Origin of the sequence: Pigmentiphaga aceris (assembly GCF_008119665.1) — a bacterium.
GTDB classification, from domain to species: Bacteria; Pseudomonadota; Gammaproteobacteria; order Burkholderiales; family Burkholderiaceae_B; genus Pigmentiphaga; species Pigmentiphaga aceris.
The window spans coordinates 1783799-1841469 of record NZ_CP043046.1; the positions used below are offsets into that span (position 1 = coordinate 1783799).

52 protein-coding genes and 1 tRNA gene (1 of these 53 cut by a window edge) are annotated in these 57671 nt (G+C 61.5%); 44 read left to right on the plus strand and 9 right to left on the minus strand.

The annotated features are described in order from the left end of the window. Positions 1-155: 155 nt before the first annotated feature. The 7 genes from FXN63_RS07465 (at position 156) to FXN63_RS07495 (ending at position 5750) form a co-directional block, all read left to right on the plus strand. Complete coding sequence (locus tag FXN63_RS07465; RefSeq protein WP_148814081.1) at positions 156-1361, plus strand: GAF domain-containing sensor histidine kinase; 1206 nt, start codon at positions 156-158, stop codon at positions 1359-1361. Positions 1362-1492: 131 nt separating this feature from the next. Continuing rightward, positions 1493-2473 (plus strand): 2-hydroxyacid dehydrogenase, encoded by a 981-nt coding sequence (locus tag FXN63_RS07470; protein ID WP_148814082.1) that lies wholly within the window; start codon positions 1493-1495, stop codon positions 2471-2473. A gap of 38 nt (positions 2474-2511) precedes the next feature. Then, a complete protein-coding gene (locus FXN63_RS07475; RefSeq protein ID WP_148814083.1) occupies positions 2512-3489 on the plus strand; it encodes an NAD(P)H-quinone oxidoreductase in 978 nt (325 codons plus the stop codon). 281 nt (positions 3490-3770) lie between these two features. Beyond that, positions 3771-4595 (plus strand): triose-phosphate isomerase, encoded by an 825-nt coding sequence (gene tpiA, locus FXN63_RS07480; RefSeq protein WP_148814084.1) that lies wholly within the window; start codon positions 3771-3773, stop codon positions 4593-4595. Further along, positions 4595-5014: a preprotein translocase subunit SecG gene (secG, locus tag FXN63_RS07485; RefSeq protein ID WP_148814085.1), complete on the plus strand. Its 420-nt coding sequence runs from the start codon at positions 4595-4597 to the stop codon at positions 5012-5014. Before tpiA ends, secG begins: the two co-directional genes overlap by 1 nt. A 28-nt stretch (positions 5015-5042) precedes the next feature. Next, positions 5043-5127: transfer RNA gene (locus FXN63_RS07490), tRNA-Leu, on the plus strand. A 209-nt stretch (positions 5128-5336) separates the two neighbouring features. Further along, positions 5337-5750, plus strand: a complete 414-nt coding sequence (locus tag FXN63_RS07495; protein ID WP_148814086.1) for a hypothetical protein — start codon at positions 5337-5339, stop codon at positions 5748-5750. 83 nt (positions 5751-5833) lie between these two features. Here FXN63_RS07495 and FXN63_RS07500 read toward each other — a convergent pair whose 3' ends face one another. Both FXN63_RS07500 and FXN63_RS07505 read right to left on the minus strand, forming a co-directional pair. Further along, positions 5834-6787 carry a rhodanese-like domain-containing protein gene (locus tag FXN63_RS07500; protein ID WP_148814087.1) on the minus strand — a complete coding sequence of 318 codons (954 nt, stop codon included), beginning with the start codon at positions 6785-6787 and terminating at the stop codon, positions 5834-5836. Positions 6788-6973: 186 nt separating this feature from the next. Next, a complete protein-coding gene (locus FXN63_RS07505) occupies positions 6974-7672 on the minus strand; it encodes a pirin family protein (protein ID WP_148814088.1) in 699 nt (232 codons plus the stop codon). Between the two features lie 159 nt (positions 7673-7831). Here FXN63_RS07505 and FXN63_RS07510 point away from each other — a divergent pair, with 159 nt between their 5' ends. Further along, positions 7832-8737 carry a LysR family transcriptional regulator gene (locus FXN63_RS07510; RefSeq protein WP_148814089.1) on the plus strand — a complete coding sequence of 302 codons (906 nt, stop codon included), beginning with the start codon at positions 7832-7834 and terminating at the stop codon, positions 8735-8737. Positions 8738-8808: 71 nt separating this feature from the next. Here the strand turns inward: FXN63_RS07510 and FXN63_RS07515 are convergent, their stop codons facing one another. Both FXN63_RS07515 and FXN63_RS07520 read right to left on the minus strand, forming a co-directional pair. Next, complete coding sequence (locus FXN63_RS07515) at positions 8809-9720, minus strand: YihY/virulence factor BrkB family protein (protein WP_246165059.1); 912 nt, start codon at positions 9718-9720, stop codon at positions 8809-8811. 143 nt (positions 9721-9863) lie between these two features. Continuing rightward, the gene (locus tag FXN63_RS07520; RefSeq protein ID WP_148814091.1) at positions 9864-10634 is read right to left on the minus strand and encodes a DUF72 domain-containing protein; all 771 of its coding nucleotides are present in this window, start codon (positions 10632-10634) and stop codon (positions 9864-9866) included. A 289-nt stretch (positions 10635-10923) separates the two neighbouring features. Here FXN63_RS07520 and FXN63_RS07525 point away from each other — a divergent pair, with 289 nt between their 5' ends. From FXN63_RS07525 to FXN63_RS07555, 7 genes are all read left to right on the plus strand, one after another. Next, positions 10924-11904: a diacylglycerol/lipid kinase family protein gene (locus FXN63_RS07525; protein ID WP_148814092.1), complete on the plus strand. Its 981-nt coding sequence runs from the start codon at positions 10924-10926 to the stop codon at positions 11902-11904. 6 nt (positions 11905-11910) lie between these two features. Next, positions 11911-12720: a metallophosphoesterase family protein gene (locus FXN63_RS07530; RefSeq protein WP_148814093.1), complete on the plus strand. Its 810-nt coding sequence runs from the start codon at positions 11911-11913 to the stop codon at positions 12718-12720. A 14-nt stretch (positions 12721-12734) separates the two neighbouring features. Next, the gene (locus tag FXN63_RS07535) at positions 12735-13502 is read left to right on the plus strand and encodes a phosphatase PAP2 family protein (RefSeq protein ID WP_187395143.1); all 768 of its coding nucleotides are present in this window, start codon (positions 12735-12737) and stop codon (positions 13500-13502) included. A gap of 164 nt (positions 13503-13666) precedes the next feature. After that, positions 13667-14701, plus strand: a complete 1035-nt coding sequence (locus tag FXN63_RS07540; RefSeq protein ID WP_187395144.1) for a porin — start codon at positions 13667-13669, stop codon at positions 14699-14701. A 115-nt stretch (positions 14702-14816) separates the two neighbouring features. Then, positions 14817-15908, plus strand: coding sequence for an ABC transporter ATP-binding protein (locus tag FXN63_RS07545; RefSeq protein ID WP_246165060.1), 1092 nt, complete (start codon positions 14817-14819; stop codon positions 15906-15908). Positions 15909-15963: 55 nt separating this feature from the next. Next, positions 15964-16944, plus strand: a complete 981-nt coding sequence (locus tag FXN63_RS07550; RefSeq protein ID WP_148814097.1) for an ABC transporter substrate-binding protein — start codon at positions 15964-15966, stop codon at positions 16942-16944. A 9-nt stretch (positions 16945-16953) separates the two neighbouring features. Further along, entirely contained in the window at positions 16954-18603 is a 1650-nt protein-coding gene (locus FXN63_RS07555; protein ID WP_246165061.1) for an ABC transporter permease, read from the plus strand. A gap of 72 nt (positions 18604-18675) precedes the next feature. On the opposite strand, the gene pdeM is transcribed toward FXN63_RS07555, so the two are convergent. Both pdeM and FXN63_RS07565 read right to left on the minus strand, forming a co-directional pair. Further along, positions 18676-19422 (minus strand): ligase-associated DNA damage response endonuclease PdeM, encoded by a 747-nt coding sequence (gene pdeM / locus FXN63_RS07560; RefSeq protein ID WP_148814098.1) that lies wholly within the window; start codon positions 19420-19422, stop codon positions 18676-18678. Positions 19423-19466: 44 nt separating this feature from the next. Next, positions 19467-22133 (minus strand): ligase-associated DNA damage response DEXH box helicase, encoded by a 2667-nt coding sequence (locus tag FXN63_RS07565; RefSeq protein ID WP_148814099.1) that lies wholly within the window; start codon positions 22131-22133, stop codon positions 19467-19469. 166 nt (positions 22134-22299) lie between these two features. Between FXN63_RS07565 and FXN63_RS07570 the strand changes: the two genes are divergently transcribed. The 18 genes from FXN63_RS07570 (at position 22300) to FXN63_RS07655 (ending at position 40786) form a co-directional block, all read left to right on the plus strand. Then, positions 22300-22659, plus strand: coding sequence for an NADH-quinone oxidoreductase subunit A (locus FXN63_RS07570; protein ID WP_148814100.1), 360 nt, complete (start codon positions 22300-22302; stop codon positions 22657-22659). Between the two features lie 33 nt (positions 22660-22692). Further along, on the plus strand, positions 22693-23169 hold the full coding sequence (locus FXN63_RS07575; protein ID WP_148814101.1) for a NuoB/complex I 20 kDa subunit family protein: 477 nt from the start codon (positions 22693-22695) through the stop codon (positions 23167-23169). Between the two features lie 53 nt (positions 23170-23222). Beyond that, positions 23223-23816: an NADH-quinone oxidoreductase subunit C gene (locus FXN63_RS07580; RefSeq protein WP_148814102.1), complete on the plus strand. Its 594-nt coding sequence runs from the start codon at positions 23223-23225 to the stop codon at positions 23814-23816. A 2-nt stretch (positions 23817-23818) separates the two neighbouring features. Next, positions 23819-25072, plus strand: a complete 1254-nt coding sequence (locus tag FXN63_RS07585) for an NADH-quinone oxidoreductase subunit D (protein ID WP_148814103.1) — start codon at positions 23819-23821, stop codon at positions 25070-25072. A gap of 23 nt (positions 25073-25095) precedes the next feature. Then, positions 25096-25602, plus strand: coding sequence for an NADH-quinone oxidoreductase subunit NuoE (nuoE, locus tag FXN63_RS07590; protein ID WP_148814104.1), 507 nt, complete (start codon positions 25096-25098; stop codon positions 25600-25602). After that, positions 25599-26918, plus strand: a complete 1320-nt coding sequence (nuoF, locus tag FXN63_RS07595) for an NADH-quinone oxidoreductase subunit NuoF (RefSeq protein ID WP_148814105.1) — start codon at positions 25599-25601, stop codon at positions 26916-26918. The genes nuoE and nuoF overlap by 4 nt, the downstream gene beginning before the upstream one ends. Before the next feature lie 68 nt (positions 26919-26986). Further along, positions 26987-29317: an NADH-quinone oxidoreductase subunit NuoG gene (nuoG, locus tag FXN63_RS07600; RefSeq protein WP_148814106.1), complete on the plus strand. Its 2331-nt coding sequence runs from the start codon at positions 26987-26989 to the stop codon at positions 29315-29317. A gap of 1 nt (position 29318) precedes the next feature. Next, positions 29319-30392: an NADH-quinone oxidoreductase subunit NuoH gene (gene nuoH, locus FXN63_RS07605; RefSeq protein ID WP_148814107.1), complete on the plus strand. Its 1074-nt coding sequence runs from the start codon at positions 29319-29321 to the stop codon at positions 30390-30392. Positions 30393-30434: 42 nt separating this feature from the next. Next, a complete protein-coding gene (gene nuoI, locus FXN63_RS07610) occupies positions 30435-30923 on the plus strand; it encodes an NADH-quinone oxidoreductase subunit NuoI (RefSeq protein WP_148814108.1) in 489 nt (162 codons plus the stop codon). A 61-nt stretch (positions 30924-30984) separates the two neighbouring features. After that, positions 30985-31632, plus strand: a complete 648-nt coding sequence (locus tag FXN63_RS07615) for an NADH-quinone oxidoreductase subunit J (protein ID WP_148814109.1) — start codon at positions 30985-30987, stop codon at positions 31630-31632. Beyond that, positions 31629-31937 carry an NADH-quinone oxidoreductase subunit NuoK gene (gene nuoK / locus FXN63_RS07620; protein ID WP_148814110.1) on the plus strand — a complete coding sequence of 103 codons (309 nt, stop codon included), beginning with the start codon at positions 31629-31631 and terminating at the stop codon, positions 31935-31937. Before FXN63_RS07615 ends, nuoK begins: the two co-directional genes overlap by 4 nt. Before the next feature lie 31 nt (positions 31938-31968). Continuing rightward, positions 31969-34035: an NADH-quinone oxidoreductase subunit L gene (nuoL, locus tag FXN63_RS07625; RefSeq protein ID WP_148814111.1), complete on the plus strand. Its 2067-nt coding sequence runs from the start codon at positions 31969-31971 to the stop codon at positions 34033-34035. After that, a complete protein-coding gene (locus tag FXN63_RS07630; protein WP_425468675.1) occupies positions 34035-35534 on the plus strand; it encodes an NADH-quinone oxidoreductase subunit M in 1500 nt (499 codons plus the stop codon). The genes nuoL and FXN63_RS07630 overlap by 1 nt, the downstream gene beginning before the upstream one ends. 19 nt (positions 35535-35553) lie before the next feature. Continuing rightward, entirely contained in the window at positions 35554-37038 is a 1485-nt protein-coding gene (nuoN, locus tag FXN63_RS07635; protein ID WP_148814113.1) for an NADH-quinone oxidoreductase subunit NuoN, read from the plus strand. A gap of 55 nt (positions 37039-37093) precedes the next feature. Beyond that, complete coding sequence (locus FXN63_RS07640; protein WP_148814114.1) at positions 37094-37417, plus strand: DUF2818 family protein; 324 nt, start codon at positions 37094-37096, stop codon at positions 37415-37417. A 167-nt stretch (positions 37418-37584) separates the two neighbouring features. Continuing rightward, positions 37585-38166: an NUDIX domain-containing protein gene (locus FXN63_RS07645; protein ID WP_148814115.1), complete on the plus strand. Its 582-nt coding sequence runs from the start codon at positions 37585-37587 to the stop codon at positions 38164-38166. Between the two features lie 29 nt (positions 38167-38195). Then, positions 38196-40502 carry an FdhF/YdeP family oxidoreductase gene (locus FXN63_RS07650; RefSeq protein ID WP_148814116.1) on the plus strand — a complete coding sequence of 769 codons (2307 nt, stop codon included), beginning with the start codon at positions 38196-38198 and terminating at the stop codon, positions 40500-40502. A gap of 2 nt (positions 40503-40504) precedes the next feature. Further along, positions 40505-40786 carry a helix-turn-helix domain-containing protein gene (locus FXN63_RS07655; RefSeq protein ID WP_148814117.1) on the plus strand — a complete coding sequence of 94 codons (282 nt, stop codon included), beginning with the start codon at positions 40505-40507 and terminating at the stop codon, positions 40784-40786. A 1372-nt stretch (positions 40787-42158) separates the two neighbouring features. Here the strand turns inward: FXN63_RS07655 and FXN63_RS07660 are convergent. Then, positions 42159-42545 carry a RidA family protein gene (locus FXN63_RS07660; protein WP_148814118.1) on the minus strand — a complete coding sequence of 129 codons (387 nt, stop codon included), beginning with the start codon at positions 42543-42545 and terminating at the stop codon, positions 42159-42161. 183 nt (positions 42546-42728) lie between these two features. Here FXN63_RS07660 and FXN63_RS07665 point away from each other — a divergent pair, with 183 nt between their 5' ends. The 8 genes from FXN63_RS07665 to FXN63_RS07700 all read left to right on the plus strand — a co-directional run bounded on the left by FXN63_RS07665 (position 42729) and on the right by FXN63_RS07700 (position 52377). After that, the gene (locus FXN63_RS07665; RefSeq protein ID WP_148814119.1) at positions 42729-44282 is read left to right on the plus strand and encodes an ABC transporter substrate-binding protein; all 1554 of its coding nucleotides are present in this window, start codon (positions 42729-42731) and stop codon (positions 44280-44282) included. A 295-nt stretch (positions 44283-44577) separates the two neighbouring features. Next, positions 44578-45519 carry an ABC transporter permease gene (locus FXN63_RS07670; RefSeq protein ID WP_148814120.1) on the plus strand — a complete coding sequence of 314 codons (942 nt, stop codon included), beginning with the start codon at positions 44578-44580 and terminating at the stop codon, positions 45517-45519. Positions 45520-45526: 7 nt separating this feature from the next. Continuing rightward, complete coding sequence (locus FXN63_RS07675) at positions 45527-46369, plus strand: ABC transporter permease (RefSeq protein ID WP_148814121.1); 843 nt, start codon at positions 45527-45529, stop codon at positions 46367-46369. Positions 46370-46508: 139 nt separating this feature from the next. Continuing rightward, positions 46509-47543, plus strand: coding sequence for an ABC transporter ATP-binding protein (locus tag FXN63_RS07680; RefSeq protein WP_246165162.1), 1035 nt, complete (start codon positions 46509-46511; stop codon positions 47541-47543). Next, positions 47536-48531 (plus strand): ABC transporter ATP-binding protein, encoded by a 996-nt coding sequence (locus tag FXN63_RS07685; RefSeq protein WP_148814123.1) that lies wholly within the window; start codon positions 47536-47538, stop codon positions 48529-48531. Before FXN63_RS07680 ends, FXN63_RS07685 begins: the two co-directional genes overlap by 8 nt. Then, the gene (locus FXN63_RS07690; protein WP_148814124.1) at positions 48528-49811 is read left to right on the plus strand and encodes an alanine racemase; all 1284 of its coding nucleotides are present in this window, start codon (positions 48528-48530) and stop codon (positions 49809-49811) included. Before FXN63_RS07685 ends, FXN63_RS07690 begins: the two co-directional genes overlap by 4 nt. 15 nt (positions 49812-49826) lie before the next feature. Then, positions 49827-50744, plus strand: a complete 918-nt coding sequence (locus FXN63_RS07695) for a MurR/RpiR family transcriptional regulator (protein WP_148814125.1) — start codon at positions 49827-49829, stop codon at positions 50742-50744. After that, on the plus strand, positions 50737-52377 hold the full coding sequence (locus FXN63_RS07700; protein ID WP_148814126.1) for an N-acyl-D-amino-acid deacylase family protein: 1641 nt from the start codon (positions 50737-50739) through the stop codon (positions 52375-52377). The genes FXN63_RS07695 and FXN63_RS07700 overlap by 8 nt, the downstream gene beginning before the upstream one ends. 106 nt (positions 52378-52483) lie before the next feature. On the opposite strand, the gene FXN63_RS07705 is transcribed toward FXN63_RS07700, so the two are convergent. Next, positions 52484-53542 (minus strand): NAD(P)-dependent alcohol dehydrogenase, encoded by a 1059-nt coding sequence (locus FXN63_RS07705; protein WP_148814127.1) that lies wholly within the window; start codon positions 53540-53542, stop codon positions 52484-52486. 106 nt (positions 53543-53648) lie between these two features. Here FXN63_RS07705 and FXN63_RS07710 point away from each other — a divergent pair, with 106 nt between their 5' ends. Continuing rightward, positions 53649-54557 (plus strand): LysR family transcriptional regulator, encoded by a 909-nt coding sequence (locus FXN63_RS07710; protein ID WP_148814128.1) that lies wholly within the window; start codon positions 53649-53651, stop codon positions 54555-54557. A gap of 69 nt (positions 54558-54626) precedes the next feature. Here FXN63_RS07710 and FXN63_RS07715 read toward each other — a convergent pair whose 3' ends face one another. Continuing rightward, on the minus strand, positions 54627-56255 hold the full coding sequence (locus FXN63_RS07715; protein ID WP_148819049.1) for an electron transfer flavoprotein-ubiquinone oxidoreductase: 1629 nt from the start codon (positions 56253-56255) through the stop codon (positions 54627-54629). A gap of 197 nt (positions 56256-56452) precedes the next feature. Between FXN63_RS07715 and FXN63_RS07720 the strand changes: the two genes are divergently transcribed. Continuing rightward, complete coding sequence (locus FXN63_RS07720) at positions 56453-57151, plus strand: CoA transferase subunit A (protein ID WP_148814129.1); 699 nt, start codon at positions 56453-56455, stop codon at positions 57149-57151. A 10-nt stretch (positions 57152-57161) separates the two neighbouring features. Further along, a protein-coding gene (locus tag FXN63_RS07725) for a 3-oxoacid CoA-transferase subunit B (protein ID WP_148819051.1) crosses the window boundary here: on the plus strand, positions 57162-57671 show its 5' portion. The gene runs 153 nt beyond the window's last position; the window shows 510 of its 663 coding nt (coding positions 1-510); its start codon is at positions 57162-57164; its stop codon lies off the right edge, out of view.

Consider the following 57671-nt stretch of genomic DNA (forward strand, 5'->3'; position numbering starts at 1 on the left):
AATCGCTCGCTCTGTCTGCGTCTGCCAGCCGGACCCGGCAGGAAGAGCCTGTTTCCGTTTCGAGGGGCTCGAATGACTCGTCAGCGTGCGGTTTGCATGCCTGCCGTGGGCATCTCCATGAACGGAAAGCGTGATGACTTGAGGAATGTCAGACGATGAGTGGCCGAACGTTCGACGACGATATTGCTGCGATATCCCGCATTGATTCGGTAGAGAAGATTCTTCAGGTTGTCTGTAACACCACCGGCATGGGTTTCGCTGCCGTGGCGCGTGTTACTGCTGAACGCTGGGTGGTCTGTGCCGTGCGCGACCAGATCGAGTTCGGTCTGTGGAAGGGTAGCGAGTTGAAGATCGAAACCACGATCTGCAACGAGATCCGTGGCAGCCGTCAGGCGGTGGTGATCGATCACGTGGACGAAGACCCGGTATTCAGCAGGCACCCCACGCCGGCCATGTATGGCTTCCAAAGCTATATCTCGATGCCGATCTTTCGGGAAAACGGTGAGTTCTTCGGCACGCTCTGTGCCATCGATCCCAAGCCGATGGCCTTGAAGTCGTCTGCCACCGTCGAAATGTTCGAGATTTTCGCGCAGCTGATCGGCTTCCATCTGGATGCCCAGGAGCGCCTTGCCAGCAGCGAGGCTGCTTTGCTCGATGCTCGTCAGAGTTCGGTGCTGCGTGAGCAGTTCATCGCGGTGCTGGGACACGATCTGCGCAACCCGCTGGGCTCGATCAACGCAGGCGCGGAAGTGCTTCGGCGCAGTGTGCTCGACACCCGGGCCACGGCCATGGTCACGCTGATTCAGAAGAGCGTCGGCCGCATGGCGGTGCTGATCGATAACGTGCTGGACTTTGCGCGCGGCAGGCTGGGTGGTGGGCTGACGCTGGAGCGCAATGCGAACAAACCGCTTGAGGCCGAACTGACGCATGTGATTGCCGAGCTGCAATCGATCTGGCCCGATCAGGTCATCAACGCCGATCTGTCGATCATGACGATGGTGGACTGTGATCGGGGGCGCGTGGGCCAGCTGCTGTCCAACTTGCTTGCAAATGCGATTTCGCATGGTGCGCCAGGCCGGCCGGTTCAGGTCGAGGCCAGCGACAGCGGTGGCTTTTTTGTGTTGTCGGTGATCAATCAGGGTGCGCCGATTCCCGCCAAGACGCTGGACAGCCTGTTCCTGCCATTTTTCCGTGCGGCATCCAGCCCCAGTCATCAAGGGCTTGGGCTAGGTCTGTACATTGCCACCGAGATTGCGCGTGCGCACGGCGGCACGCTCGATGTGGTGTCGACCACCCGCGAGACGCGTTTCACGTTCCGCATGCCTTTGCGCGAAGTCAGACCGGCGCTTGCGCGGCGTTGAACCGGACCACTTATCCCGACCACGCTTACCCCCACAAAAGAGGTAGGCGATGCAGGACCTTGCCATATGCCGGACAATAGCCGTCGATGTCCGGCATTTTTGTCCGGACCGGTCCTGGGTTCCGCTTGCTCATGAAAAAGAACGTTGTCGTCTACAGCCTGATTCCTGAATCCCTGCGTGCAGAATTGGCCGCGCAGTTCAACGTGACGGTTGTCACGCAGCCCAACGGCGAAGGCCGTGCTGCGTTTCTTGAAGCCCTGCGCGAGGCGCACGGCACCATCGGCGTCGGTGTGAAGTTCGACGAAGCACTGCTCGCACACGCCCCCAATCTGGAAGTGGTTGCCGCAGGGTCGGCAGGTGTCGATTCGTACGACGTCGATGCGCTGACCCGTCATGGCGTGTTGCTGACCAACGTGCCCTCGGCGGTTACGGAAAGCACGGCCGATGTGGCGCTGACCTTGATGCTGTGCACGGCACGCCGCGCCATCGAGATGTCCACCCTGATCCGCGAAGGCAAGTGGGAAAAGAGCATTACCCCGGCACAGTTCGGCGTGGATGTGCACGGCAAGCGTCTGGGTATCGTGGGCCTGGGCCGGATCGGCACGGCAGTGGCCAAGCGTGGTCACCACGGCTTTGGCATGCAGGTGCTGTATCACGCCAACAGCCGCAAGCCCGCGCAGGAACAGTCCATGGGCGCGCAGTACCGCGAACTGCCGGCACTGCTGGCCGAGTCTGATTTCGTGGTGCTGACCGTGCCGCTGAGCGATGCCACCAAGGGTCTGATCGGCAAGGAGGAACTGGCGCTGATGAAGCCCACCGGTATCCTGATCAATATCGCACGTGGTCCGGTGGTGGACGAAGCCGCTCTGATCGAGGCCTTGCAGGAACGTCGTATTGGCGGTGCCGGCCTGGATGTGTTCGAGCACGAACCCCTGTCGGGCACCTCGCCGCTGGCCAGCCTGTCGAATGTCGTGGCCTTGCCGCACATCGGTTCTGCCACGCAGGAAACGCGTGACCGCATGGCGCGCGATGCGGCGGGCAATCTGGTTGAAGGCCTGGCCGGACGTCGTCCGACCGATCTGGTCAACCCGGAAGCGCTCGACGCGGCCTGAGCCGTTTTCAGTTATCCCTTGTTGCCAGGAGAGAACGCATGCTTGCAGTAGAAATTTCGCGTCCCGGCGGGCCGGAAGTGCTGGTTTCGGCTGAAAGGCCGATGCCGGTTCCCGGGCCGGGCCAGGTCTTGATCAAGGTAGCTGCTGCCGGCATCAACCGGCCGGATCTGATGCAGCGTGCCGGCAAATACCCGGCTCCGCCCGGCGCATCCGATCTGCCCGGATTGGAAGTGGCCGGCGAGATCGTCGCCGGCGATGCGGCCTTGGGGGGCTTCTCGATTGGCGACAAGGTGTGTGCGCTGACGCCGGGCGGTGGCTACGCGGAATACTGCCTGACCCACGCCCAGCACTGCCTGCCGATCCCGGAAGGCTTGAGCATGGTGGAAGCGGCCAGCCTGCCGGAAACTTTCTTCACGGTCTGGATCAACGTCTTCGACCGGTCCAAGCTTGCACCGGGTGAATCCTTGCTGGTGCATGGCGGGGCAAGCGGTATCGGCACCACTGCCATTCAGCTGGCACGTGCGTTTGACCATCCGGTGTATGCCACCGTGGGTAGCGACGAGCGGGTGGCGGCGGTGGAAAAGCTGGGTGCCACGCGCGGCATCAACTACCGCACGCAGGACTTCGCGCAGGAAGTTCGCCAACTGACCAATGGTCACGGCGTGGACGTGATCCTGGACATGGTGGCGGGTTCCTATATTCCGCGTGATATCGAATGCCTGGCCGACGATGGCCGGATCGCGATCATTGCGCTGCAAGGCGGAACCAAGGCTGAAGTCGATCTGGTTCATCTGTTGAAGCGCCGCATCTCGATCAGCGGATCTGCACTGCGCCCGCGTAGCGACGCCTACAAAGGGCAGATCGCCACTGCACTGCGTGAGCAGGTCTGGCCGCTGTTTGCGCAAGGCAAGCTGCGCCCGCAGGTGCATGCCAGTTTCCCGCTGGGGCAGGCGGGCGACGCGCACCGGATGATGGAAAGCGGGGCGCACATCGGCAAGATCGTGCTGACCGTGTAAGGGTAGGTTTGTTCGACCGAGCACGGCATGGCCAACCCATGCCGTGCCGCAAATGCCGCTGAACGCACCTTGCTGGCAATCGCTGCAAGGTGCAATTAGCAACGTTCCGGCCCGACATTCGTGGTGGATGGGCCGGGCAAATCGGTTTCCGGCGCAAAAGCCGATACAATGCCCGTTTGTCTGCGGCGGCTTTTTCGCGCCCGCTACGTGACCATGTCGGGGAATCAGCCCGGGTTCACGTCCCACCATGCATATCAGGCACAGGCCTTTCATTCCAGCCCATGAGCGTCTCTACCGCATCGAATAGTTCGGGAAGCACCGCCAGCAAGTCCACTGCCAGCAAGTCCATTCGCAAGCTGGTTCTTGGCAACTGGAAGCTGCACGGCACCTTGTCCGCCAACGGGTCGCTTCTGTCGGCCGTTCGCGAAGGCGTGGCCAACTCGGCCATCACGGCATCTTGCGATGTCGGCGTCTGCGTGCCTTTCCCGTATCTGGCGCAAGCCGAATCGGCCCTGACCGGCTCGGACCTCGCCTGGGGCGCACAAGATGTCAGCGCCCACGCAAGCGGTGCCTATACCGGTGAAGTGTCGGCCACCATGCTGCGCGACTTCGGCAGCCGCTACGTGCTGGTCGGCCACTCCGAGCGCCGCATGTATCACGCCGAGTCGGACCAACTGGTTGCCGACAAGGCCAAGATCGCGCTCGACGCCGGTCTGATCCCGGTGGTGTGTATCGGTGAATCGTTGGCTGAACGCGAAGCCGATCAAACCCTGTCCATCGTCGAACGCCAACTGGCACCGGTATTGGCACTGGGCAGCGACGTCGTGCGTCGCTTGGTCATTGCCTACGAACCCGTGTGGGCCATCGGCACTGGCAAGACCGCCAGCCCCGAACAAGCCCAGGACGTGCATGCGGCCATCCGCAAGCTGCTGGGCGAAGACGGTGCGTCCGTGCGCTTGCTGTACGGCGGCAGCGTCAAGGGGGCCAATGCGGCCAGCCTGTTTGCCATGGCCGACATCGATGGCGGCCTGATTGGTGGTGCGGCGCTCAACGCCGAAGAATTCTTGCGTATCGCGGAAGCGGGCGCTTCAACCCGGAGTTTCTGATGTCCATGTTGTTTACGGTCCTGCTCGTCGTGCAGGTGATTTCTGCGTTGTCCATCATCGTGCTGGTCCTGCTTCAACAGGGCAAGGGTGCCGACATGGGCTCCGCATTCGGCGGTGGTTCGGCCGGTAGCCTGTTCGGTGCCACCGGTGCTGCCAACTTCCTGTCGCGCAGCACCAAGTGGGCCGCCGTGGTCTTCTTCGTCACCACCGCATCGCTGGCCTACGTCGGTACGCGTCCGCTTGGCGCAACCGCACCTGGTGGCGGCGGCGTGATGGAAAACGTGCCGGCTGATCGTTCCGTTCCGTCGGTGCCGGGCCAGCCCGCCGCATCGGGTTCGACGTCCAGCGTGCCGTCCGTGCCGGCGACCCCGGCTCCGGCTCAAAATTCTGGTGCCGTGCCTGCAACGCCCGCGAAATAACTGATATACTTTCTGTCTTGGTTGCACCGCCGTCGTGGTGAAATTGGTAGACACGCTATCTTGAGGGGGTAGTGGCGAAAGCTGTGCGAGTTCGAGTCTCGCCGACGGCACCAAGATTGGTACTGAAATAGGTACCCAGAATATCGGTAGTAAACAAAAGCCCGCGAACGAAAGTTCAGCGGGCTTTTGTTATTCGCGGGTATCGCGTCGCAAAGTATTGGACAGGATTGGATTGGCCTCGTCACCTCATCAGCCACTTCAAAGTTAAACTTGCCTACCCGCTCGTCTATATGTTCGAGCGACAACGGAGCGTTCAATCTACATGTCGTGCCCGAAGTGCAATAGCGACGACTGGAAATCGGCAAGCCTTGTGTATAGCGAAGGATTGACGCATGTCTCTGTTCGCGCCACGGGCATTGCTTCTGGCGAACCGGGAGGCGGGATTGGTACCTTCGTGGCATCGGGGCTCAATCAGACCCACGCGTCTCGTTTGGCTGCACCGCCTCAGCGAAGCAGCCTGAGCTTTTTCTTCGGAATTCTCACCGCGCTGTCGCTATTCCTGTGTTTTGCCATGTCCTGGCTATGGCTGATCGCGGTGTTGTTTTGCGCCTTGGGCATGTTCGTGTATTTCGAGACCGAAAGCGGGCATGATGAGGCGCACGAGTCGGCGATGGCCGCTTGGAGAGAGTTGCGGCGGTGTGAGCGGTGTGGGACTTTCTATAAACCGACAGAGTAGCTTTTTCGGGCAGATTGGTGCTTGCGCAGCACCTGCGGTCCTGCCCAACTCAACAACGAATCCAGCCTCAGCCTCTCGACGGTTTACGAAACCGGCAGCGTCTCCGCATCGTCCGGCACTTCCACCGCATACCCCGCCGCCGCCCATGCCTGCATGCCGCCCGTCAACGGCCGCACCCGTCGATAACCGCGCCGCATCAACTGGCGCGCCAGGCGTGCCGCGGTGACTTCATTCGGGCAATCGCAATACAGAATCACGTCGGTATCCGCGCCGATATCCAGGTCAAGCCGTGAGATATCCAGATCAGGCACAGGCAAAGACCCAGGAATACGGCCGGCAGCCTGCGAGTCGGTCGGACGCACATCCAGAATTACCAGCGACGCACCTTTGTCGCGCAGGGTGCCCAGTTCGTGCACTGAAATCCGCGACATGCGCAGCGTGCGGATCAGTGCGTGGCGTTGCCACCACTTGAATGCGACGAACAAGGCCAATGCCGCCAACAACAGCAGTGCGCCCCACGTGCCCAGCGCCTGAATGGTGGCCAGCACGTCGTCAATGGCGGTGGAAAATACGGTGCCCAACACCAGCGCCACGCTGGTCCAGATCGCGGCACCTGCGGCATCGAACAGCAGGAAGCTGGTGCGTGGTGTACCCACCGTGCCGGCCAGCGTGCTGGCCAGCGATGCAAAGCCGGGAATGAACTTCGCCACCAGCAGCGACGGTGCGCCCCAGCGGGAATAGATGTTTGCGGTCTGGCGCATGCAGGTGTCTGGCGATAGCGACAGTTTGCAGAGCGCGGCCATGACGCGGCGACCGTATCGCCGGCCAGCGGTGAACCAGACGAAATCCGCCACCAGCGCGGCCGCCACGGCGGTTGCCAGCACCGCACCGATCGAATAATCCCCCCGGCTGGTCAGCGCGCCGACCATGATCAAGGTCGGGTAGGCGGGAACCGGCGCGCCAAGTTGCGTGACCAGTACGTTGGCGAACACCAGGTACAGGCCGTAGGTTTCGATCAGGTGAAACAGCGCTTGCATGGGGGCAACCGAACAAAAAGGGGGAAAGGGCGGGCCGACGCTGCCACCTTGCAACTGCAAGGTGGCAATGCATTGAAAGCAGGGCGTCGATGGCAACACAACCATGACAACCGGCAACCGACAACGCAGCGCGGGGCGGCACGTGTATTGTGCCGCCCCGCGCCGTTTCACGCCGCTTTCATTCGATCAGGGCAGATCGAAGAACAGCACTTCGGCCTGATTGCCACCTTCGAGCGTCAATTCCGTCTCGTCGGCGATTTTCACACCGTCGCCTGCTGCCAGGGCCACATCGTTGAAGGTGAGGCTGCCGCGTGCAACATGCAAGTAGCCGCGACGACCCGGTGCCAAGCTTTTCACGATGCGCTCTTCACCGTCGAGCAGGCCGGCGAAGATTTCCGTGTCCTGCACGATGGTCAGCGAACCGTCCCGACCGTCTTGCGATGCGATCAGTCGCAACTGACCGCGTTTTTCTTCCGGGCTGAAGAACTTCTCTTGGTAGTTGGGCTTCACACCCGTGAACTTCGGCATGATCCAGATTTGCAGGAAGTGCGACGGATCGGTCTTCGAGCCGTTGAACTCGCTGTGGCTCACGCCTCGGCCGGCGCTCATCAGTTGTACGTCACCGGGGTGGATCACCGAGCCGCTGCCCATCGAGTCCTTGTGGGCCAATGCGCCTTCCAGCACATAGGACAGGATTTCCATGTCGCGGTGGCTGTGGGTGTCGAAACCGGCACCTGCTGCCACGGTGTCATCGTTGATCACGCGCAGGGCGCTGAAGCCCATCTGACGCGGATCGTGATAACCGGCGAACGAAAACGTGTGGTGGCTGTTGAGCCAACCGTGGTTGGCGTGGCCGCGGTCGGCTGCTTGGCGAACTTCGATCATGATTGACTCCTGGGTGTTTGAGGCTTGCGTTGAAATGTGTGTCGAGCTGATGGAATGAATTATGGGTTTGAATAAATAAATAAATAAGCGCAAAATTTGGCTCGAATCTATCGATTTATTAGATGTGTTTTTTTCCAGACTCCAGGCCTCAAAGCACTCATGCGTGTTCCCAAGACCACACTCGAACAATGGCGGGTGCTTCAGGCAATCGTCGATCACGGCGGCTTTGCTCAGGCGGCGGAAGCCCTGCACCGCAGCCAGTCGTCCATCAGTTATGCGGTGTCCAAGCTGCAGGAGCAGCTTGGCGTTGACCTGCTGGTGATCGAAGGCCGCAAGGCGCAACTGACAGACCACGGGCGGGCCTTGCTGAATGCGTCCGGCGAATTGCTGGCGGATGCGCAACGCCTGGAAAGCCTGGCTGCCAGCCTGATGCAGGGCTGGGAGCCGGAAATCCGATTGGTGGTGGACGTGGTGTTTCCGAACGCCTTGTTGTTGCAGGTGCTTTCTGCCTTCATGCGCATTGCGCCGCAGACGCGGATTCAACTGAAGGAAGTGGTCTTGTCCGGGGCCGAGGAAGCCTTGCAGGCACAAGAGGCAGATGTGGTGATCGGCACGCGTGTGCCGTCCACGCATCTTGGCGACCACCTGTTCAACGTGCAGTTCATGGCGGTGGCGCATCCTGACCACGCCTTGCACAAGCTGGGCCGTGCGCTGGATTCAGAAGACCTGCGACGCGAATTGCAGGTGGTGCTGCGTGACTCCGGCACGCTCAAGCCACGCGATGAAGGCTGGCTGGGGGCGGCGCAGCGCTGGACAGTCACCAGCTTGCAGACCTCGGTGTCGATGGTGGGGGCCGGGCTGGGGTTTGCGTGGCTGCCGCAGCACTTGATTGCTGATCAGTTGGCTGCAGGCACGCTTCTACCGCTTCCATTGACGGAGGGGGGGACGCGCCAAGTCTCCTTGTACTTGCTCTATGGCAAGCCAGGGCAACCCGGGCGCAGTGCCAAGGAGCTTGCGGGTGTGATTCAGCAAGTGGTGTCGCGTCGAGAAGCGCCGCCGGCATAGCTTGCCAAGTAACAAGCGCTTCCAATGAAACGACGGGCTGACTTCATCTCAGTCAGCCGCCCCTGAGCTTTTCAAGCCTGACGGTTGGGCAGATCGGTTGCGCGCGGAGACGGCGGCCCACCTGCCTCGGGAGAGTGCGAACCGTGCCGGTTGGCATATACCCAAGTGAACTCGGCACCCAACAGAAACACCTGTGCCGCGTAGTACACCCAGACCAGCAGCACGACAATCGATCCGGCTGCCGCGAAAGGCGAGGCGACGGCGCTCTTGCCGATATACAGACTGATCAGGATCTTGCCCACCTGGAACAGCACGGCTGTCACCAGACCACCGATTATCACGTCGCGCCATGCGATTTCGACCTGCGGCATGTAGCGATAGATCATCGCAAACAACACGGCCGTGAAGCCGATCGACAACACGATGTTGATCAGTTGCAGCAGCAGTTCCCAGCCCGGCAACAAGCCGCCCACCCAACCGCCAAAGGCTGACAGGGCGGCGCTGGTGATCAGCGAGACCATCAACAGGAACGCCAGCCCAAGCACCAGGCCGAAGGACAGCAGTCTGGACCGCAAGGTGGCCCAGATGCCGGACTTCTTCTGCTGTGCCGGCACCTTCCAGATGCGGTCCAGCGCACTTTGCAGTTCGGCAAACACGGTGGTGGCACCAATGATCAGAATCACTACGCTGATGACAGTCGAAATGATGCCTTCAGTAGGTTTGTCGGCACTTGCCAGCAAGCTTTGTATGCCTGCTGCGCCTTCCTTGCCCAGCAGGCCAGCCAGTTGCCCGAAGATTTCGCCGCGCACCGCATCCTGCCCCCAGATCAGGCCGGCCACCGCAATCACGATGATCAGCAGCGGGGCGATGGAGAACACGGTGTAGTAGGCAATGGCAGCACCCATGCTCGGGGCATAGTCGTCGAGCCAGGCGTTGACGGATTGTTTGCTCAGGTCGACGAAGCGACTCAATCGGTTTGGCACGGCAGGTCCAGTACGTGAAGAGCATTGATGGATCGGTAGCAATGCGCAGCAGCTGCGCAGGGGCGGGTGGCCCAGGACGCCGGTGAGCACGATCCATGCCCAGGCGTTCACCATAGACCAAGCTGATCATCAACACGCTGGCCTCAAAGCTGTTGCTTCAGCCGCAGTGCGTCCGGCAACGCGTGCCCCTGCGCCGTGTTGTCGAAGATGCACCATACCGCTTTGCCTTGTTGGCGATAAGCGGCAATGGTGGACGCTAGCTTGTTCAGCACCTCGTCTGCGTATGCGGAGTAGTACACCTTGGGTGATCCATGCAGCCGGATATAGGCAATGTCTGCGTCGCCTTGCGCGTGTGCCTGGCTGACTGGCGGCGGGTCGGCTTCGACACTTGCCACCCCGTGCTCGCTCAACAGCAGGGCAGCCTCGTCGCAGAACCAGCTGGCGTGACGTGCCTCGCAGGCAATTCCAGTGTCGGTACGAGCGCGCAGCCCTGCGAAAAAAGCCTGTGCAATCGATGCGTCGAAGCTCAGGCTGGGCGGCAGTTGCACTAATAGGCATCCCAACTTTTCACCTAGCTCACCGACCTCTGTCAGGAAGCTTGCCAGCAGTTCGTCCACGTCTTGCAGTTTTTGTTCATGCGTGATGCTGCGTGGCAGCTTGGCCGAGAAGCGGAAGTTGGCCGGCACGTTGTCGCGCCAGCGTGCGTAGGTGGCAGGCCGATGTGGCCGGTAGAACGACGAGTTGATTTCCACCGCTGGCAGCACCTTCGCATAACGTTGCAGGTGACTGCCTTCGCCGGGAAAATCCTCTGCCACCGCAGACGACAGGCTCCAGCCTGCACAACCCAGCAGCACACGTGGATCACGCGGCGCATCGCTGCCTGGCAGCGGTACGGTACTTGGCGAAGGCTGCATGATGTGTCGTTCATCGAGTTCGATGTGCGGGTTTCAGCAGGCAACATTCCCAGTTCGGGACGGCCCTGCAGTCAGACCGCAATCATCAACGCGTGCAAAAAACTCGGACGGATCGTCAAGCCTGACGCCACAAGGTTTTGCAGCCGGGTGGCAGAGGTGATCGTTGGTAACGCGCCAAGCCGCAGCGCGGGCTTTCGGTCTACCATCCGCTCGTTCCTGACCCTGCTGCGCGGCTGGTCCGCCGGCCAATCCCGGGGACGACCCGCGGCACTCTTAGTGTGTCCCGCGCATGAGCACTCCTAACCCGCCCGTTTGCCGTCCCGTTACCGAATTGACCGGTAATGAGGCGCTTTTCATCGTGCTGAACGCTGGTTCGGGTCGCAATAGCGCCAATGAGAAGCGTGACACCATCACGCGGCTGCTGACCCAAGCCGGTCGACGTTTCGAAATCGACGTGGTCGAAGACCCGCGCAACTTGCCTGAAGCCGCACGCCGGGCCACCGATCGTGCAGTGCGCGAACGTGGCGTCGTGGTGGCGGCAGGGGGCGACGGCACCTTGAATGCAGTCACCCAGGCAGTGATCGGACGCGGTGTGGCATTCGCCATCTTGCCGCAAGGCACCTTCAACTATTTCGGCCGCACCTTCGGCATTCCCAGCGACATCGAGCGCGCGGTTCGGGCCATGCTCGACGCTCGCATCGAGCCGGTGCAGATCGGCATGGTCAACGACCACGCCTTCCTGGTGAATGCCAGCATGGGGCTGTACCCCACGCTGCTTGAAGACCGGGAAGCCTACAAAAAGCGCTATGGCCGCAGTCGCATGGTGGCCCTGTGGTCTGGCCTGGTGACGCTGATGCGTCGTCCGCCGCAATGGAAGCTGGATCTCGATCTGCATGGCAAGCGCCAGACATTGCGCACCCCGACACTGGTGGTAGGCAACAACGCCTTGCAGCTGGAACAGATCGGCATCGACAACGTCGACAAGCTGGAACGTGGTCAGCTTGTCGCCATGAGCGTTCGCCCCGTCAGCACACTGACCTTGTACTGGCTGCTGCTGCGCGGCGCGTTCAGCAGTCTGGGCAAGGCCGAAGACGTGATCAGTTTCGGATTCGAGCGCCTGGAGGTCAAGCCGCAGGGCCGCCGTCGCCATATCAAGGTGGCGATGGACGGCGAAATCGTGCGCATGTCCACGCCGCTGGTCTTCAAGGTGTCTGAAACCCCTTTGCCGCTGCTGGTGCCACGCAACGTCGATCCGGCGGACCGTGCCTGAATGCCCATGACGGCAATCCTGCATATTTCCGACCCGCATTTCGGCACCGAGCGCCCGAGCGTGCTCGATGCGTTGAATACCTTCATCACTGACTGTCGCCCCGAGCTGGTGATTCTGAGCGGTGATGTCACGCAGCGTGCGCGTCGCAGCCAGTTCGAGTCGGCCCGGCGGTTCATTACCCAGTTGCCGGCTCCGGCCTTGGTGATTCCGGGCAACCACGACATCCCGCTGTACAACCTGCCGATGCGTTGGCTGAGCCCCTACGCAAACTACCGTCGGGCACTGGGGCCGGACCTTGAGCCGATCTATGAATCCGACCGCATTCTGGCCATCGGTCTGAACACGACCCGCCCCGCCCGTCACAAGGACGGCGAAGTGTCTGCTGAACAGATCGAGCGCGTGGCAAAGCGGTTGGCGACCGCACGACCAGGGCAACTGCGCCTGGTTGCCTTGCATCATCCGGTGCGGGCCAAGGTGGAAAGCGATCTGTCCAACCTGCTGCATGGCCGCGAAGCCGCCATGGCTGCCTGGGTCGATGCTGGGGCCGATTTGCTGTTGGCCGGGCATATTCATCTGCCCTATGTCATGCCCTTGGCACGCCGGGATTCCCGTGTTGCCTGGGCCGTGCAGGCCGGCACGGCGCTGTCCAGCCGGGTTCGTGGGGAGGTGTCGAACTCAGTCAATCTGATTCGTCATGATCCTGCAGACCTGACGCAGCCCTGTCTGGTCGAACGTTGGGACTACGACGCCGCGCAAAGCGCGTTTTCCATGATTCAGCGCCACGAACTGTTATTGGATCGGCGCGCAGCGAGTTGAACGATATGAATGAAATGAGTGGATGGGCAATCTGGGTCGCCGAGCATCTGCTGGCAACCCTGGTGATGCTGGTCATTGGCGTGTGTGCGGCGGCGCTTGGTCTGTGGACTTTCATCCGGCAGGCTCCTACGCCAGAAGGCAGACAACGTCGACGCAAACGCGTGTTCATTGCGGTGCTGGGTGCACAGGCAGTGATGGTGGTGTTGCTGGCGCTGAATGTGGGGCAGGACGGCGCGCTTACGCGCATGGACAAGATGCTGGCAGGTGCATTGGCCGCGCAGGCCGATCCAGCCATTTTGCAGGCCATGGCACTGGTGACCCGGCTGGGTGATCGGGATGGCTTGCTGGTGCTGGGTGGCATCGTGCTGGCGGTGCTGCTGTTGCGCAAGCGCCGTTGGCTGGCGGCCGAATGGACGCTGGCAACGGGCGGGTCCGGCCTGATGATTCTGTTCCTGAAGCAGCAGTTCGCCCGTGTCCGGCCCGAACACATTCATGGTTTCGAGACCGCGCACGGCTGGAGTTTTCCCAGTGGGCACGCGGCCGGGTCCACGGCTGTCTACGGCATGCTGTGCTACCTGGCGATGCGCAAGGCACCGCCGCAGTGGCGTCCTGTAATCCTGATTGCCAGCGTCATGCTGATCATCACCATCGGCTTGAGCCGTGTGGTGTTGCAGGTGCATTTCCTGAGCGATGTGCTGGCGGGATTCGCCTGCGCGTCCTTGTGGTTGGCGGCATGCGTTGCGGCAAGTGCGGCGCTTCGCGGCAGGATCGCCCCACGGTAATGCGCACTTGAATGTCATACCCATGACGTGACACAGACCACACGTGAAGTGTTGCGTGTGAGCATCTGTAACCGATGTGAAATTTACACAGCAGAGAATGCGGTGCTGTCGGCGGGCCACCCACCCCGACTCGCCGCTTTTTCTTTTTTGCATCGGATATTTACGTGAACAAAACGCTCCTGGCCTGCGCACTTGCCGCAGGTCTCGTCGGTACCGCCCACGCTCAATCGAATGTCACCCTGTACGGTCTGGTTGACCTGGGCTACGGCTATTCAAAGACCGACGGCAGCAACACGCTGAACTCGATCGACTCCAGCACCTCGGCAGGTTCGCGCTGGGGCCTGCGCGGTTCCGAATCGCTGGGCAAGGACCTGAAGCTGAACTTCCAACTGGAAAGCGGTTTCGACGCCGACACAGGCAACCGCGCACAAGGCGGCCGCATGTTCGGTCGCGCCGCCTGGGCCAGCCTGTCGGGTTCCTTCGGTGAAGTGCGCCTGGGTCGCCAGGACTCGCTGGGCTTCAACTGGTCGGGTGCGATCTCGCCCTTCGGCACCAGCTTCAAGCAGGCACAGCTCGACACCATCTTCGGCTACAAGAACGTCGGCGACCGTCTCGACAACGCGATCTTCTATTACAGCCCGGACTTCGGCGGCTTCCAGGCAGGCGTGGGCTACAGCTTCCACCCGGACGGCCAGGAAACCGACATCAACGACACGCCGGTGATCTCGCTGGGCGCGCGCTACAAGTCGGGCCCGCTGCTGGTCGTGCTGACCTATGACCAGAAGAATGTGGCCGACTCGGTCACCGTGGGCAACCGCGACGACATCAAGAATCTGGCCCTGGGCGCAACCTACGACTTCGGCGTCGCCAAGGTGCACGCCGGCTACGGTCGTCTGCAGAACCGCGGCTTCATCGCCAGCGCATCGAAAGAAAACGCCTACCTGCTGGGCCTGACCGTGCCGGTTGGCAACGGCTCGGTGTTCGGTACCTATCAGCGCGTGGACAACCGCAACCTGAACGAATTCCGCATTGACGAAGCGCGCTCGGGCTTCGCCATCGGCTACCTGCACGACCTGTCCAAGCGTACCAAGCTGTACGCCTACGCCAGCCAGTACAGCGACGTCGCGGTGCGTGCCACTGCGGCAACCCGCCTGGCCGACACGCGTCAGTTCAGCGTCGGTGTGCGCCATAGCTTCTGATCGGTCTGACGCCTTGCGCGTCAGTTGCCGGATCAGTCGCTAGATCGGTGACGCAGCCTTCAACCCCCGGGTTGAGGCTGCGTCTTTGCGTTCCATCTTTTCAATCGATTCTGCCTTGACTCCCGACACTCCACGCGGTGCACCCATCGCGGTGACCGGTCTGACGCATCGCTTCGGTGCGGCCACCATTCTCGACGACATCAATCTGAATCTGGCTCCCGGCCACGTGCTGGCATTGCTGGGTCCGTCGGGATGCGGCAAGAGCACCTTGCTGAAACTGCTGGCGGGCCTGCTTGAACCCACGGCCGGCAACATCTCGCTGGGTGGGCAGACCGTGGCTGCCAAGGGCGTGTTCGTGCCGCCCGAGCGGCGGGGCCTGGGCATGGTGTTTCAGGACTACGCCTTGTGGCCGCACATGAGCGTGGGTCAGAACGTGGCGTTTCCGCTGGCGATGCGTGGCGTGGCGGCGAGCGATCGCAAGCGCAGGGTGTTGCGTGCGCTGGATCGTGTCGGGCTGGCTGCGTTTGCAGACCGGTCGCCTGGCGATTTATCGGGTGGCCAGCAGCAGCGTGTTGCCTTGGCGCGCGCCATTGTGGCCGAGCCGGGCATCTTGTTGTTCGACGAGCCGATGTCCAACCTGGATCGTGAACTGCGCGAAACCTTGTGCACGGAGATCAGCGAGCTGCTGCGTGCCATGGGAAGCACGGCGGTCTACGTCACGCACGATCACGAAGAGGCGCTGACCATTGCCGACACCGTGGCGGTAATGGGGCAGGGGCGCATTCGCCAGCACGACGAACCCGACGTGCTGATCGCTGACCCGCGCTCTGTCTATGTGGCGGAATTTCTCCGCCTGGGTGCGCTGGTGCCTGGCCATTACGCCGATGGCGTGTGGTCCTTGCCCGGTGGCACGCAGTTGTTGCACCCCGCACCCGTGGCCAGTGAGCGGGCAGGGACCGGACGCCTGTTCGTCCCGCACAACGCCTTGCGGCCGGTGGCACCAGAGCTGGCACCGCTGGTCGGTCATGTGCATGCGCAGCGCTACCAGGGCGGGGTCTATGCCACCACCGTGCGTCTGGGGGACGGCATCGAGGGCTTCGACCTTGGCTGGTCGGCGGACCGACGCTTGCCGCTTGGCGAGCGTGTGGGTCTGGTGCCTGACTGGCATCGCCTGCGCTGGCTGGACGCCTCGGCGGTACATGCCTGAATTGATTGTCCGGCTGCATCGATCTGTTTTTTGTCGATTTTTCTCAGGAATTCCAATGATCAAACCCAAGACCTATCGCATTACCGCGATTGCTGCCCTGTGCCTGACGCTGGGCATCGGATTCTCTGGTCAGGCGCAAGCCCTGACTGTCTACACCGCTGGCCCGGGCCCGCTTTCGCAAGCCTTGGCCGATGACTTCAAGAAAGAAACCGGCATCGACGTGCAAGTGTTCCAGGCTGACACCGGCAAGGTCATGGCCCGTCTGGAAGCCGAGGCATCCAATCCGCGTGCCGACGTGCTGATCTCGGCATCGTGGGAAAGCGCGTTGGATCTCGAACAGCGTGGCTGGCTGCTGCCCTACGTCAGCCCCAATGCTGCAACCGTGCCTGCTGAGTACAAGGGGCCGAGCTATGTTGCGCAAGGTCTGTCGGCGCTGGCCATTGCCTGGAACACCAAGAGCGGCACGCCGCGTCCCACCGACTGGAAGGACCTGACTCAACCGGCTTTTGCCAAGCTGGTGAACATGCCTGACCCGTCCCAATCCGGCACTGCGCTGGAACTGCTGTCGGGCCTGCAAGCGGCTTACGGTGCAGACGCGTGGAAGCTGTTCGAATCCTTGCAGAAAAACGGCATGGCCATCGCCGGCCCGAACGCGCAAGCCATGAACCCGGTGCTGCAAGGTGCCAAGGCGGCGGTGTTTGGTGCGGTCGATTACGTGGCGCTTGGCGCGCAGGCCAAGGGCGAAACCATCGAGGTGATTTTCCCGTCGTCGGGCACCGTGGTCGCCGCGCGTCCGATGATGATTCTGAAGTCGAGCAAGGCCGAAGCCGATGCCAAGCGCTTTGTGGATTTCGTGCTGTCAGAGAAAGGCCAGGCTCACGTCGCCGCCACCTATCTGATCCCGGCACGCACCGATATCGCATCGCGTCGCACCGCCCTGAAGGACATCAAGGTGCTGCCGTCTGGTTCGGTTGAAGAAATCAAGGGTCGTGCCGCCTTGCTGCAGCGCTTCACCCCCTTGTTCGGTCGTCACTAAGGATCTGCCGTGCGTGCTCCGCGTCCATTGATGGCTACGCTTGCCGTCGCCCTCGTCGTCCTGGTCGCGATGCCGCTCGGCTTCGTGCTCCTGCAAGCTGTGTTTCCCGGCCTGGCCAGTGGTTCGCTGGCCAAGCCGTTCTCGCATTTATCGGCAACGCTGGGTGATCCGGCGTTGCTGAAACTGATCGGCAATACCTTGAAGCTGGGCCTGGCCGTGGTGCTGCTGTCGGCCCTGATCGGCATTCCGCTGGGGGCCTTGCGCGGGCTGTATCGCGTGCCTTTCGCCGCATGCTGGGATGTGCTGCTGCTGGTGCCCTTCATGGTGCCGCCTTACATCGCCGCGCTGGGCTGGATCATGTTCCTGCAGCCGCGTGGTTATCTGCAGCAGATCGTGGGTGTGAACCTGGGCGAGTTCCTGTTCTCGGTCTACGGCGTTGCATTCGTGATGACCTTGAACGTCTTCCCGGTGGTGTACTTCGCCGTGTCGCGCAGCCTGGCTGCCTCGGGCTCGCGCCTGGCAGACGCGGCGCGGGTGGCGGGCGCCTCGCCCTGGCAGTGCTTCACACGCGTGACCTTGCCGCTGGCCATGCCCGGCATCGCCGCCAGCCTGCTGCTGGTGTTCACCATGGCAATCGAGGAATACGGCACGCCCGCTGCGCTGGCAGCCAACGCCGGCTTCTATGTCCTGGTGACGGGCATTGAACGTCGTTTCTCGGATTGGCCCATCGATTTGCCCGGTGCATCGACCCTGTCGATGATCTTGGTGACGATGGCCATGACGGCCTATTTCATCCAGCGCCGCTTGTTGGCGGGCCGGGGATATGAAACGCAGACCGGAAAGCCCGCGCAAGGACAAGCCCGGTCTTTGGGACCTTGGCGTGTTCCTGTGGTGATTGCATTTGCGGCAATAGGGGTGATCGCCGCTGGCGTTCCGTTGTTCGCCATTCTTGCTACCGCGTTCAGCCGAACCCTGTCGGGCGGGCTTGCCTGGGACAATCTGTCGCTGATCCACTTCGAGGCCATCGCGCAGTCAGGCGGATCGGCTGGCCGTGCGCTTGGCACCAGTCTTTCGCTGGGGGCGGCTGCCGCCTTGATTACTGGTGCGCTTGGGTTTGGGGTGGCGTATTGCGTGGTGAAGTCGCGCTCGCGTGGCCGCGTGGTGCTGGACGTGTTGTCGGTCTTGCCCAATACCCTGCCTGGCGTGGTGGTCGCCGTTGGCATGATCCTGGCCTGGAATCAATCCTTCTGGCCGGTATCGCCCTATGACTCATGGGCAATTCTGCTGATGGCCTATTGCTGCCTGATGCTGCCGTACCCGGTGCGTTACGCCAATGCTGCGTTCACCCAGCTGGCCGACAGCCTGGAAGCCGCCGCCCGGGTGCATGGCGCGGGTGGGTTCATGGTGATGACACGCATTCTGCTGCCGCTGATTCTGCCCAGCATGCTGGCCGCCATGTTGATGGTGTTTGCGGTGGCGTCACGAGAACTGGTCGCCTCGCTGCTGTTGGCACCCAGCGGTGTGCAGACCGTGTCCTTGTTCATCTGGCGTCAGTTCGAGCAAGGCTCGGTCGGGCAGGGGATGGCCATGAGCGCTGTCACGATCTTCATGACGACGGGCATCACCTTGTTGGTGACCCTGCGGTTGAATCGGCTGTGATGCGGGTTGTGGTCTGAGTCTGTGCTGATCGTGGTGTCGATACTGATCGCGATCAGACGTGCGATCAGACGCTCACCATCCCGTCTGGCCCGGTACTTCAAACACCGCCGACGGAGCAACCACCACAATGCGCCGACCAGGGGTGCTGGTCACTTCATGGTGCCCCGTGAATTCGCCGAATGCGGGCAGCGTTCCCACCTCCGGGTCGAAGTTGAAGCAGGGCAGGCGCAGCCGATCACGGCCACGGCCTCTTAATACGAATGCCGGGTGTACGTGACCGGCCAGTACATAGTGTCCCGGCCGCCGCTGCGGAATGTGGCAGAGCGCGAACGGTCCATCGATCAGCGGTTCGTCCACGATGTCGATGTCCAGCGACGCTGGCGGGTCACCTGCCCGGTCATCGTGATTGCCACGCACCAGCACGCAACGCCGCTGCGCATGGCGCGCGCGCCAGGTGTGCAGCGCATCGAGCAAGTCCGGCGAATGGGCGTAAGGGCCGTGCAGGAAGTCGCCCAATATCACCAGACGTCGGGCATCCCAATGCGCCAGCAAGGCATCGAGTCGGGCCAGGTTGCTTTGGGTCGTGCCCGCGGGCACAGGTTGTCCCAAGGCACGGAAAGTGGCGGCCTTGCCGAAGTGGGTATCGGCTACCAACAAGGTCTGTCGGGCCGGCCACCAGATGGCGCGGTCGGAAGCAAGCTGCAAGGCTTCGCCTGCGCACTGGAAGGGCAGCGAGGCAAGGGCGGCGGGGGCGGTGGCGAGATGGGGCAGGGCGGCGGCTGGCGGTGAAGGTGGGTGAGGTTTCGACAGGTCGTGCATGGAACGGTTCCGTTGTTGGGTGGCTTGGGTCGATCAGACCCGCATCACTCACGCGGTTTCACCTGCGATAGCAAGGGAAGCGGGCGCGACACCTTCTTGGGCCGTTTTGCACGTCGCTGAGGCGTCTCGACCCCAAACGCAGTCTGCTCCTGCACCGCTTCATTGGACGGCACGGCGTCGCCACCTGCTGCACGTTCCAGGTCCTGCACCATCCGTGCAATCCGATCGGCCAGTTTCTCGGTGCTGAGTCGTTCCCGAAAACGTTCCACCAATAAAGGAAAGGAAAACGGCGACGGTCGTTTCAATGTCATCAACTGCAAGGGCAGGGCTTGAAGCCGGGTCAAGGTCTCTTCGAGCCGCCCCAAGTCCAGTTCCTGTCTCAGCACTTCGGCGTCTGCCTGCGCCAGCAGCAGGTTGTCCGGGTCGTATTTGCGGAACACATCAAAGAACAGGCCCGATGAGGCTTGCAACTGACGGTTGCTTTTCGGCGCACCCGGAAAGCCTTGGAAGATCAGCCCGGAGACGCGTGCGATCTCGCGGAAACGTCGCTGCGCAAGCTCGCTGGCATTCAGACTGGCCACCACGTCGTGCATCAAGGTGTCAGTGGCGAACAGGTCTGCATCGAACAGGCTGGCCCAATCGATGGCTTCTGCGCTCAGCAATTCCAGGCCGTAATCGTTCACCGCCATCGAAAAGCTGGCGGGTTGCAGCTTGCCAGCCCGCCACGCCAGCAGGCTGGCTACCCCAAGGTGAACATGGCGTCCGGCAAATGGATACAGGAACAGGTGCGTGCCCTCGCGCGAGCGCCAGGTTTCAGCCAGCAAGCAGTTGCTGACGGGCAGCGCCGACCACTCGGCCTGGATCGCCAGTAAAGGGGCGACGGCGCGCATCTCGGGGCTGGTGAAACGACCGGCTGCGGCTTCGTCCAACTGTTCGACCAGTGCACGTGCCAATTCTGAAGACAGCGGCATCTTGCTGCCATTCCAGCGGGGTGTGACGCCCTTGCCACCCGTGCCTGGCTTCACGTAAGCCGTCATTTCGTGGGTGCGCACCAGTTCCAGCAGGCGGCCAGCGAACAAGAACGCGTCGCCGGGGTTCAAGCGAGCAATGAATCCTTCGTCAATGCTGCCCAGGTCACCACCACGGCCACCTTTGCCCCAGAACTTCACCCGCATCGCGGCGTCGCTGACAATCGTGCCGATGCTCATGCGATGGCGGCGCGCCAGCCGGGCATCCGGCACGCGCCAGATACCATGTTCGTCCACCGCCACGCGTCGATAGTCGGGGTAGGCGGCCAGCGACGCACCGCCGCGCGTGACGAAATCCAGTGCCCACTGCCATTCGGCATCAGTCAGGTGGCGATAGGAGTGGGCCTCCCGCACTTCATTCAGCAGCTCGTCGGGCACAAAGCCGGTACCCAACGCGATCGTGACCAAGTGCTGTACCAGCACATCAAGCGGCTTTTCCGGTGGATGGCGCGATTCGATCCTGCCTGCCTGCGCCGCCGCCCGAACCGCCGCCGCTTCAACCAGTTCCAGGCTGTGCGTGGGAACCAGCGTCACGCGAGAAGGGCGTCCAGGCGCGTGGCCGGATCGCCCTGCACGTTGCAGCAATCGCGCCACGCCTTTGGGCGAGCCTATCTGTAACACCCGATCGACCGGTAAAAAATCCACGCCCAAGTCCAGACTTGAGGTGGATACCACTGCCCGAAGCAATCCGTTCTTCAGGCCAAATTCCACCCAATCGCGCGTTTCACGGGCCAGCGAGCCATGATGCAACGCAATATCTCCGGCCCAATCAGGCCGGGCAGCCAGCAAGGCCTGATACCATCGCTCCGCTTGCGATCGGGTGTTGATGAACACCAGTGTGGACCGATTCTGTTCCAGTTCCGCAATCACTGCGGGCAGCATGGCCAGCCCCAGGTGACCCGCCCACGGAAAGCGCTCGATCCGTGGGGGCAGCAGGGTATCGATCAGCATGCGCTTGGGTGTCTTGCCCTGAACCAGCACACCGGCAGCGGCATGCGCAGGCCCCAGCAAGGCGTCCATCGCTTCGGGCAGATTACCCAGGGTTGCAGACAGGCCCCAGACTGCCAGCCCGGGCGAACTTCGCCGCAGGCGCGCCAGTGCTAGTTGCACCTGCACCCCGCGCTTGGTGCCCAGCAGCTCATGCCATTCATCGGCCACCACCAGTTTCAGGCTGGAAAAAGCCTCGGCGGCGTTGGCCTGGGCCAGCAGCAGGCTCAGGCTTTCCGGCGTGGTGACCAATACAGTAGGCAGCCGCCGACCCTGGGCCGCACGTTCGCTGGCAGGGGTGTCGCCGGTACGAGCGCCCGCAGTCCAAGGCACGTCCAATGCTTCCAGTGCGACCTTGAGCGATCGCAAGGTATCGGCACCCAATGCACGCATCGGTGTCAGCCAGATGACGGTAAGCGCCTGAGCTTTGGGCCTTTCTGCAACACCGTCTGCAAATGCAGCCAATGCGCCCAGCCATAGTGCGTAGGTCTTGCCGGCACCGGTTGTGGCGTGCACCAAACCGCTGCGACCCCGCTTCAACTCAAGCCAGGCTTGGCGTTGGAATGGAAACGAACGCCACCCCTGGGAAGCGAACCAATTATCAATACGTACCGTAACAGGGGGGGCGGTGTCGTTTTTTGTAACCGCCACGAACTTTTTTTTGCGCTGCGGTGCACTATTTCGGGGCGTTGGCATAGCTTGAATTCATGCCTTTGGGTAATATGTCTTATATAAGATTAGCAAGGCCCGTACCAGGAAAAGCAGTCCCCGCTACCTTCAGTTTCCCGACAGGGTGCGGGTAAGTGCGGACTGTTCAAGTGCGTTACACTCATCAAGTTTGCTGTCTCGTAGGTAGCACGTCGTGAATCTCGCGAATTACTTCCCCGTTTTACTCTTCATCATCGTGGCGAGCGTGCTCGGTTTCGTGCTGATGTTGGCCGGTTCTCTTATCGGACCCAACAAGCCTGACGCCGAGAAACTGTCTCCCTACGAGTGTGGCTTCGAAGCCTTCGAAGATGCGCGCATGCGCTTCGACGTTCGGTATTACCTCGTCGCCATCTTGTTCATTCTGTTCGACCTCGAAATCGCATTCCTCTTCCCGTGGGCAATGGCCAATGGTCAAGTCGGCCTGCTTGGCTTCGGCACGATGCTGGTGTTCCTCACCATCTTGTTGATCGGCTTCGCTTACGAGTGGAAAAAAGGCGCGTTGAGCTGGGAATGATCCCGCGCGTCGGTTCAAAGTAAAGGTATTGCCATGGCTATCGAAGGCATTCTGAACGAAGGCTTCATCACCACCACCGCCGACAAGGTCATCAACTGGGCCCGGACCGGCTCGTTGTGGCCGATGACGTTCGGCCTGGCCTGTTGTGCGGTCGAGATGATGCATGCCGGTGCGGCACGCTACGATCTTGACCGTTTCGGCATCATTTTCCGCCCCAGCCCGCGCCAGGCCGACGTGATGATCGTCGCTGGCACCTTGTGCAACAAGATGGGCCCGGCACTGCGCAAGGTCTATGACCAGATGCCCGAGCCGCGTTGGGTGGTCTCGATGGGCTCCTGCGCGAATGGTGGTGGTTATTACCACTACTCGTACTCGGTAGTCCGCGGCTGTGATCGCATCGTTCCGGTAGATATCTACGTACCGGGCTGCCCCCCCACCGCCGAGGCCTTGGTGTACGGCTTGCTGCAATTGCAGAACAAGATCCGCCGCACCAATACCATCGCCCGCTAAGCACCACGCCCGCTACTCGCGCGCATCTCCACGCTTCATTGCAGGAAGCCCGCATGACCCAGCTTGTGACCCTTCAGCAGAACCTGCGCAGCGCTCTCGGCGAGGACATCCGCCTGAAGGAAAGTCTTGGCGAAGTGACTATCGAAGTCACCGCCGCCGATTACCTGTCCGTGATCACCACGCTGCGCGATCACCCGACATTGAGCTTCGAGTCCTGTATCGATCTCTGTGGCGTCGACTATTCGACCTACGGAGACGGCAGCTACGAAGGTCCGCGCTTTGCCGTGGTGTTGCACCTCCTGTCGTACGCCCATAACTGGCGTCTGCGTGTGCGTGCCTTCACGGCTGACGACGATCTGCCTATCATTCCGTCGGCGCTCGACGTGTGGGCCGGTGTGAACTGGTACGAGCGTGAAGCCTTCGATTTCTACGGCATCGTGTTCGAAGGCCACCCCGACCTGCGCCGCATCCTGACGGACTATGGCTTCATCGGCCATCCGTTCCGCAAGGACTTCCCGCTGACCGGCAACGTCGAAATGCGTTACGACCCCGAGCAGAAGCGTGTGATCTATCAACCCGTGACGATCGAGCCGCGTGAAATCACGCCGCGCGTGATTCGTGAAGAAAGCTACGGGAACGGACGCTGAACATGGCTGAAATCAAGAACTACACCCTGAACTTCGGGCCCCAACACCCGGCCGCCCACGGCGTGCTGCGTCTGGTGCTTGAACTCGACGGCGAAGTGATCCAGCGTGCTGACCCGCACATTGGTCTGCTGCACCGCGCAACCGAAAAGCTCGCCGAGCACAAGACCTTCCTGCAGGCACTGCCCTACATGGATCGTCTCGACTACGTGTCGATGATGTGCAACGAGCACGCCTACGTCATGGCGATCGAAAAGCTGCTGGGCATCGAAGTGCCGCTGCGTGCTCAGTACATCCGCGTGATGTTCGACGAAATCACCCGTATCCTGAATCACCTGATGTCGCTCGGCTCGCACGCGCTCGACGTGGGGGCGATGGCAGTGTTCCTGTACACCTTCCGTGAACGCGAAGACCTGATGGACTGCTACGAAGCGGTCTCGGGCGCGCGCATGCACGCGGCGTACTACCGTCCGGGTGGCGTTTATCGCGACCTGCCGGACGCCATGCCGAAGTTCCGCGACAGCAAGTACCGCAGCGCCAAGGAAACCAGTTTCCTGAACGAGCAGCGCTCGGGCTCGATGCTGGACTTCATCGAAGACTTCACCAATCGTTTCCCGGCCTGCGTCGACGAATACGAAACCCTGCTGACCGATAACCGTATCTGGAAGCAGCGTCTGGTCGACATCGGCATCGTGACCCCCGATCGTGCCAAGGCACTGGGCTTCACCGGCCCGATGCTGCGCGGTTCGGGCGTTGCCTGGGACTTGCGCAAGACGCAGCCCTACGAAGTCTACGATCTGATGAAGTTCGACATTCCGGTCGGCAAGAACGGCGACTGCTACGACCGTTATCTGGTCCGCGTGGAAGAACTGCGTCAGAGCAACAAGATCATCAAGCAGTGCGTCGAGTGGTTGCGCAACAACCCCGGCCCGGTGATGACCTCGAACCACAAGGTGGCTCCGCCCGCCCGTGCCGGCATGAAGTCCAGCATGGAAGAGCTGATTCACCACTTCAAGCTGTTCTCCGAAGGTTTCCACGTACCGGCAGGCGAAGCCTATTCGGCTGTGGAACATCCGAAGGGCGAATTCGGCATCTACATGATTTCCGACGGTGCGAACAAGCCTTACCGCTTGAAGATTCGTGCGCCGGGCTTTGCGCATTTGCAGTCGCTCGACGAGATGGCGCGCGGTCACATGATCGCCGACGCTGTGACCATCATCGGTACGCAAGACATCGTGTTCGGCGAAATCGACCGCTGATACGACCATCGGATTTCGACACCATGCAGCTTTCCCCCCAGGCTTATAAGAAGATCGACCGCGAACTGGCCAAGTTCCCGGCTGATCAGAAACAGTCCGCCACGATGGCCGCGCTGGCCATCGCGCAGGACGAAACGGGCTGGTTGTCGCCCGACGTGTTGGCCGCTGTCGCCGACTATCTGGGCATGCCGCCGATCGCGGTCCAGGAAGTCGCGACCTTCTACAACATGTTCGACACCAAACCGGTCGGCAAGCACAAGATCTCGGTGTGCACCAATCTGCCCTGTGCGTTGCGCGACGGTGAAAAAGCCGCCCACCACCTGAAGCAGAAGCTGGGCATCGATTTCCGCGAAACCACGGCAGACGGCCAGTTCACTCTGGTTGAAGGCGAGTGCATGGGCGCGTGCGGCGATGCGCCGGTGCTGTTGGTCAACAACAAACGCATGCTGATCCAGATGTCCGACGTTCGCCTCGATGCGATGCTGGATGAACTGCGTTCGGGCGGCGCCGCCCCCGGAGATGTGAAATGAATGATTCCAATCTGCCGATCACCACGGCCTTCCACCAGCGGCATATTTCGCCGCAGATCATGGACGGTCTGGACGGCCAGAACTGGCGCCTGAAAGAATACGTGGCCCGTGGCGGCTACGAAGCCCTGCGCAAGATCCTGACCACCGGCATGACGCCGGAGCAGGTCATTGCCGAGGTCAAGGCCTCGGGTCTGCGCGGCCGTGGCGGTGCAGGTTTCCCGACCGGCCTGAAGTGGAGCTTCATGCCGCGCACCTTCCCGGGTCAGAAGTACCTGGTCTGCAATTCCGACGAAGGCGAGCCGGGCACGTTCAAGGATCGCGACATTCTTCGCTACAACCCGCATATCGTCATCGAAGGCATGGCCATCGCCGCCTTCGCGATGGGTATTCCGGTTGGCTACAACTACATCCACGGCGAAATCTTCGAAGTGTACGAACGCTTCGAAGAGGCGCTGGACGAAGCACGCGCCGCGGGCTTCCTGGGTGACGGCATCATGGGTTCGGCGTTCAACTTCCAGTTGCACGCCTTCCATGGTTACGGTGCGTACATCTGCGGTGAAGAAACCGCGCTGCTGGAATCGCTGGAAGGCAAGAAAGGCCAGCCGCGTTTCAAGCCGCCGTTCCCCGCAAGCTTCGGCCTGTACGGCAAGCCCACGACCATCAACAATACCGAAACCTTTGCTGCGGTCCCCTGGATCATCCGCAATGGTGGCGAAGCCTTCCTCGCGGTCGGCAAGCCCAACAACGGTGGCACCAAGCTGTTCTCGGTATCGGGTGACGTCGAGCGTCCTGGCAACTTCGAAATCCCGCTGGGCACGCCGTTCTCGACCCTGCTGGAACTCGCAGGCGGCATGCGTGGTGGCAAGAAGCTGAAGGCGGTGATTCCTGGCGGCTCCAGCTCGCCCGTGATCCCCGGCGACATCATGATGGACACCACGATGGACTACGACGCGATCGCCAAGGCGGGATCGATGCTCGGTTCCGGCGCGGTCATCGTGATGGACGAGACGCGCTGCATGGTCAAGTCCCTGCAACGCCTGTCGTACTTCTACTTCGAAGAAAGCTGCGGTCAGTGCACGCCTTGCCGCGAAGGCACGGGCTGGCTGTATCGCATGGTCGATCGCATCGAGAAAGGCAAAGGCCGTCCGGAAGACCTGGACATGCTCGATACGATTGCTGGCAACATCATGGGCCGCACGATCTGTGCCCTTGGTGATGCAGCCGCGATGCCGGTGCGGGGTTTCCTGAAGCACTACCGCGACGAATTCGCGTACCACATCGAACACAAGCACTGCCTGGTTCCCACCTACCTGTAAACCAGGCCGCGCGGAACGCACGCATACCGAATCAATGACTGGTCCCTGACGGGGCCCACGGATATACGATGGTTGAGATAACGATCGACGGCAAGACAGTGGAGGTCCCTGAGGGCAGCATGGTCATGCATGCAGCCCAGAAGGTTGGCCTCTACGTGCCGCACTTCTGCTATCACAAGAAGTTGTCGATCGCGGCCAATTGCCGCATGTGTCTGGTCGACGTCGAGAAAGCCCCCAAGCCGCTGCCCGCCTGTGCGACGCCGGTGAGCAAGGGCATGATCGTGCACACCCAGTCGGAAAAAGCCATCAAGGCCCAGAAGGGCGTGATGGAATTCCTGCTGATCAATCACCCGCTGGATTGCCCGATCTGTGATCAGGGCGGCGAGTGCCAATTGCAGGACTTGGCCGTCGGTTACGGTGGTTCCACCTCGCGCTATCAGGAAGAAAAGCGCGTCGTGTTCCACAAGAACCTGGGCCCGCTGGTGTCCGCGCAGGAAATGGCGCGTTGCATCCACTGCACCCGTTGCGTGCGTTTCGGCCAGGAAGTGGCCGGCGTGATGGAGCTCGGCATGATCGGCCGTGGTGAGCACTCGGAAATCACGTCCTTCGTCGGCCACGCCGTCGAATCCGAACTGTCGGGCAACATGATCGACGTGTGCCCGGTCGGCGCACTGACCTCCAAGCCCTTCCGCTACAGCGCCCGTACCTGGGAACTGGCACGTCGTCGTTCGGTCAGCCCGCACGACAGCAACGGTGCCAACCTGGTCGTGCAGGTCAAGAACGACCGCGTGATGCGTGTTGTTCCCTTCGAGAACGAAGCCGTCAACGAATGCTGGATCAGCGATCGTGACCGTTTCTCGTACGAAGGTCTGAACAGCGCCGACCGTCTGACCGCCCCGATGGTGCGTGGCAAAGACGGTCAATGGCGCGAAGTGGAATGGACCGAAGCGCTCGACGCCGTGATCGAAGGCCTGGACGGCGTACGTCAGTCCTACGGCGTGAAGCAGATCGGTGCCTTGTCCTCGGCCTACGCCACCACTGAAGAATTCGCACTGCTGGCTCGCCTGGCACGCGGTATCGGTACCCAGAACGTGGACTTCCGTCTGCGTCAGACCGATGCCGGTTTCGATGCAGCCCGCAGCGGTACCCCGTGGCTCGGCATGCCGATCGCCGAACTGGGCGCGCTGGATCGCGTGCTGATCGTCGGTTCGTTCCTGCGCAAGGATCATCCGCTGTTCGCCCAACGTCTGCGTCAAGCTGCCAAGCGCGGCACGCAAGTGCTGCTGATCGACGTGGCCGGTGACGATCCCTTGCTGCCCGTCGCTGCCCGCCTGACCGTGACCCCCAGCGAACTGCCGCGCGCACTCGCTGAAGTGTCGGTCGCGCTGGCCCGTGCTGCCGGTACTGAAGTGCCCGCTGCCTACGCAGGCGTCGAGCCGGGTGAGGTGGCACAAGCCATCGCCGCTTCGTTCGCGGGTGGCAAGAACGCCGCCGTGCTGCTGGGCAACCTGGCCGTCAACCACCCGCAAGCATCGGTGCTCGCCGCCAATGCCCAAGGCATTGCTGACGCCACCGACGCACGTCTGGGCTTCCTGACCGAAGGTGGCAACACCGTCGGCGGTTACCTGGCCGACGCCGTGCCGCACAACGGTGGCCTGAACGCCGCACAGATGCTGGCGCAGCCGCTGAAGGCCTACATCGTGTTGCACGCCGAACCCACGCTGGATGCCGACGACGGTGTTGCCGCCGCGCGCGCGCTGGCCGGTGCCGAGTTCAATGTTGCGCTGACTTCCTTCAAGTCGTCGGCACAGGACTGGGCTCACGTGATGCTGCCGGTGTCGCCGTTCACGGAAACCTCGGGCACTTATGTGAATGCCGAAGGCCGTGCACAAAGCTTCAAGGGCACGGTTCGTCCGCTGGGCCAGACCCGTCCGGGCTGGAAGGTGTTGCGTGTGCTGGGCAACGGTCTGCACCTGGACAACTTCGACGACGAAACCTCGGAATCGGTGCGCGACAGCGTGCTGAACGGTGAGGTCACGACGCGTCTGTCGAACCGCATCCAGACCGCAGCCGGTCTGGGTCAGGCTGCGAAAGCAGGCCTGGAACGCGTGGCCGATGTGCCGATCTACTTCAGCGACGCCATCGCCCGTCGTGCCGAAGGCCTGCAAGCTGCCCCGGCATCGAACACCCCCAAGGTTCGCGTCAACGCGCAAACCCTGCAAACTCTCGGCCTCGAAGCCGGCCAGACGGTTCGCGTGCGCAGCGCAGCCGGCAGCGCCGAACTCGCCCTGCAACTTGACGAACGCCTGCCGAATCGTGCGGTGCGTGTGTCGGCATCGCATGCCAGCACGGTCGCCCTTGGTGGCGCCTTCGTCGAACTGAACGTGGAGCGAATCTAAGATGTCGTGGCTCGACGTAGTTAATTCGCATGGCGAGGCGCTGTTGGGTGCCGGCCTGTGGTATCTGGTCTGGACGGTCGTCAAGATCCTCGTGATCGCCGTGCCGATCATTCTGTGTGTTGCGTACCTGACCTACTGGGAACGCAAGATGATCGGCTGGATGCACGTCCGTACCGGCCCGAACCGCGTGGGTTACAAGGGCTTGTTGCAGCCTTTCGCCGACGTGTTCAAGCTGCTGACCAAGGAAGTCATCACCCCGACCAACGCCAACAAGGTGCTGTACATCGTGGCACCCGTCGTGGTGCTGATGCCGGCGCTGGCCGCCTGGGCGGTTGTGCCCTTCGGCCCGGAAGTGGTGCTGGCCGACGTGAACGCCGGTCTGCTGTACGTGATGGCAATCACCTCGCTGGGCGTCTATGGCGTGATCATCGCCGGTTGGGCCTCGAACTCGAAGTACGCCTTCCTGGGTGCAATGCGCGCGTCGGCACAGATGGTGTCCTACGAGCTGGCCATCGGCTTCGTGCTGGTGACGGTGCTGCTGGTGTCGGGCAGCCTGAACATGAGCGACATCGTGGTCAAGCAGACCCAGGGCACGTTCGCCGACATGGGCCTGACCTTCCTGTCGTGGAACTGGTTGCCGCTGCTGCCGCTGTTCGTGATCTACGTGATCTCGGCCGTTGCCGAAACCAACCGCCACCCGTTCGACGTGGTGGAAGGCGAATCGGAAATCGTGGCCGGCCACATGGTCGAATACTCGGGCATGGCGTTCGCGCTGTTCTTCCTGGGCGAATACGCCAACATGATTCTGCTGTCCTGCATGGCCTCGGTCATGTTCCTGGGCGGCTGGACTTCTCCGATCGACATCGCACCGCTGACCTGGATTCCTGGCTGGATCTGGCTGGCGCTCAAGACCTTCTTCGTGGTGTCGCTGTTCGTATGGTTCCGCGCGTCGTTCCCGCGTTACCGCTATGACCAGATCATGCGTCTGGGCTGGAAGATTTTCATTCCGCTCACGCTGGTGTGGTTCCTGGTGGTGGCGATCTGGATGCAGACGCCCTGGAACATCTGGAAGTAAGGCGCGACGCCCCATGAACGCAAAGATCAGGCAGGACAGATAATGCAAGCAATCAGAGAATTCTTCGGCAGCCTCATGCTGACCGAGCTGCTCAAGGGCATGAAGCTCACGGGCAAGTACTTTTTTGCGCGCAAGATCACAATTCAGTACCCGGAAGAGAAGACGCCGATGTCGCCGCGCTTCCGTGGACTGCACGCCTTGCGCCGTTACTCCAACGGTGAAGAGCGCTGCATCGCATGCAAATTGTGCGAAGCAGTGTGCCCGGCCATGGCCATCACGATCGAATCCGAAGTGCGTGAAGACGGCAGCCGCCGTACCAACCGCTACGACATCGATCTGACCAAGTGCATCTTCTGTGGCTTCTGTGAAGAAAGCTGCCCGGTCGATTCGATCGTCGAGACGCACATTCACGAATACCACGGCGAAAAGCGTGGCGACCTGTACTTCACCAAGCCCATGCTGTTGGCGATCGGTGACAAGTACGAGCCCGAGATTGCCCAGAACCGCGCCCAGGACGCCCGCTACCGGTGAGCAACCTGTATTCCGATTCTCTGGTCGCCTGCGGGCGCGGTTTCTGTCTGAAAGCCACACCATGACTGCCATTCTCTTCTACGTCTTCGCCGCGATCCTGGTCGTGGCGTCTCTGCGGGTCATTACCGCACGCAGCCCGGTGACGGCGGCCATGCACCTGGTGCTGGCCTTCTTCACCGCCGCCATGATCTGGGTTCTGCTGAAAGCCGAATTCCTGGGCATCCTGCTGGTGCTGGTGTATGTCGGCGCGGTGATGGTGCTGTTCTTGTTCGTGGTGATGATGCTGGATATCAACACCGACAAGATCCGCGAAGGCTTCCGCTCGTATCTGCCGCTTGGCCTCACGGTCGGTGCGGTCATGGTCGCCGAAATGTCCTTCGTGCTGGCTCGTGCCTACTGGCAGACCGATGTCGGTCCCGCCGTGGTGCCGGACGACTTCAACAACACCCGCGAGATCGGCATTGCGATGTACACCCAGTACGTCTACGCCGTCGAGATCGCCGCTGTGCTGTTGCTGGTCGGCATGATCGCCGCCATCGCACTGACCCTGCGTCACCGTGTTGACCTGAAGCGCAACGATCCGAGCAAGCAGATCCGTGCGCGTCGTGACGAGCGTGTCCGCCTGGTCGACGTTGCACCGGCGCCGCGCGTTACCGCGAGCCCGGCTGCCGATGCCGCACCCACCGATTCCACCGGAGGCAAAGCATGACTCTGACCCTGGGCCACTTCCTGGTGTTGGGCGCGATCCTTTTCGCGATCAGCATCGTTGGCATCTTCCTCAACCGCAAAAACATCATCGTGTTGTTGATGGCGATTGAACTGATGTTGCTTGCCGTGAATATGAATTTCGTCGCTTTTTCAAGCTGGTTGGGCGATTTGAGCGGACAGGTTTTCGTGTTTTTCATCCTGACCGTCGCGGCTGCCGAGTCGGCAATCGGTCTGGCCATCCTGGTCGTGTTGTTCCGTAACTTGAACACCATCAACGTGGACGAACTCGACCGCCTGAAGGGCTGAGGCTCGGTCGCTGCAACGAGAAATCAAGAACATGTCGAGCCTTCCGAAGCTCTATCTAATCATCATCGCCTTTGCCCCCTTGATCGGGGCGGCCCTCGCCGGATTGTTCGGCACGGGCTTCATGGGCCGCTGGATCAGCCGATCCGGCGCACACACCGTCACGATTGCCGGTGTGTTGATCTCTGCTATTGGCTCTGTTGTCATCCTGACAAAAGTGCTCAATGGCGCACCTGTCTTCAACGAGACGCTCTATACCTGGAGCATGGTTGGCAACATCAAGCTTGAGATCGGTTTCCTGGTCGACAGCTTGACGGCCATGATGATGGTCGTCGTGACCTCCGTCTCCTTGATGGTGCACATCTACACAATCGGCTACATGAAGGACGATCCGGGCTATCAGCGATTCTTCGCTTATATCTCGCTGTTCACCTTCTCCATGCTGATGCTGGTCATGTCGAACAACATGCTCCAGTTGTTCTTCGGCTGGGAAGCCGTGGGCCTGGTGTCCTACCTGCTGATCGGTTTCTGGTACACCCGTCCGACCGCCATCTTCGCCAACATGAAGGCCTTCCTGGTCAATCGTGTGGGTGACTTCGGCTTCGTGCTGGGTATCGGCCTGCTGTTCGCCTACACCGGTTCGCTGAATTACACGGAAGTGTTCAGCCAATCGACCGTGCTGGCGACCAAAGTGTTCCCGGGTACCGACTGGCAAATGCTGACGGTGGCTTGTATCTGCCTGTTCATCGGTGCGATGGGCAAGTCGGCACAGTTCCCGCTGCACGTCTGGCTGCCTGACTCGATGGAAGGCCCGACCCCGATTTCGGCGCTGATCCACGCAGCAACCATGGTGACCGCAGGTATCTTCATGGTGGCGCGTTTCTCGCCGCTGTTCGAACTGTCGACCACGGCACTGTCGTTCATCATGGTGATCGGTGCCATCACGGCGCTGTTCATGGGCTTCCTGGGCATCATCCAGAACGACATCAAGCGTGTGGTGGCTTACTCGACGCTGTCGCAGCTGGGCTACATGACGGTTGCGCTGGGCGCGTCGGCTTACTCGGTGGCCATCTTCCACCTGATGACCCACGCGTTCTTCAAGGCGCTGCTGTTCCTGGCTGCAGGCTCGGTCATCGTTGGTATGCACCACCAGCAAGACATCCGCTTCATGGGTGGCCTGCGCAAGTACATGCCTATCACCTGGATCACCTCGCTGCTGGGTTCGCTGGCCCTGATCGGCACGCCGTTCTTCGCAGGCTTCTACTCGAAGGAAAACATCATCGAGGCGGCCAAGCTGGCCAACGTCCCGGGTGCTTCCTTTGCGTACTACGCTGTGCTGATCGGTGTGTTCGTCACCGCCTTCTACTCGTTCCGCATGTTCTTCCTGGTGTTCCACGGGAAAGAGCGTTTCGACACCAGCGATCATGGTCACGGTCACGATGCGCATGGTCATGACGATCATGCACACGACAGCCACGGCCACGACGACCACGGTCATGACGATCACGGCCACCACGGCGGCAAGCCGCACGAGTCGCCTGCTGTCATCACCTTGCCGTTGATCCTGCTGGCCATTCCGTCGGTCATCATCGGTGCCATCGCAATCGGTCCGATGCTGTTCGGTGACTTCTTCAAGGGCGTGATCTTCGTGTCGCCCACGCATCCGGCCATGGCCGAGCTTGCGACGCACTTCCACGGCTGGTTGGCCTACGGTCTGCATGCATTCCAGACCCTGCCGTTCTGGCTGGCTGTCGCTGGTGTGGTGGTTGCCTGGTACTTCTATCTGGTGAACCCGGCCATCCCGACTGCGATCAAGGCGAACTGCGGTTTCATCTACCGTCTGCTGGAAGAGAAGTACTACATGGATCGCTTCAACCAGGCCGTGTTCGCCGGTGGCGCACGCTGGTTGGGCACCGGCTTCTGGAAGGCGGGTGACCGCTTCCTGATCGACGGTCTGTTGGTCAATGGCAGTGCCAAGTTGGTCGGCTGGTTCGCGGCAGTGTCGCGTCACCTGCAGTCCGGCTACATCTACCACTACGCCTTCGCGATGATTATCGGGATGATGGCTTTCGTAACGATCTTCGTGTTGTTGAACAAGTGATGGCAAGCGACATGGCAAATTCTTCTTCCTCCTTGCTGACGCTTGCAATCTTTGTCCCGATCGCCTTCGGTGCTTTGCTGCTGGCGATCGGCAACGAGCGCAACGCGTCCACCATGCGCTGGATCGCGTTGATCGGTTCTATCGTCAGTTTCCTGATCACGATTCCGCTGTTTACCGGCTTCGATGCCACCAGCGCCAAGCTGCAGTTCGTCGAATATCACGCCTGGGTTCCGAGCTTCAAGATCTTCTACCACCTGGGTGTGGACGGCATTTCGTTGTGGTTCGTGCTGCTGACTGCCTTCATCACGATCATCGTGGTGGCGGCAGCCTGGGAAGTGATCACCGATCGCGTCCATCAGTACATGGCCGCATTCCTGATCCTGTCGGGTCTGATGATCGGCGTGTTCGCTGCTGCTGATGGCATGCTGTTCTACGTGTTCTTCGAAGCCACCCTGATCCCGATGTACATCATCATCGGTGTGTGGGGCGGTCCGAACCGTGTGTACGCTGCGTTCAAGTTCTTCCTGTACACGCTGCTGGGTTCGCTGCTGACCCTGATTGCGTTCATCTACCTGTGGCACGTGTCGGGCGGTTCGTTCAGCATCGCCGACTGGCATCAGGTCAAGCTGTCGCAGACGGCGCAGACCCTGATCTTCGTCGCGTTCCTGATGGCATTTGCCGTGAAGGTGCCGATGTGGCCGGTGCACACCTGGTTGCCTGACGCTCACGTGGAAGCACCTACCGGTGGTTCCGTGGTGCTGGCGGCAATCATGCTGAAGCTGGGTGCCTATGGCTTCCTGCGCTTCTCGCTGCCGATCGCCCCTGACGCCGCGCACAGCCTGGCTGGCTTCATGATCGCCTTGTCGCTGATCGCCGTGGTCTACATCGGCCTGGTGGCACTGGTTCAGGAAGACATGAAGAAACTGGTGGCTTACTCGTCGGTTGCCCACATGGGCTTCGTGACGCTCGGCTTCTTCATGTTCAACCAGGTTGGTGTCGAAGGCGCAATCGTGCAGATGGTCTCGCACGGCTTCGTGTCGGGCGCGATGTTCCTGTGTATCGGTGTGCTGTATGACCGTGTGCACTCGCGCAAGATCGCCGATTACGGTGGTGTGGTGAACACCATGCCGCGTTTCGCCACCTTCTTCGTGCTGTTCTCGATGGCCAATGCCGGCCTGCCTGCTACCAGCGGCTTCATCGGCGAGTTCCTGGTCATTCTGGGCGCGGTGGAATACAACTTCTGGATCGGCTTGCTTGCTGCCACCGCCCTGATTCTCGGCGCGTCGTATTCGCTGTGGATGGTCAAGCGCGTGGTCTACGGTGAAATCGTGCACGAGCACGTACGTGTGCTCAAAGACGTCAACGGTCGTGAGTTCGCGATCCTGGGCATCATGGCGCTGGCCGTGCTGTTCATGGGCGTGTATCCGAAGCCGTTCACCGATGTCATGCACGTCTCGGTCGATGCGCTGCTGAAGCACGTCGCCATCTCCAAACTGTAAGCGCGGGACGCTCAACGCAATGGATTATTCGGATCTGAATTTCGCCCTTGCCGCACCGGAGATCGTGCTTGCGATCCTGGCGTCGGCGATCCTGCTGATCGACGCTTTTGTCGACGATCCGCGGCGGGTGCTCACGCACTGGCTGTCACTGGGTTCTCTGGTGGTCGTCGCGGTCATCAGCGCATTCCAGCTGTCTTCGGGTGTGCAAAGCACGACCTTCAGCGGTCTGTACGTCGCTGACAACATGGCGCACGTGCTGAAGCTGTGCTCTTACGCAGCGGTTGCGGTCACGCTGATCTACGGCCGTGCCTACGCCGAGTCGCGTCAGATGCTGCGCGGTGGTGAGTTCTACGTACTCGCGCTCTTCTGTCTGCTTGGCCAGATGGTCATGATCTCGGCAGCCAATCTGCTGTCGATCTACCTGGGCCTGGAACTGATGTCGCTGTCGCTGTATGCGATGGTTGCACTGCGCCGCGAGCACACGATCTCGACCGAAGCCGCCATGAAGTACTTCGTGCTGGGCGCGCTGGCGTCGGGCTTCCTGCTGTACGGCATGTCGATGGTCTACGGAGCAACCGGTTCGCTGGCCCTGGATGAGATCGCCACGGCAGTGCAGGGCGGTGCCAACAGCAACTACATCATGACCTTTGGTCTGGTGTTCCTGGTGTCGGGCCTGGCCTTCAAGCTGGGTGTGGTTCCGTTCCACATGTGGGTGCCGGACGTCTACGAAGGCGCACCGACCCCGGTTACGCTGATGCTGGGTGCTGCACCCAAGCTGGCCACGTTCGCCATGACCTTGCGCATCCTGGCTGACGGCCTGCTGGGCCTGGCTGCCGACTGGCAACCGATGCTGGCGATTCTTGCTGTCGCGTCGCTGGCCATCGGCAACCTGACTGCCATCATGCAGACCAGCCTGAAGCGCATGCTGGCCTACTCGACCATCTCGCACATGGGCTTCGTCCTGCTGGGCCTGATGTCGGGCGTAAACGACGGCAACACCCAGGCAGCCAGCGCTGCTTATGGTGGCGCGATGTTCTACGTGATCACCTACGTGCTGACCACGCTGGGTAGCTTCGGTATCGTGCTGCTGCTGTCGCGTGCCGGTTTCGAATGCGACAAGATCAGCGACCTGAAGGGCCTCAGCCGCCGCAGCCCGCTGTACGCAGGCGTCGTGCTGTTGCTGATGTTCTCGCTGGCCGGCATTCCGCCGACCGTTGGTTTCTTCGCCAAGCTGGCTGTGCTGCAGGCACTGGTCGGTGCGGGTCACGTGGTGCTGGCGGTGCTCGCCGTGGGCTTCTCGCTGATCGGCGCGTTCTACTACTTGCGCGTGGTCAAGACCGTGTACTTCGACGAACCGGCTGCTGATGCACCGGCCATCGAAGCATCGGCTGGTTTCCGTTCGGCGTTGACGCTCAACGGTGCCCTGATCCTGGGTCTGGCCATCGTGACGGGTCCGCTGATTTCGCTGTGCACGCAGGCAATCGCCTCGTCGTTCAACTTCTGATCGGCCTGCGGGCGCGGTTTACCGCGCCCGCCGCCGTATCACTACGGCCAAGACATTGAAACAAAGCCTCGCTTTATATCTTCTGATCGCGCTGGCGCTCGTCACCGCGAATCTTCCGTTTCTGTCTGAACGTCTGTTCGGACTGTTGCCCTGGCGTCGCGCGGGGGTGATCAGCGTCAAGCCGTTCTGGCTGCGCATGCTGGAATTGACAGTTTTGTACCTGCTGGTCGGTGCGCTTGGTTTTGCCTTCGAGGCCAGCCTTGGCAATCCTTTCCCACAGGGATGGCAGTTCTACGCGATCACTGCCAGTCTGTTTCTGGTGTTTGCCTACCCAGGCTTTGTGTATCGTTATCTGCGTCGTGGCGCTGCGCGCGCTTAGTACGCATGGTGTGCCGGTCAGCCTTCGGTTTCACCCACGCAGCGCACGCCCGTTCATAAGACCCAGTCAAAAACCCGTTCTACAGGCCTCGTCCGACTGGACTCAAGCTTGTCGGACGGCGTCCCGCACGACAGAATCCCCTTTTTGTTTCCTTCAGGTGCCCCGGCATGAGCATTGATCCCGCCCTGCACGCCTTGTCCGAAAGCAGCGAACGCCTTAACGAGGCAACCTTGTCCAGTGAATCCGTCTTCAAAGGACGATTGCTTGATGTCCGGCGTGACAAGGTCCGATTGCCTGGCGGGGCCGAGGTCACGCGGGAATACGTCGTGCACCCCGGTGCTGCGATGGTCGTACCCCTTCTGGCAGATGGACAGGTATTGCTGGAACGGCAGTATCGTTACCCTTTGCACCGCGCCTTCATCGAGTTTCCTGCCGGCAAGATCGATCCTGGCGAGTCGCCACGGCAGACCGCCGAACGCGAGTTGCTGGAAGAAACTGGTTACCGCGCAGGAAAGTGGACCGAGCTCACGACCATTCACAATGCCATTGGCTACAGCGACGAGCGCATCGTGCTGTATCTGGCGGAAGACCTGGTCGTGGGTGACCAGGAACTCGACGAACACGAATTCGTCGAACTCTTTACGGTACCGTTGGCGCAACTGATGGCCTGGATCGCGTCTGGTGACGTGACCGACGTGAAGACCATCATCGGTGCGTTCTTCGTTCAACAGCATTTGGCTGCTCGCTGACCTGGTACGCGGACGGCCCGGAGAAGTACATGTCCGACTCGAAAATCGCCGCGCCTTCAAAAGCTGCTGGCGGTTGGGGCGCGCTGAAAAGCGTGGCCATTCAACTGCTCGGACAGCGTATTCCGGCCAAGGGTGCACGCACGCTCTTGTCGGCCAATCAGCCCGACGGTTTCGACTGCCCCGGCTGTGCGTGGCCCGATCGTGAGCACGCGTCCACCTTCGAGTTCTGTGAAAACGGCGTCAAGGCGGTGGCGGCTGAAGCCACGTCCAAGCGGGCAACCTCCGCCTTATTTGCCGAGCACACCGTCACCAGCCTGCTGGAACAAGACGACTTCACCCTGGAAGACCACGGGCGGCTGACCGACCCGATGGTGTTCGACGCGGCCAGCGACAAATACGTGCCCATTGAATGGGACGCCGCCTTTGCCTTGATCGGCCGCCATCTTCGCGCGCTGGACGACCCGAACCGCGCCGACTTCTACACCTCTGGCCGCACCAGCAACGAAGCCGCCTTCCTGTTCCAGTTGTTCGTGCGTGAGTTCGGCACCAACAACTTCCCCGACTGCTCGAACATGTGCCACGAACCGACTTCGGTCGGTCTGCCCGAGCAGATCGGTGTCGGCAAGGGCACCGTTACGCTGCAGGACTTCGAGCACGCAGACACCATTTTCCTGTTCGGCCAGAACCCCGGCACCAACCACCCGCGCATGCTCGGCGAGCTGCGCGAATGCGCCAAGCGCGGCGCGATGCTGGTATCGGTCAACCCGCTGCGCGAGCGTGGCCTGGAACGTTTCGCCGACCCGCAGAGCGCGGTCGAGATGTTGACGGGTACCAGCACCAAGCTGTCCAGCGTCTTCATCACGCCCAAAGTAGGGGGCGACCTGGCCCTGATCAAGGGCATGATCAAGCATGTGATCGAACTGGACGACCTTGCGCAGGCAGAGGGCAGGGCACGTGTGCTGGACGTGGACTTCATCGCCACCCACAGCCACGGTTTCGACAGCTTCGCCGCCAACGTGCGGGCCGAAGACTGGAACCGCATCGTGGAAGAGTCGGGCGTGGCGCGAGTCGAGATCGAATCCGCTGCGCGCATCTACGCCAAGGGCGAACGCGTGATCGCTACCTGGGGCATGGGCATCACCCAGCACAAGCACTCGGTGGCGACGGTGCAGATGATCGTCAACCTGCTGATGCTGCGCGGCAATATCGGCAAGCAAGGCGCGGGTGCCTGCCCGGTGCGCGGTCATAGCAATGTGCAGGGCGACCGCACGGTTGGCATCGACGAAAGACCGAAACCCGCATTCCTGGATCGACTGGAACAGGTCTTCGGCTTCAAGGTGCCGCGCGAGCATGGCAACGACGTGGTGGCCAGCGTGCAAGCCATGCTGGCCGGGCGCACCAAGGTGTTCATTGGCATGGGCGGCAATTTTGCGATGGCCACCCCCGACACGCCGCGCACCTTCGATGCGCTGCGTCAGTGCGATCTGACCGTGCACATCACCACCAAGCTCAACCGCAGCCACCTGGTGCATGGGCGCGATGCATTGATCCTGCCTTGCCTGGGCCGTACTGAAATCGACTTGCAGCAAGGCGTGCCGCAGGGCGTGACAGTGGAAGATTCCATGAGCATGGTCCACCTGTCCTACGGCATCAACAAGCCGGCCAGTCCGAACCTGTTGTCGGAAACCGAAATCGTGGTGCGCATGGCCGAGGCCACGTTGCCGCAGTCAGTCGTGCGCTGGCGCTGGTACCTTGAAGACTACGCGCGGATTCGTGATGCCATCGAGTCGGTCTACGACGCGTTTTACGATTTCAATGCGCGCGTGGCGCAGCCCGGTGGTTTCCGGTTGCGCAACGCTGCGACTGAGCGTGAGTGGAACACGCCGTCCAAGCGTGCCAATTTCATGACGCACGAGATCCCGACGGATCTACCCATTCATCAGGCGCGTCGCACGCATGGCGACAAGGTCTTTACGCTGATGACTTTCCGCTCGCACGATCAGTACAACACTACGATCTATGGGCACGACGATCGGTATCGGGGTGTGTACGGTGAGCGCCGCGTGGCATTCATGAACCCGGACGATATTGCGATGCTGGGCCTGACGGCCGGGCAGCGCGTGGATTTCCAGAGTGTGTGGCACGATGGCATCGAGCGTCGGGCCGAGGATTTCCTGCTGGTTGCCTATGCAATTCCGCGGGGCAGCGTGGCAAGCTACTATCCTGAAACCAACGCCTTGGTGCCGCTGGACAGTTTTGCCGACAAGGCGCGTACCCCAACTTCGAAGTCGATCCCTGTTTTGGTCACTTCTTCACGGATTGTTTCTCCCGCTTGAGCATGAACGACACCCAGCCTGACCTGACCGGTCCCCAGGAAGACATGGCCTGCATTCTTGCCGCCCTTTATCAAGGTGGCCTTGCTGCGCGGCCGAGCTTGTCTTTTGCTGCGTTGAGCAAGCGCATCGATATGCGGATGAGTACGCTGATGCGTTATCTGACTTCGTTGCAGGAGGAGGGGTGGGTGGCGGTGACTGGCGACCAGTCAACGTCGCGGCAGGCTCGATTGACGCCGGTGGGGGAGAAGATGTGTGAGGAGTGGTGGGGGTCGGCGGGGAGCTGATCCTTCGCTGTGACTGGACGTGGTTCTTGATCCCGTCTTTAGTGTTGCTTGGACGGCTGTCGATGATTCGATAGCCGTTTTCGTTTTCGGCTTTTGATTGTTCGAGGGCGTTCTTGAGCTGGCGGGTGTGTCTTTCTTTAGCCAGCCGCGGGTGGTGGGGCCGCGTCGTCTGCCCCGCCGGCCATCGGCGTCGGGTCTCCGCCCTCCACCTTGCCCAGAAGGGCAGCCGCCACGGCCCCACCACCCGCGCCTTCAAACCGGCTTGGCTAAAAGCAGATCCCGCCTTTGGACGTCTCGCATTTTTCTGGCTGCTTGGTGCTGCGAACGGTTCTCGGCATTCGTTGGCCGCCATTCTTGAATATCGCGCTGCTGGCCTCGGGGAATTGGCAGACCAGGTCGCCACGAAGCGATTCCGCCGGCTCACGATTTGATGGGTTCTTCAGCGGCCTTTTGCGGAAACTCCACTCAAGGAGAACGGCGCGTCTGCTTGATGGTGGGGTGACACCGAAGCGGGTGGCCGCACGATCACGGCATGCGGAGAAAGGCAGCGGCGAGCGCGGCGCTGGCGGCTGATTTGGGACCCCGAGCTTCATGGGTTTGCATAGACCAGTTAACTGCCCAAACCCCGAATTTGTAGGTGATATTGGTGCTAGTCGCCCAGTGTGCGCTTGATGGACATTTCGCAGCTAACCCTGCTGCGTCCAACATGCGCAGGTGCAGGTGCAGGTGCAGTTGCGTCTTGCGCCCGACGCTGGATTTGAACTGACAACAAGTCTAGCGTTTAGCGCTTCGCCTTGAACGCCGTCCGTCGACGCCCCGCCTTTTCGTCGCATTACCTGGTGTGCGGCCACCCGCTTCCATGTCACCCCACCGAACCAGACGAGCGACGATCTCGCCACTTGCCGAAGCGTAAAAGGCCGCTTAAGAACGGCCGGACTCGCGAGCCGCTGACTCGCTTCGTGGCGACCTGGTCAGCCAAATCCCCGACTCCAGCCAGTTGGCAATCAAGGATTGCGGACGCCAATACGGGGGAGCCGCGTACAGCATCCGAGCAGCCAGAAAATCGAACACGCCCAACGGCGGGATCAGCTTTTAACCAAAGCCGTTTTGAAGGCGTGGGTGCCGGGGGCGGGGCGGATGCCCTTCTGGACGACGTGGAGGGCGGGAGTCCCGACGCGTAGGTCCAGCGGGGCAGGCGACGCGCCCTCGGTACCCGCGACTGGCTAAAAGATGACCCACCGCAACGAGTCACCCGCGACTGGCTAAAAGATGACCCACCGCAACGAGTCACCCGCGACTGGCTAAAAGATGACCCACCGCAACGAGTCACCCGCGACTGGTAAAAGATGACCCACCGTCCCAGCGCAACCCCTTACTTAGGCGAGTAAGCAATAGCCTCGATTTCGACCTTCACGTCGATCATCATCCGAGCCTCAGTACACGAGCGCGCCGGCTTGTTGCCCGGGAAGTGTTCCAGATAGATCCGGTTGAACGCGCCGAAATCACGCGCATCATCCAACCAGACCGTCGTCTTCACCACATCTTCCAACGTGCAGCCCGCCAAGGCCAACGCCGCCTTCAGGTTTTCAAACACCTGCCGCGTCTGCGTCTCCACGCCACCTTGAACGATCTCACCCTTCGCATCGACCGGCACCTGACCCGACACATACACCGTGTCACCCGCGCGCACGGCAGGCGACAGCGGACGAGTCTGCTTGTCAGAGGCGACAGGGGGATTGCCGAGGAATTCGATAGGCATGTTGGTGCTCCTGAAATGGTGGCGCCACACAGCGCCGGAAATGCGAAAGTATCGCGATTGCGAATTTTAAATTCAGAAATTTGATATCAATATAGGGTTACTACTAATATTTCAGCAGAATTACTCCTTGTAGATTGATCGAAGTTGAAATTTAACTTCAAATCAATAATACGAGGAGACACCATGTCCCTGATTTCCTGTTCCCGCCGTGGTGCCATCGGTGCCACGCTGCTGGCAACGCTGGCCCTGGGGCTGGGCGTATCGCCCGCCCTGCACGCACAGACCAAAAACGCCGCCAACCTCGCCATGATCGGCGAGCCTCAATCGCTTGATCCGATGGTGTCCAGCACCGATCTGGTCGCGACCATCATGCAGCACGTCTACGAACCGCTGTTCACCTTCGACGCGAACTGGAATGTGGTGCCGATGCTGGCCGAGGCCATGCCGGTCATCGCCGACGGTGGCAAGACCTACACCATCAAGCTGCGCTCGGGCATCAACCTGCACAACGGCCGCGCGCTGACGGCGGAAGACGTGACCGCCAGCCTGCAACGCTGGTTTGAAACCAGCGCACGCGGCAAGGCCGTAGCGCAGGAATTGGCATCCATGACGGCCAAGGATGGCCTGACTGTCGAGATCAAACTGAAGAACGCCTATGCGCCGCTGCTGGCCCACCTGGCCATGCCCTCGGGCATGGCGGCCATCATGGCCAAGGAAGCGATTGCCACGCCGCTGACCAGCTTCGTTGGCACCGGCCCGTATGCATTCAAGGAACGTCGTCCTGACCAATACGTGCTGCTGTCGAAATTCGACAAGTACGCGGCCCGCAGCGAAGCCGCATCGGGTTACGGCGGCAAGCGTCAGGCCCTGATCGAAGAGCTGCGTTTCATCCCCGTGCCCAACGCCAACACGCGTGTTGAAGGTGCACTGGCTGGCCAGTTCCATTTCGCCGACCTGCTGCCGGTCGAAGCGTCTACCCGCCTGGATCAGTCGGGTGGCAAGGCGGTGCCGATCATCACGCCGTCCTTCGGTTTCCCGTACTTTGTGTTGAACACCACGCAAGGTCCGCTGGCCAAGAAGGAAGTGCGTCAGGCCATTCAAGTTGCGCTGAAGGAAGAAGAAGTGCTGGCCGCCGGTTTCGGCGACCCGAAGTTCTATTCGGCTGAACCGAATCACTTCCCGAAGGGCACCCCGTTCTATTCGGAAGAAGGCAAGGGCGACTACAACCAGGGCGATGTGGCGCGTGCCAAGAAGCTGGCTGCCGCGGGTGGCTACAAGGGTTTCCCGATTCGCATCCTGACCAGCCGTCAGTACGAGTTCCACTACAACATGGCGCTGATGATCGCCGAACACCTGAAGCGCGCTGGTTTCTCGCCCGAGCTGAACGTGGTCGACTGGGCAACGCTGGTGCAACGTCGTGGTGATGGGTCGCGTTGGGACATGTACATCACCCACTCGGGTCAGTTCCCGGAACCGATGCTGTCGCCGCCGCAATTGGGTAAGGGCGCACCGGGCGGCTGGGAAACAGACACCAAGAATGCTGCGCTCGCCGCGTTCAACCAGGAATCCGATCCGGCCAAGCGCGGTCAGTTGTGGGGTGCGGTGCAGAAGGTGGTGTACGAGGAAGTGCCGTACATCAATGCCGGTCGCTTCAACAGCTTGTCGGCACGCTCGCCGGCGCTTCAGGGATACGTGCCCGCAACCTGGCCCTTCTTCTGGAACGCCAGCATCAAGTAAGTCAGCAAGCCACGACCTGACCGGTACATGAGTGTGTGACACCCAGGCACCGGTCTCATACCCCCATACCGACAGGGCGTCGTCTGCGGCAGACCTGGCATGAACCGATCATGCCCAGGTCTGGTCGCAGGCCACGTTGCACGCCCCTTTGCACGTCCGATTCGGCTCGCGATTTGCCCGCGCAAATAGTGTGTCGGATGCCAGGTCGACGCTCGACATTTTTTGAGCCAGTGTCGAGCTTGTGTCGCACCTTTGGCTCCAGTCGCTGTGGCAGGAAATCTGTGGCAGGAAAAATATGATTCGTTATCTCACATCTCGCTTGACCGGACTCGTCATGGTCCTGGTCATCGTGGCGGTGCTGGTGTTCGTGCTGACGCGCGCTGCTTCTGGTGATCCAGTGGCCGTGCTGTTGGGCGACCAGGCCACCGCCGCCGACATTGCCAAGGCGCGTATCGCCTACGGCCTGGATCGCCCTTTGCCGGTCCAGTTCTTCTACTGGGCCCGTGAAGTGCTGCAGGGCAACCTGGGTGACTCCATCTTCCTGCAGCGCCCCGTGACCCAGGCCCTGTGGGAACGTGCTGAACCCACCGTGTTGCTGGCCTTGTTCGCCGTGGCGATTGCAACGGCCATCGGGGTGCCCTGTGGCATCGTGTCAGCTGCCTTCCGTGGGCGGCTGACTGACCAGTTCTTCACAGTCATCGCCATGCTGGGAGCCAGCATTCCAAGCTTCTGGCTGGGGCTGGTGTTGATGCAGATTTTCGCCGTGTCATTGGGCTGGTTCCCGGTGTCCGGCTACGGCGACCCAGGGGCACCGCTGTCCGAACGCTTGCAGCATTTGATTCTGCCCGCCACCGTGCTGGGCCTGCTGAACTCGGCGCTGATCATTCGTTTCACCCGTGCGTCGATGCTAGACGTGCTGGGCGAAGACTACGTGCGTACCGCACGTGCCAAGGGCCTGACTGAATTCAACGTCACCATGAAACACGCGCTGCGCAATGCGCTGATCCCGATCGTCACCGTCATCGGTCTGACGACCGCGTTGATGATCGGCGGTGCCGTGGTGACCGAGACCGTGTTCGGTTTGCCGGGTGTCGGCAACCTGGTGGTGTCTGCGGTGCTGCGTCGTGACTATCCGGTGATCCAGGGCACGCTGCTGGTGATCGCCGCGATCTACGTGCTGATCAACTTTGCGATCGACCTGCTGTATGCAGTGGTCGACCCGCGTGTGAAGTATTGAGGTCGCCATGGTCTTTCCAATGATTTTGCGCAAGCTGTTCCGCCGCCGCATCGTGCTGGTGGCAGCAGTGGTGCTGTTGGCCATTGTTGGCCTGGCAATCGGTGCCGACTTCGTGACCGCGTTTGGCCCGAATGACATGTCGGTGCTGAAGCGCCTGCGCGCGCCGGGTGTCGATGGGTACCTGCTGGGCAGTGACGAACTGGGCCGCGACTTGTGGGCGCGCATTCTGTACGGCGCACGTTATTCGCTGGCGATCGGCGGCATGACGGCCTTGGGCGCAGTGGTGTTCGGCACCTTCCTGGGCCTGATCGCCGGTTTCTTCCGTCGCCTGGACGGCGCGGTGATGCGTGTGGTCGACGCCATGATGGCCTTCCCGGACATTCTGCTGGGCATCGCGCTGGTCGCGATTCTTGGCCCGTCCTTCAGCAATCTGGTGCTGGCGCTGGTGCTGGTCTACATCCCGCGCGTGGCGCGTGTGGTGCGGGCGTCCACGCTGGTCCTGCGTGAGCAGTTGTTCGTGGAAGCCGCCCGTTCGCTGGGTGTGTCGAACACCGGCATTTTGCTGCGCCATATTCTGCCGAACCTGGTGTCGCCGGTGCTGGTACAGGTGTCGTTCATCTTCGCCTACGCGATTTTGGCCGAAGCGGGCCTGTCGTACCTGGGCGTGGGTGTGCCGCCCGAGATCCCCACCTGGGGCACGATGGTCGCAGGCAGTCAGCAGTACGCGCACCGTGCCATTGGTGTGGTGCTGTTCCCGGGTCTGGCCATCATCGTGACGGCTTTGTCCTTGCAGTTGCTGGGCGACGGGGTACGTGACCTGCTCGATCCCCGCCTGAAGAAATCGCAGTAGGAGCGCCGCCATGATTGAATCCACACGCGCTGATATCAGCAGCGGGGCGACGACTCAGGCACCCAGCCGCGAGGCGATTGCCTTGGCTCGCAGCCAGGCACCGGTACGCCTGGACGTGCGCAATCTGCGCACCCAGTTCATGACCGACAACGGCCCGGTCGTATCGGTCAACGAAGTCAGTTTCCAGATCCGCGCAGGCTGTACCACCGCCCTGGTGGGCGAGTCCGGTTCAGGCAAGTCAGTCACCAGTCTGACACTGATGGGCCTGCTGCCGGCCACGTCCAAACCGGTGGTGTCGGGCCAGGCCATGTTCACGCGTCGCAATGGCGAAACCGTGGACTTGCTGAACATCCCGAACAAGACGCGTCGAGTGCTGCGCGGCAACGAAGTCGCGATGATCTTCCAGGAGCCGATGACCAGCCTGAACCCGGTGTTCACCGTGGGCGAGCAGATCGCCGAATCGGTGCGCCTGCATCAAGGCAAGGATCGCAAGGCGGCGCTGGCACACGCGCGTCGCATGCTCGATCTGGTTGAAATTCCGGCTGCTGATCGTCGCATTCACGAATATCCGCACCAGTTGTCGGGCGGCATGCGTCAACGCGTGATGATTGCGTTGGCCATGGCCTGTGAACCGCAGTTGCTGATCGCCGACGAGCCGACCACTGCACTGGACGTGACCATCCAGGCGCAGATTCTGGTGCTGATGCGCAAGCTGCAAGACGAGCTGGGCATGAGCATGCTGTTCATCACCCACAACCTGGGCGTGGTCGCGCACCACGCCGACGAAGTGGCGGTGATGTATGCGGGTCGCATCGTTGAAGCCGCGCCGGTGCGTCGGCTGTTTGCCGAACCGCGCCACCCGTACACGCAAGGTCTGTTGAACTGTCTGCCGGCACGTGCGCGTCCGGCGCATGGCGCAGCCGCTGAGTCAGGTGAAATCAAGCCCGGAACCCGTCAGAACAAGTTCAAGCGTCTGTACGCCATTCGTGGCCAGGTATCCAGCCCGTTTGCGCCGCCGCCGGGCTGTGCCTTCGAGCCGCGTTGCGACATCGCCATTGCGCAGTGCCGTGAAAAGATGCCGGCCTTGCTGGATGAAGGCGAGCAGCGCCAGACCCGTTGTTATCGATCCGGCACGCCGGTCGTCCCCGAACTCGCCGGAGCCGGCCATGAATGAAGCACTGCGTGAGAACACCGCCGACGTGATGTTGGAAGTCGTCGATCTGAAAAAGCACTTCCCGCACGCCAGCGGCCGCCCGGTGCGCGCCGTTGACGGTGTGTCCTTCACCATTCGCCAAGGCGAAACGCTTGGCCTGGTGGGTGAATCGGGTTCCGGCAAAAGCACGGTCGGCCGTGCCGTGCTGCGCCTGCTGGAACCGACCGATGGCAGCGTGAAGTTCAAGGGCAAAGAGATTGCGCACTTGCGCAGCGGTGAACTGCTGCCGCTGCGTCGCAAGATGCAGATGATCTTCCAGGACCCCTATGCCAGCCTGAACCCGCGCATGCGCATCGGCAGCGTGCTGGCCGAAGGCTTGAACACGCACAAGCTGGTCAAGGGCGCTTCGGAGCGCAAGACGCGCGTGTCGGAACTGCTCAGCATGGTGGGCCTGGCCCCCGAACACGCTGACCGCTATCCGCACGAATTCTCGGGCGGACAGCGCCAGCGTATCGGCGTGGCGCGTGCCTTGTCGGTCGAACCCGAATTCATCGTGGCCGACGAACCGCTGTCGGCGCTGGATGTCTCGGTACAGGCGCAGGTGGTGAACCTGCTGTGCGACCTGCGCGAACGCCTGTCGCTCACCATGTTGTTCATCTCGCACGACCTGGACGTCGTTGAATTCCTGTGCGACCGGGTTATCGTGCTGTACCTCGGGCGGGTAATGGAAGTTGCGGACACGGAAACGCTGTTTGCCAACCCCCAGCACCCGTACACGCAGGCCTTGCTGGCGGCTTCGCCCGAGGCCGATCCCGAGCGCCCGTCCACCCCGATCGTATTGCGCGGCGACATTCCCAGCCCCATCGATCCGCCGTCGGGCTGTGTGTTCCGCACGCGTTGTCCCCACGTCATGCCGATCTGCGCCGAACAAGTTCCGGTGCTGGTCGATCGTGGGCTGGGACATCGCAGCGCCTGTCATCTCCATACTTTGCATCCGGAACAGTCATGAGCCTTTTCGCTTCACTCGATCCCGTCCTCGACGCCTCGTACAAGGGCTTCCCGAGCACCCAGGCACCGCGTCGCCGCTCGGAAGTCGGCGCAGCCGGCTGGAATGTGCTGCGTGGCGATCTGGCCTTGCCCCTGGCGGTGCTGCATGCCGATCTGCTGACCCACAACCTGGGCTGGATGCAGAACTTCGTGCGTGAACGTGGCATTGAACTGGCCCCGCACGGCAAGACCACCATGTCGCCGCAACTGTTCCGCCGTCAGCTGGAAGAGGGCGCATGGGGCATGACCTTCGCCACCATCTTCCAACTGCGTGTCGGTGCCGAAAGCGGCGTGCGCCAGGCACTGATCGCCAACCAGGTATTCACGGCCGCCGACCTGGGCAGCCTGAACGCACTGCGCCAGGAATTCGAAGGTCTGCGCGTTGCGTTCCTGGTGGACTCGCTGGCGCAATTGGCCGAGATTGAATCCTGGTTCGCTAAACAAAGCGGCGTGGCGCCGTTCGACGTGCTGCTGGAAGTCGGCATTGTGGGCGGCCGCACCGGCACGCGTGACGATGCGCAAGCCGAAGCGCTGGCCGCTGCCCTGCACGCAAGCCCTGCGGTGCGTCTGTGTGGCATCGAGTGCTACGAAGGTGGCGGTGCCACCGGTGACACAGAAAAAGACAAGGCATTTTGCGACGCGCTGATGGTGCGCGTAAGCGCCATCGCCAAGCTGTGCGATGCCAATGGCTGGTTTGCTGATGACGAAGTGCTGATGTCGGCAGGTGGCTCGGCCATCTTCGACTTGGTTGCCACGCAGCTGACCCCGAACCTGTCGCGTCCGGTGCGCGGCATTCTGCGTTCGGGTTGCTACATCACCCACGACCACGGTTTCTACAAGCGCCTGGTCAATGTCGTGAACCATCGCATCGGTTGCACGGCCGGTGGCTTGCAGCCTGCGCTGGAAGTCTGGGCGGCAGTGCAGTCGTGCCCGGAAACGGGTCTGGCAATTCTGGCGGTCGGTCGTCGCGACATCTCTTTCGACATCGCCTTGCCGACGCCGGAAAAGCACTTCGATCGCAGCACCAGCGGCCCCGTTGCAGCACCTGCAGGCTGGGAAATCACTGCGCTGAACGACCAGCACGCTTACCTGCGCTGGCCGGCCGACGTAGCCGGCCCGCGCGTGGGCGACCTGATCGCGCTTGGTATTTCGCACCCGTGCACCACCTTCGACAAGTGGCGCTGGATGCCGGTGGTGGACACGTCCTACAACGTGACCGACGCCATCGTGACCTGCTTCTGACCTGAGTGCATCGCCATGACTGAGTCCCTGCTGACCCGCGTCGCCGCCTTGAAAGAGACGGCATCGCGCACACGGCGCGGTGTACTCGAGTTGATTCTCGACGACCCGCAGCGCGTGCTCGATGAAAGCTTCGAGCAGTTGGCCGAACGCGCTGGCGGCTCGGTGCCGACCATCATCCGTACTTGTCGTGATCTGGGCTTTGCCGGACTGCGTGATTTCAAACTGGCCCTGGCACATGACCTGGCGCTGGGCGGCTCGCCGCTGCATCGCCGGGTGCAGGTCGAAGACAGTGTGGAAGATGTGCTCAGCAAGGTGGTGAAAAGCGCGGCGTCAGCCGTGTCGAGCGTGCATGGGCAACTTGATCCAGCGGTGTTGAACGCGGCGACCGATGCAATCGTGAATGCAAGCCGCATCGACTGCTATGCGGTCGGTGCAACCTCGGGCTTTGTCGCCAGCGACTTGCAAGCGCGGCTGTGCCGCCTGGGGCTGATCTCCAACGCCTATACCGACTACCACTTGCAGTTGGCCTCGGCCGCATCGCTTGGCCCGACTGGTGTGGCAATCGCCGTGTCGCACGTGGGCAGCATGCCGCTGTTGCTGGAGTCGGTGAAGGTGGCGCGTGCGGAGGGAGCCACTGTGATCGCACTGACGCGGCCCGATTCCCCGTTGGCCGCGCGCGCCGACCTGGTGCTGAGTGTGGACGTACCAGAAGACCCGGTGATGCACGTGGGCACGGATGCCTATCTGGCTCATCTGACCGTGATTGAAATTTTGAACGTGCTGGTGGCACAGCGCCGAGGTGCAGACGCGGTCAACCGCCTGCGCAATGTGCGTGAAGTGCTGCGTAGTCACGGCATTGATTTGTGGCACGAACCGGAATTGACCTGGGACGTATCGAACAAGGGCGCGCCTGCGCGCAAGCTGCATGACTGAACAAGATGTGAACGGCAACGGGGTAACCGGGGCTGATGTGAAAGAACATGGTGGGGCGGGTGTTGCGACGGCTGGTGCGGCAAACGCTGTTGCTGCGGGTACACGCGCGAACCGCATCGGCACTGTCGATGCCGGCCTGACCAAAGCCAGCTCGGCATCTGCCGTTTACCTGTTGACCGGCGGCACCCTGGTGGACGGGTCAGGTTCCCCCGGATACGCCGGTGACCTGTTGTTGGCCGGCGAGCGCATCGTGGCCGTGGGCGCAGCAGTGGCAGCAGCGCGCGCTGCCTTGCCCGCAGGCACTGTCGTCACCGAGATCGACTGCCGTGGGCGGGTCGTGGCACCCGGTTTCATCGACGTGCACACGCACGACGACACGGTGGTCTTGAATCGCCCTGAAATGCTGCCCAAGCTGTCCCAGGGCGTGACCAGCGTGATCGTCGGCAACTGCGGCATCTCGTTGTCACCGTATGTGGTGGCTGAAGCACCGCCTCCGCTGAACCTGCTGGGTAAAGACTCCTATATTTTTGGCACCATGCAGGCCTACGCCGACCATTTGGCAGAAGTCGTGCCGGGTGTGAACGTAGGCGTGCTGATCGGCCATACCACCTTGCGCTTCGGTGCAATGAACACGCTGGAACGCACCGCCACCGACGCTGAAATTGCGCAGATGGAAGCCACGCTGGATGCCGCCTTGTCGGAAGGCGCGTTGGGCATGTCATCGGGCCTGTTCTACGAACCCGCATTTGCGGCCACCAGCGACGAAGTGCTGGCCTTGGCCCGCGTGGTGGGCCGCCATCGCGGCGTGTACACCTCGCACCTGCGCAGCGAAATGGCCGCCATCATCGAGGCCATTCACGAAGCAGGCGACACCGCATTCGAAGGTGGCGTGCCGCTGGTGATCTCGCACCACAAATGCGCCGGCCCCGCCAACTGGGGCCGCACGCTGACCACGTTGCCGCTGATCGAAGAGCTGGCCAAGCGCCAGGAAATCGGCATGGACGTCTACCCGTATGTGGCGGGTTCGACGGTATTGCGTGAAGACCTGGTCGACGGCGTGATCGATGTACTGGTCACCTGGTCCACCCCGCACCCGGATACCGCTGGCCGCTTGCTGTCGGATATCGCCCTGGAGTGGGGTGTCACGCAACAGGAAGTCTGCCGTCGCCTGCAACCGGGCGGTGCCTGCTACTTCCAGATGCACGACGACGATGTGGACCGTGTGATCCAGCATCCGCTGACCATGATCGGCTCCGACGGCCTGCCGCACGACAGCCGCCCACACCCGCGCCTGTGGGGCACCTTCCCGCGCGTGCTGGGTCACTACGCGCGTGACCGCGGCATGTTCACACTGGAAGCTGCGATCCACAAAATGACCGGCTTGTCGGCCAAGCGTTTCCGCATTGCCGAGCGTGGGTTGTTGCAGCCTGGGTTCTTTGCGGACATCACGGTGTTCGATCCACTGACGATCAAGGACAACGCAACCTTCGAAGACCCGATCCAGTTGTCCACAGGCATCACGGCCGTATTTGTCAACGGCGCGGTGTCGTATGTGGGCGAGGGTGGTCCGTTGCTGGGTGAGCCGGTACGGGCAGGGCGCTTGCTGCGTCGGGTCAACGCTGCAACTGCCTGAGCAAGCGGCAGATGAGGTGGTGACGCACGGGTTCGCTTGAAAGCCTGTGCGCACAATGCAAAACGGTCGCCGAGGCGACCGTCTTTGTTTGCTGCAAAGCGCGTTTTTACGCCGCTTGCTTCAACGACGCCATGTCGATGACAAAGCGGTACTTCACATCATTCTTCGCCACGCGCGCCCAGGCTTCGTTGACGTGTGCGACATCGATCATCTCGATGTCCGACACGATGTTGTGCTCGGCGCAGAAGTCCAGCATATCTTGCGTTTCTGCCATGCCACCGATGGCCGAGCCGGACAGCATCTTGCGACCGAAGATCAAATTGACGCCTTGCACCGGTGGGTCCAGCGGCGTCAGCACGCCAACCATCACCATGGCTGCATCGCGCTTGAGCAAGGCCATGTAGGGGTTCACGTCGTGGCTGACCGGGATGGTGTTCAGCAGGAAGTCGAAGCTGCCGACATGAGCTGCCATGGCCTCGGCGTCGCGCGAAAGCAGCACTTCATCTGCGCCAAGATGCTTGGCATCACGGCCTTTTTCGGCCGAGGTGGTGATCATCACCACCTTCGCGCCCATCGCCTTGGCGAATTTCACGCCCATGTGGCCCAGACCACCCAGGCCGATTACGCCAACTTTCTGGCCTGCGCGCACTTTCCAATGACGCAAGGGCGAATAGGTGGTGATGCCTGCGCACAGCAGCGGCGCAACCGCCTTCAGGTCGAGCTTTTCGGAAACCTTCACGACGAAGTGCTCGTCAACGACGATCTGTTCCGAATACCCGCCGTAGGTCAGTGTTTCGCTGTCGCGCTCTTTGCCGTTGTAGGTGAAGATCGCGCCTTTTTCGCAGTATTGCTCAAGGTCTTCGCTGCACGCCGAGCAACTGCGGCACGAATCGACCATGCAACCCACGCCCGCCAGGTCGCCCAGCTTGAACTTGCTGACATCGCTGCCTACCTTGACCACACGGCCGACGATTTCGTGGCCGGGCACCATCGGGTACAGCGAATTGCCCCAGTCGTTATGTGCCTGGTGCATGTCAGAGTGGCAGATGCCGCTATAGAGAATCTCGATCTGCACATCGAAGGGACCGGGTTCGCGTCGCTCGATTTGGAAGGGAACGACAGGGGATGTGGCGTCTTGAACGCCAAAAGCACGAACCTGGGGCATGGGAACTCCGATAAAGATTGATTCAACGATTTGCACAATACGCGTGCTCAAAAGCGCACGGCAAGCTTGAATTTGCAGATGAGTTCATGAAAGAATTTTCACAATCATGCTTCCAGCCAATCTTTCCCAGCTATCCGCCTTCTCCGCCGTTGCCCGATTGGGCAGCTTCGGCAAGGCAGGTGCCGAACTGTCTTTGTCGACCTCGGCCATCAGTCACGCCATCCGCACGCTCGAAGAGCGGCTTGGCTTGAGCCTGTTCAATCGCACCACACGCAGCGTTGCGCTTACCGAGGCGGGGCAGCACTTGCTTGAGCGCATCGAGCCTGCGCTGCGCGACGTGGGCAAGGCCATCGAGGAAATGAACGACTTCCGCGCGCGGCCGGCCGGTACCTTGCGCATCAACACCTCGCGCGGAGCAGGGCAACTAGTGCTGATGCCGATCGTGCCAAGGTTTCTGGCGCTGTATCCCGACATCTCGGTAGAACTGGTCGACAACGAAGGCATGGTCGACATCGTGGCCGAGGGTTTTGATGCGGGCGTGCGCTTCCTGAACGCGGTGCCCGAGGACATGGTGGGTGTGCCGATCGGTATCCCGCAGCGTTTTGTTGTCGTGGGTACGCCGGCCTATTTTGCGCGCCACGCTGCGCCCTTGCAGCCAGACGATCTGCTATCGCACGAGTGTGTCCGCTACCGTTTTCCCAGTGGGCGCATGTACAAATGGGACTTCGAGAAGGATGGCGTGCGGCGCGAGGTCGACGTGCCTGGGCGCGTAACCTTGGGCGACTCGACCATGGAAGTGCAGGCTGCATTGGCTGGCGTCGGCTTGGCGATCACGCTGGAAAGCGTCGTGCGTCAGGACATCGACGCTGGCCGCTTGATACCGGTGCTTGAGGACTGGTCGATGTCCGTATCCAGCTTCACGCTGTACTACCCACGCCAACGCAGGCTGAAGCCAGCGCTGCGCGCGTTCGTGGACTTGCTGCGCGAAGCCCGTGGCGAACCAGGTTTGGCCTGAATGAAAAACGGTCGCCGCAGCGACCGTTTTGCCGATTGCACCGCTAAAGGCATTACGCCCTGGCGGGGATTACATCCCCGAATACACCGGCCCCTCGCCACCTTGCGGTGTCACCCACACGATATTCTGCGTCGGGTCCTTGATGTCGCAGGTCTTGCAGTGCACACAGTTCTGCGCATTGATCTGCAGACGATCTTTGCCTTCATCCGTCTTCACGAACTCATACACGCCAGCCGGGCAGTAACGCGCCTCCGGCCCGCCGTAACGCGCCAGGTTCACGTCCACCGGCACCGAAGGATCTTTCAGCGTCAGGTGAACCGGTTCGTTCTCGTCATGGTTCGTGTTCGAGATGAACACCGAACTCAGCTTGTCGAAGGTCAGCTTGCCGTCGGGCTTCGGATACACGATCTTCGGGCAATCCGCCGCAGGCTTCAGGCACTCGTGGTCAGCCTTGGTGCGGTGAATGGTCCACGGAATATTGCCGCGCAGCACGAATTGTTCGATACCCGTCATCAAGGTGCCAACAGCCATGCCCTTCTTGAACCACTGCTTGAAGTTGCGAGCCTTGTTCAGCTCTTCGTGCAACCACGACGCTTCGAACGCAGCCGGGTAGGCCGACAGTTCATCATGGCGACGATCCGCCACCAGCGCGTCGAACGCGGCTTCAGCGGCCTGCATGCCCGACTTGATTGCCGCATGGCTGCCCTTGATGCGCGAGGCGTTCAACATGCCGGCCTCACAGCCCACCAATGCGCCGCCCGGGAATACCAGCTTCGGAATCGACAGCAGACCACCCGCCGTGATTGCGCGCGCGCCGTAGGAAATGCGCTTGCCGCCGGTGAAGGTGTCGCGGATGGACGGGTGGGTCTTGTAGCGCTGGAATTCGTCGAAGGGTGACAGCCAGGGATTGCTGTAGTCCAGACCGACGATCAGGCCGACGGCAACCTTGTTGTCGTCGAAGTGGTACAGGAACGCGCCACCGTAAGTGTCGGACTCCAGCGGCCAGCCAGCGGTGTGGATGACCAGACCAGGCTGATGTTTGGCCGGGTCGATTTCCCACAGTTCCTTGATGCCAATGCCATAAGTCTGCGGGTCTTTGCCTGCGCCCAGCTCGAAGCGTTCCATCAGCTGACGGCCCAGATGGCCGCGCGAACCTTCGGCGAACACCGTGTAGCGGGCGTGCAATTCCATGCCAGGCTGGTACTGGTCGGTGGGCTGGCCGTCGCGGCCGACGCCCATGTCGCCGGTGGCGACGCCGCGCACGGCACCGTCTTCGGTGTACAGAATTTCTGCCGCTGCAAAGCCGGGGAAGATTTCCACGCCCAGTGCTTCGGCTTGTTCACCCAACCAGCGCACCACATTGCCCAGGCTGGCAATGTAGTTGCCTTCGTTGTGGAAACAGGGCGGCAGCAACCAGTTCGGGGTTGCCTTGGCACCGGTTTCGCTCAGGAACAGGAACTTGTCCTCGGTCACGGCCGTGTTCAGCGGCGCGCCTTTTTCCTTCCAGTCCGGGATCAACTCGGTAAGTGCCTTGGGATCGATCACTGCGCCCGACAGGATATGAGCGCCGACTTCGCCGCCTTTTTCCAGCACACACACGCCGATCTCTTGTCCTTTTTCTGCCGCGAGTTGTTTCAGGCGGATAGCGGTAGACAGGCCCGCTGGGCCCGCACCGATCACCACCACGTCATATTCCATCGACTCGCGTTCCATCAGCTGCTCCGCGCTATAGGTTTTCTTAGATAAGACATTTTATCCATGCATCGCGTCTGGCGTACGGTAAAGGGGAAACCCTGTAGCCAGCTTCCTCTACAATCGTCGGCGGAATTCCGCACGGCGGCCGACCCTCGTGCGGCGGCCTCTTGCGCCATTTGCACCCGAAAGGAGCTCCTCTGATGAACAAGGTTTACCCCAGCGCCCAGGCGGCGTTGCAGGACATCGTGCGCGACGGACAGTCGATTGCGGTGGGCGGTTTTGGCTTGTGCGGCATCCCGGAGGCGCTGATTGCAGCCCTGCGCGATACCGGCGTGAAGGATCTGACCTGCATCAGCAACAACGCAGGGGTAGACGATTTTGGTCTGGGCCAGCTGTTGGCAACCCGCCAGATCCGCAAGATGATCGCGTCCTACGTGGGCGAGAACAAGGAATTCGCCCGCCAGTTTCTGGCTGGCGAGCTGGAGCTTGAATTCACGCCGCAAGGTACGCTGGCTGAAAAGCTGCGCGCAGGCGGCGCGGGCATCCCGGCCTTCTTCACCAAGACTGGTGTGGGCACCGTGGTGGCCGAAGGCAAGGAACTTCGCGAGTTCGATGGCGAGCAGTACGTGATGGAACGGTCGCTGACGCCCGATGTGTCGCTGGTCAAGGCGTACATCGCCGACCGCAGCGGAAATCTGGTCTTCAACAAGACGGCGCGCAACTTCAACCCGAATGTGGCAGCTGCCGGCAAGATCACCGTGGTCGAGGTCGAGAAGATCGTCGAACTGGGTGAACTCGACCCGGACCAGATCCACCTGCCGGGCATTTTCGTGCACCGCATCGTGCTGAACACCGCCCCCGAAAAACGCATCGAACAGCGCATCACGCGCCCCGCCTAAGGAGATCATGATGGCCTGGATTCGCGATGAAATGGCGGCACGCGCCGCGCAGGAACTGCAGGACGGCTTCTACGTCAATCTCGGCATCGGTCTGCCCACGCTCGTGGCCAACCATGTGCCGGCCGGCGTGGAAGTGTGGCTGCAATCGGAAAACGGCTTGCTGGGCATCGGCCCGTCGCCGCTCGAAGACGAAGTCGACGCCGACCTGATCAACGCCGGCAAGCAGACGGTCACGACCCTGCCGGGCTCGTCCTTCTTTGCCTCGGCCGACTCCTTCGGCATGATCCGCGGCGGCAAGATCAATCTGGCCATCCTGGGTGCCATGCAGGTGTCTGAAAAGGGTGATCTGGCGAACTGGATGATCCCGGGCAAGATGGTCAAGGGCATGGGCGGCGCGATGGACCTGGTCGCCGGTGTGAAGCGCGTGGTGGTGCTGATGGAACACGTGGCCAAGAAGAAAGACGGCACCGAAGACCTGAAGATCCTGCCGGCTTGCGATCTGCCGCTGACCGGTCTGGGT

Excerpts from the sequence above, each read along its gene's own strand:
- FXN63_RS07675 (WP_148814121.1), top strand. The coding sequence starts at position 45,527 with ATGGTCTTTCCAATGATTTTGCGCAAGCTGTTCCGCCGCCGCATCGTG.
- FXN63_RS07500 (WP_148814087.1), bottom strand. The coding sequence starts at position 6,787 with ATGCAAGCGCTGTTTCACCTGATCGAAACCTACGGCCTGTACCTGGTG.
- pdeM (WP_148814098.1), bottom strand. The coding sequence starts at position 19,422 with ATGCACGACCTGTCGAAACCTCACCCACCTTCACCGCCAGCCGCCGCC.
- FXN63_RS07575 (WP_148814101.1), top strand. The coding sequence starts at position 22,693 with ATGGCTATCGAAGGCATTCTGAACGAAGGCTTCATCACCACCACCGCC.
- FXN63_RS07580 (WP_148814102.1), top strand. The coding sequence starts at position 23,223 with ATGACCCAGCTTGTGACCCTTCAGCAGAACCTGCGCAGCGCTCTCGGC.
- FXN63_RS07505 (WP_148814088.1), bottom strand. The coding sequence starts at position 7,672 with ATGATCGAAGTTCGCCAAGCAGCCGACCGCGGCCACGCCAACCACGGT.
- FXN63_RS07680 (WP_246165162.1), top strand. The coding sequence starts at position 46,509 with ATGACCGACAACGGCCCGGTCGTATCGGTCAACGAAGTCAGTTTCCAG.
- FXN63_RS07685 (WP_148814123.1), top strand. The coding sequence starts at position 47,536 with ATGAATGAAGCACTGCGTGAGAACACCGCCGACGTGATGTTGGAAGTC.
- nuoG (WP_148814106.1), top strand. The coding sequence starts at position 26,987 with ATGGTTGAGATAACGATCGACGGCAAGACAGTGGAGGTCCCTGAGGGC.
- FXN63_RS07695 (WP_148814125.1), top strand. The coding sequence starts at position 49,827 with ATGACTGAGTCCCTGCTGACCCGCGTCGCCGCCTTGAAAGAGACGGCA.
- FXN63_RS07700 (WP_148814126.1), top strand. The coding sequence starts at position 50,737 with ATGACTGAACAAGATGTGAACGGCAACGGGGTAACCGGGGCTGATGTG.
- FXN63_RS07495 (WP_148814086.1), top strand. The coding sequence starts at position 5,337 with ATGTCGTGCCCGAAGTGCAATAGCGACGACTGGAAATCGGCAAGCCTT.
- FXN63_RS07650 (WP_148814116.1), top strand. The coding sequence starts at position 38,196 with ATGTCCGACTCGAAAATCGCCGCGCCTTCAAAAGCTGCTGGCGGTTGG.
- FXN63_RS07710 (WP_148814128.1), top strand. The coding sequence starts at position 53,649 with ATGCTTCCAGCCAATCTTTCCCAGCTATCCGCCTTCTCCGCCGTTGCC.
- nuoE (WP_148814104.1), top strand. The coding sequence starts at position 25,096 with ATGCAGCTTTCCCCCCAGGCTTATAAGAAGATCGACCGCGAACTGGCC.
- FXN63_RS07530 (WP_148814093.1), top strand. The coding sequence starts at position 11,911 with ATGACGGCAATCCTGCATATTTCCGACCCGCATTTCGGCACCGAGCGC.
- FXN63_RS07630 (WP_425468675.1), top strand. The coding sequence starts at position 34,035 with ATGGCAAGCGACATGGCAAATTCTTCTTCCTCCTTGCTGACGCTTGCA.
- FXN63_RS07510 (WP_148814089.1), top strand. The coding sequence starts at position 7,832 with ATGCGTGTTCCCAAGACCACACTCGAACAATGGCGGGTGCTTCAGGCA.
- FXN63_RS07655 (WP_148814117.1), top strand. The coding sequence starts at position 40,505 with ATGAACGACACCCAGCCTGACCTGACCGGTCCCCAGGAAGACATGGCC.
- FXN63_RS07705 (WP_148814127.1), bottom strand. The coding sequence starts at position 53,542 with ATGCCCCAGGTTCGTGCTTTTGGCGTTCAAGACGCCACATCCCCTGTC.
- FXN63_RS07585 (WP_148814103.1), top strand. The coding sequence starts at position 23,819 with ATGGCTGAAATCAAGAACTACACCCTGAACTTCGGGCCCCAACACCCG.
- FXN63_RS07525 (WP_148814092.1), top strand. The coding sequence starts at position 10,924 with ATGAGCACTCCTAACCCGCCCGTTTGCCGTCCCGTTACCGAATTGACC.
- nuoI (WP_148814108.1), top strand. The coding sequence starts at position 30,435 with ATGCAAGCAATCAGAGAATTCTTCGGCAGCCTCATGCTGACCGAGCTG.
- nuoN (WP_148814113.1), top strand. The coding sequence starts at position 35,554 with ATGGATTATTCGGATCTGAATTTCGCCCTTGCCGCACCGGAGATCGTG.
- FXN63_RS07715 (WP_148819049.1), bottom strand. The coding sequence starts at position 56,255 with ATGGAATATGACGTGGTGGTGATCGGTGCGGGCCCAGCGGGCCTGTCT.
- FXN63_RS07670 (WP_148814120.1), top strand. The coding sequence starts at position 44,578 with ATGATTCGTTATCTCACATCTCGCTTGACCGGACTCGTCATGGTCCTG.
- FXN63_RS07565 (WP_148814099.1), bottom strand. The coding sequence starts at position 22,133 with ATGCCAACGCCCCGAAATAGTGCACCGCAGCGCAAAAAAAAGTTCGTG.
- FXN63_RS07645 (WP_148814115.1), top strand. The coding sequence starts at position 37,585 with ATGAGCATTGATCCCGCCCTGCACGCCTTGTCCGAAAGCAGCGAACGC.
- FXN63_RS07520 (WP_148814091.1), bottom strand. The coding sequence starts at position 10,634 with ATGCAGCCTTCGCCAAGTACCGTACCGCTGCCAGGCAGCGATGCGCCG.
- nuoL (WP_148814111.1), top strand. The coding sequence starts at position 31,969 with ATGTCGAGCCTTCCGAAGCTCTATCTAATCATCATCGCCTTTGCCCCC.
- FXN63_RS07665 (WP_148814119.1), top strand. The coding sequence starts at position 42,729 with ATGTCCCTGATTTCCTGTTCCCGCCGTGGTGCCATCGGTGCCACGCTG.
- FXN63_RS07470 (WP_148814082.1), top strand. The coding sequence starts at position 1,493 with ATGAAAAAGAACGTTGTCGTCTACAGCCTGATTCCTGAATCCCTGCGT.
- FXN63_RS07475 (WP_148814083.1), top strand. The coding sequence starts at position 2,512 with ATGCTTGCAGTAGAAATTTCGCGTCCCGGCGGGCCGGAAGTGCTGGTT.
- FXN63_RS07615 (WP_148814109.1), top strand. The coding sequence starts at position 30,985 with ATGACTGCCATTCTCTTCTACGTCTTCGCCGCGATCCTGGTCGTGGCG.
- FXN63_RS07720 (WP_148814129.1), top strand. The coding sequence starts at position 56,453 with ATGAACAAGGTTTACCCCAGCGCCCAGGCGGCGTTGCAGGACATCGTG.
- tpiA (WP_148814084.1), top strand. The coding sequence starts at position 3,771 with ATGAGCGTCTCTACCGCATCGAATAGTTCGGGAAGCACCGCCAGCAAG.
- FXN63_RS07465 (WP_148814081.1), top strand. The coding sequence starts at position 156 with ATGAGTGGCCGAACGTTCGACGACGATATTGCTGCGATATCCCGCATT.
- FXN63_RS07550 (WP_148814097.1), top strand. The coding sequence starts at position 15,964 with ATGATCAAACCCAAGACCTATCGCATTACCGCGATTGCTGCCCTGTGC.
- nuoF (WP_148814105.1), top strand. The coding sequence starts at position 25,599 with ATGAATGATTCCAATCTGCCGATCACCACGGCCTTCCACCAGCGGCAT.
- nuoH (WP_148814107.1), top strand. The coding sequence starts at position 29,319 with ATGTCGTGGCTCGACGTAGTTAATTCGCATGGCGAGGCGCTGTTGGGT.
- nuoK (WP_148814110.1), top strand. The coding sequence starts at position 31,629 with ATGACTCTGACCCTGGGCCACTTCCTGGTGTTGGGCGCGATCCTTTTC.
- FXN63_RS07690 (WP_148814124.1), top strand. The coding sequence starts at position 48,528 with ATGAGCCTTTTCGCTTCACTCGATCCCGTCCTCGACGCCTCGTACAAG.
- FXN63_RS07535 (WP_187395143.1), top strand. The coding sequence starts at position 12,735 with ATGAGTGGATGGGCAATCTGGGTCGCCGAGCATCTGCTGGCAACCCTG.
- secG (WP_148814085.1), top strand. The coding sequence starts at position 4,595 with ATGTCCATGTTGTTTACGGTCCTGCTCGTCGTGCAGGTGATTTCTGCG.
- FXN63_RS07660 (WP_148814118.1), bottom strand. The coding sequence starts at position 42,545 with ATGCCTATCGAATTCCTCGGCAATCCCCCTGTCGCCTCTGACAAGCAG.